Here is a 54,963-nt window from a genome sequence, read left to right as displayed (position 1 = left end):
CCAATTGCGGCTTCCTCTCGCTGTTCCAGCAAGAACTGGCCGCTGCCATAAACGTGCCTGTCGCTACGTCATCGCTGATGCAGGTGCCCTGGGTGCAGGCGACCCTGCCGCCGGGCAAGCGCGTCGGCCTCGTCACCGTCTCGGCGGCGACGCTGACGCCGCAGCACTTGCAGGCCGTCGGCGTTCCCGCCGACACGCCGGTGACCGGCACCGAGAACGGCCGCGAATTCTTCCGCGTGCTGATCAAGGCGGAGAAGGACGAGATGGATATCGATCTCGCCGAGCAGGACGTGGTCGAAGCCGCCCAGCGGCTGGTCGCGACGCATCCCGAGGTCGGCGCCATCGTGCTCGAATGCACCAATATGCCGCCCTATGCGGCTGCCGTGCAGGCGGCGACGGGGCTGCCGGTCTACGACATCTACTCGATGATCACCTGGTTCCATGCCGGCCTGAGACCGCGCGACTTCCGCTAGCCTTCGACCTCGAACCAGCTTTACGGCGGGCCGCGCCGCAGCGCACAATGAGGGCCCGCCGCGAGAGCCAGGCCGATGACCGAGACCCCCAGCAAGACCAATACCGGCCGCTTCTTCGAGGACTTCCGGCTCGGCGAGACGATCGTCCACGCGACGCCGCGCACGGTGACGGTCGGGGACGTCTCGCTCTACACCGCGCTCTACGGGCCGCGTTTCGCCGTGCAGTCCTCGGATGCCTTCGCCAAGGCGATTGGTTATCCCGCCGCGCCTGTCGACGACCTTCTGGTCTTCCACATCGTCTTCGGCAAGACGGTGCCGGACATCTCGCTCAATGCCGTCGCCAATCTCGGCTATGCCGATGGCCGCTTCCTCAAGCCGGTCTTCCCGGGCGACACGCTTTCGACGACGTCGGAGGTGATCGGGCTGAAGCAGACCTCGGGCGGCGATGCCGGCATCGTCTATGTCCGGTCGATCGGTCGTAACCAGCACAATGAGATCGTGTTGAGCTATGCCCGCTGGGTCCTGGTGCGCAAGCGCCAGCCGGGTACCCCTGCTGCATTCGAGCTGGTGCCGGAATTGCCGAAGAGCGTCGCGCCGGAGGCGCTGGGCGAGGGTTGCCCGCCGCTGCATCCTGCCGCCTATGACGACGCGCTCGCCGGCTCGTCCTTCCGCTGGGGGGCTTATCAGGCGGGCGAGCGCATCGACCATGTCGACGGCATGACCGTCGAGGAGGCCGAGCACCAGATCGCGACCCGGCTCTACCAGAATACCGCCAAGGTGCATTTCGACGGCTATGGCGCGCGCGAGACCCGTTTCGGCAAGCGCCTGATCTATGGCGGCCACGTCATCAGCCTGGCGCGGGCCTTGTCCTTCAACGGGCTCGGCAACGCCTTCCATATCGCCGCGATCAATGCCGGCCGCCATGTCTCGCCGCTGTTCGCCGGTGACACCGTTTTCGCCTGGAGCGAGGTGCTGGAGGCGGCCGAACTGCCAGGGCGCGAGGACGTCGGGGCGCTGCGCCTGCGCCTGGTCGCGACCAAGAACCTGCCCTGCAACGAGCATCCGCTCAAGCATGCCGATCAGTACGCCGACGGCGTGATTCTCGATTTCGACTATTGGGCGTTGCTGCCGCGCTGACCATCCGGAAGCGGTTGGGATACGCGGTGACGGAGAAAGTTACAGATTTCAGTTTCTGTAATCACCCCATTGCCTATCGCATTGCGACGTGGGGATAGTTTCGTTAGAGAGCCATTCACTCTAGAACGATACCAAGCGATCTTCGCTCGTGAGCTTGAAGGGTCGGGAGTTCAAGACTTGGCCGAATCCAGACCGGCGGCGCGCCCGCTTTCCCCGCATCTGCAGATCTATCGCTGGTCCTGGACCATGGCGGCGTCGATCGCCCACCGCGCCACCGGCGTGGCGCTCTATGGCGGCACTTTGCTGATTGCGCTCTGGCTCATCGCCGCCGCCTCGGGCCCGGCCGCTTACGAAACGGCGCAGTGGATCGCGGGCTCGATCCTCGGCCGGCTCGTGCTGTTCGGTTACACCTTCGTGCTGCTGCACCATATGGTCGGCGGCCTTCGCCATTTCGTCTGGGATCTCGGCCACGGCTTCGACCCGCAGACCCGCACGAACCTGGCGAAGTACAGTGTCGTCGTCTCCGGCGGGCTCACCGTGCTTGTCTGGATCATCGTCCTGACGCGCTGAGGAACACGACAATGCTTTCCAACTCCTCGATGCGCACCCCGCTCGGCCGCGTCCGCGGCCTCGGTTCGGCCAAGTCCGGCACCGGGCATTTCTGGCTGCAGCGCGTCACGGGCGTCGCCAACCTCATCCTGACGCTCGCTTTCCTGTGCGTCGTGATCTCGCTGATCGGCAAGCCCTATGGCGCGGCCATTGCGGCGCTGTCGAACCCGATCGTTGCGATCCTGATGCTGCTCTTCGTCGTATCAGGTGCGGTCCACATGCGCCTTGGCATGCAGGTGGTCATCGAGGACTACATCCATCATGAGGGGCTGAAGCTCCTCGCCGTGATGGCCAACACCTTCTTTGCGATCGCCGTCGGCGCCGCCTGCGCCTTCGCGCTCCTGAAGATCTCGTTCGGAGGCTGATCATGGCGATCACCCGCGCCCGCCCGGTCCCGGCCTATACCGGCCAGGCCTACGCCATCACCGACCACACCTTCGACGTCGTCGTCGTCGGCGCCGGCGGCGCCGGGCTTCGCGCCACGGTCGGCTGCTCGCAGGCCGGCCTGCGCACCGCCTGCATCAGCAAGGTGTTCCCGACCCGCTCGCATACTGTCGCGGCCCAGGGCGGCGTCGCCGCCTCGCTCGGCAATATGGGCAAGGACACCTGGCAGTGGCACATGTACGACACCGTCAAGGGGTCGGACTGGCTCGGCGACCAGGACGCGATCGAATACCTCGTGCGCAACGCGCCGGCCGCCGTCTACGAGCTCGAGCACTGGGGCGTCCCCTTCTCGCGCACCGAGGACGGCAAGATCTACCAGCGCCCCTTCGGCGGCATGACCACCGATTTCGGCAATGGCCCGCCGGCCCAGCGCACCTGCGCCGCCGCCGACCGCACCGGCCACGCCATGCTGCACACGCTCTATGGCCAGGCGCTGCGCTACAACACCGAGTTCTTCATCGAGTACTTCGCCATCGACCTGATCATGGACGAGGACGGTCATTGCCGCGGCGTGATCGCGCTCAAGCTCGATGACGGCACGCTGCATCGCTTCCGCTCGCAGCAGACGATCCTGGCGACCGGCGGCTATGGCCGCGCCTATTTCTCGGCGACCTCAGCCCATACCTGCACCGGCGACGGCGGCGGCATGGTGCTGCGCGCCGGCCTGCCGATGCAGGACATGGAGTTCGTGCAGTTCCACCCGACCGGCATCTACGGCTCGGGCTGCCTGATCACCGAGGGCGCCCGAGGCGAAGGCGGCTATCTCACCAATTCCGAGGGCGAGCGCTTCATGGAGCGTTATGCCCCGTCAGCGAAGGACCTCGCTTCGCGCGACGTCGTCTCACGCTCGATGACGATGGAAATCCGGGCCGGCCGCGGCGTCGGCAAGGACAAGGACCACATCTATCTGCATCTCGACCATCTCGACCCGAAGATCCTGCACGAGCGCCTGCCCGGCATTTCGGAGAGCGCCAAGATCTTCGCCGGCGTCGACGTCACCCGCGAGCCGATCCCGGTGATCCCGACGGTGCATTACAACATGGGCGGCATCCCCACGAACTTCCACGGCGAGGTGCTGACCAAGGTCGACGGCGATCCGGACCGGGTCGTGCCGGGCTTGATGGCGATCGGCGAAGCTGCCTGCGTCTCCGTGCACGGCGCCAACCGCCTCGGCTCGAACTCGCTGATCGACCTCGTCGTCTTCGGCCGGGCGGCCGGCCTGCGCTGCGCCGAGACCGTCAAGGCCGGCGAGAAGCAGCCGGAGCTGCCGGCGAACTCGGCCGATCTCTCGCTCACCCGCCTCGACAAGTACCGCCATGCCAAGGGCGGCACGCCGACGGCGGTGCTGCGCGACAAGATGCAGCGGACGATGCAGTCCGATTGCGCGGTCTATCGGACCGGCGAGACGCTCGAGGCCGGCCACAAGGCGATCCACGAGGTCTGGGCCGGCATCACCGATATCGGCACGACGGATCGCTCGCTGATCTGGAATTCCGACCTGATCGAGACGCTCGAGTTCGAGAACCTGATCACCCAGGCGGTGGTCACCATGGACTCGGCGCTGCAGCGTCCGGAAAGCCGCGGCGCCCATGCCCGCGAGGATTATCCGGACCGCGACGACAAGGACTGGATGAAGCACACGCTCGCCTGGATCGATGACGAGAAGCGCACCGTCACGCTCGATGACCGTCCGGTGCACACCTACACGCTCTCGAACGATATCGAATACATCAAGCCGAAGGCGCGGGTGTACTGAGGACGATCTGACCGATGGCCGAATTCAATCTCCCGCAGAACTCCCGCCTTACCGAGGGCAAGGCCTGGCCGAAGCCGGCCGGCGCCAAGAAGGTCACCGAGTTCAAGATCTATCGCTGGAACCCGGACGACACCGCCAATCCGCGCACCGACACCTATTATGTCGACCGCGAGGATTGCGGGCCGATGGTGCTCGACGCCCTGATCTGGATCAAGAACAAGGTCGACCCGACGCTAACCTTCCGGCGTTCCTGCCGCGAGGGCATCTGCGGTTCCTGCGCCATGAACATGGACGGCAAGAACGGCCTCGCCTGCACCACCGGCATCGACGAGTGCGGCGGCAAGGGCAAGGTCGCGATCTACCCGCTGCCGCACATGCCGGTGGTCAAGGACCTCGTTCCCGACCTGACCCGCTTCTACGCCCAGCACGCCTCGATCGAGCCTTGGCTCAAGACGACGACGCCGGCGCCCGAAAAGGAGTGGAAGCAGGCCAAGGACGACCGCGAGAAGCTCGACGGTCTCTATGAGTGCATCCTGTGCGCCTGCTGCTCGACCTCGTGCCCGAGCTATTGGTGGAACGGCGATCGCTATCTCGGTCCTGCCGCGCTGCTGCAGGCCTATCGCTGGCTGATCGACAGCCGCGACGAGGCCACCGGCGAGCGCCTCGACGATCTCGAGGACCCGTTCCGGCTCTATCGCTGCCATACCATCATGAACTGCGCCAATGCCTGCCCGAAGGGCCTCAATCCGGCCAAGGCGATCGCGGAAGTGAAGAAGATGATGGTGGCTCGCCAGGTCTGAGGCGGCCGGAATTCTACTGGCGCGGCCGTCTGACGCGACGGCCTGCGCTTCCGGTGCTCACGTACTGATGTACGCTCCGCTCCGGTTCTCGGCCGCCACGCCAGCCGACTCACGCCAGCGAATTCCGCCTCGCCTCAGGCGGAAGTGGATTCTAACGCTTGGCAACTGTCCGTAATTCCGCCGCTGATTTCGCCGGTTTCGGCCCTTAATCGATCACGCCCGCGACAAGACGCCGCGCTCTCCTGCTGACGCTAAGTCACTGCATGAGGGCGAATCATGTCGCAAGAGCACGGGCAACCGACCGAGAGCAGACCTGAACCTCCAATCCTGTCGCTCGGCATTTCGCCGAGACGCTTCGGGCGCAGTCCCGGCCTGAAATTCTTCGTCATCGGCTTCCTGGCGCTGCTGCTGCTGATCCCGCTGATGTTTGTGTCCAGCTTGCGTGGCGAGCGTTCGGCAACCGCCAATCTGGCGGCACGCGAGATCGGCGACGCCTGGGGCCGCGAGCAGATCGTCGGCGGCCCGGCTCTGCTCGTGCCCTATCTGGTGCCGCCCAAGATCGCCAATGCCGCGCCGACGCGTGAGGTCGCGGTCTTCCTGCCTGATGATCTCCAGGCCTCTTCGGAGGCGCAGACCGAAATCCGGCGGCGCTCGATCTTCGACGTGCCGGTCTACCGGAGCAAGGTCGCGCTCAATGCGCGCTTCCTGCCGCCCGATTTCAAGATGATCACTTCGGAGACGGTGCAGCCACTCTGGAACGAGGCGGTGCTCGCCGTCGGTGTCGCCGATGTCCGTGGCCTGAAGAACCGCGCCATGGCGCAAATCCGCGACGGCGCCGCGATCGAGTTCGAGCCGACGCTGGGCGCCGGCATCCGCGACGGCAACGGCATCCATGCCGCCTTGCGCGGTATCGACCTGACCAGGCCGCTCGCGGTCGAGGTCGGGCTCGACCTCAACGGCTCGCGCAGCCTCTCGATCGTGCCGCTGGCCAAGGACAGCGCGCTCCGGATGAGCTCGAACTGGCAGCATCCGAGTTTTTCGGGCGCGCATCTGCCGGATGACCGGGTGGTCGACGCCAACGGCTTCTCGGCCTCCTGGCGGGTCTCGCATCTGGCGCGCAACCTGCCGCTCGCCTTCACCCACGACAAGCGTGCCGACGTGACCTTCCTCGCCGGCGCCGTCGGCGCCCGCTTCTACCAGCCGGTCGATCTCTACCAGCTCGTCGAACGCGGCATCAAATACGGCATCCTCTTCGTCGGTGCGGTCTTCCTCGCGGTGTTCGGGCTGGAACTGGTGGCGCGCGACAATCTCCATGCCGTCCAGTACACGCTCGTCGGCTTCGCGCTGGTGCTGTTTTATGTGCTGCTGCTGTCGCTGGCCGAGCATCTCGGCTTCCTGACCGCCTATCTCGTCGCAGCGGCGGCGACCACCGCGCTGATCGCGCTCTATATCGGCCTCGTCCTGCGCAGCTTTGCGCGCGGCGCGGTCCTGGGGCTGATCCTCGCGACCGGCTATGGGCTGGTCTACGCGCTCTTGAAATCCGAGGATTTCGCCCTGCTGGCAGGTGCGATCGGCGCCTTCATCGCGCTGACGGCGCTGATGCTTGGTACCGCCAGGGTCAACTGGTCCGGCCTCGGTGACAATGTGGCCAAGCCTGTCACCAACGAGCCGGCGCGGCCGGGCGCGCCAGCGTGAGGTTCAGGAGAGATAGCGGCCCGGCGCGAAAGGCGCCGGGTCGGCCGGAGCCGCTTCGCCGCAGACCAGTGCGGCGAGCATCTCCCCCGTCACGGGCCCGGTCGAGAAGCCGATATGCTGGTTGCCGAAGGCGAGCCAGAGGCCGGGATTGCGCGGCGCCTCGCCGATCATCGGCAAGGAGTCCGGCAGGGTCGGGCGCGAGCCGCGCCAGGTGGTATCTTCAGCTGGCTCGGTGAGCGGAAAGGCCTCGCGGGCTCGCGGTAGCACCTGCTCGATCTGGGCGTGGTCGTCGGGCGCATCGCGATGGGCGAGTTCGACGCCGCTGGTCAGGCGCAAGCCGAGCTCCATCGGCGCCAGCATATAGGACGCCTCGACATCGTAGATCGGGCGGTTGAGGAAGCGCCCCTGCGCCGGCTTGTAGTGGCGGTGATAGCCGCGCTCGACATTGAGCGGCACTTTGAGGCCGAGCGGCCGCAGCAGATCGGCGCTCCAGGGGCCCAGCGCGACGACCGCGAGATCGGCGTCGTACTGCGCACCTTTTGTGGTGACGCGCCAGCCTTCGCCCTGCTTCGACAGGCCGGTAACCTCGTCGCGCAGGACCGTGCCGCCGCGGGCGGCGAACAGCGCGGCATAGGCCTCGACCACCGCGCCCGGCCAGTCGACCGAGGCGCTCTCCTTGTGGTGCAGCGCCGCCGAGAAGATCGGGTTCAGGCTCGGCTCCAGCGCCGACAGCGCCTGGCGGTCGAGCGCCTCGACCCGGACGCCGTGGTCTTCGAGGAAGGTTCGGCGTGCTTCGGCGGCTGCCCGGCCGGCCTCACTGCGCCAGAGCTCGAGGAAGCCGGTGTCGCGCAGGCGCCAGGCGATGCCGGCCTCGGTCATCAGCCGCTTGTGCAGCGGCAGGGAAGGCGCGATCAGGCTTTCCAGCGCCGCGACGCGTGGCGCCAGCTTCTCCGGCCTGGCCTCGTTGAGAAAGCCGAGGAGCCAGCCGGGGTTGGCCAGGAGATGGCCGAGCCGATAGCGCACCGCCGCATGCCGGTTGCTCAGATATTTCGGCAGGTTCTTCCACAGGCCGGGATTGTTCAGCGGCATGATCGAGGAGCGGCTGATTACGCCGGCATTGCCGTAGGAGGTCTCGCGGCCGGGCTCGCGCCGGTCGATCAGCGTGACCTTGAGGCCGCGCTTCTGCAAAGCGAGCGCGCAGGAGACGCCGACCATGCCGGCGCCGAGAACGATGACGGTGCGAGTCACGCGATGGAATCCTGCTTGGCCGGCTCTTTCAGCCAATGGTCGAGGAAGCCGTCGAGCCAGGCGCGCACGGGCGGATCGTACTGATACCAGCCTTCGAGATGCTGGTGACGCAATTGCGCGCCCGGCATCAGCGTGCGCTCATGGGCGCGCACAGACCAGCGGCACATCATCGCCAGCGTCACTTCGGGGTGGAATTGCAGGCCATAGGCCTTGCTGCCGGTGCGGATTGCCTGGACGGGGAAGTCGCCGCCGGTTGCCAGGCATTCGGCTCCCGTCGGGCAGTCGAAGCCCTCGCGATGCCATTGATAGACCGTGTCCGGCCAGATGCAGCCGGTCGCGGTGGCGTCGGCATGGCCGGCTTCCGTCAGGCTGAGCGGGTAGTAGCCGATCTCGGCCCGGCCTTCGGCATGAGTGTAGACGCTCGCGCCGAGATGGCGGGCGAGCATCTGTGCGCCGAGGCAAAGGCCAAGGAAGGGCGCGTCCTCCTTGAGGCAGACGCCGATCCAGTCGGTCTCGGCCTTGACGAAATCGTCGGGGTCGTTGGCGCTCATCGGCCCGCCGAAGATCACCGCGCCGGCATGGTCCCGCATGGTCTGCGGCAGCGGATCGCCGAAACGGGGCTTACGAATATCGAGAGCGTGGCCGCGCTCGGCGATCAGGCGGCCGACGCGGCCGGGCGTCGAATGCTCCTGATGCAGCACGATCAGCACGGGCTTGCGGGGAGGCAAGCTGTCCAAGCGGGTGCGGAGCCGGCGGCGGGCCGTGAAGCGATAGGACAGATCGTTCATCGCGGCGTTCGATTGCGCTCCCGAGACCGGTTTCTCCCGCCGGACGATACCTAAAATGCGGTTTGGCAGCAGTTGCGGCAAGCAAATTATGCGCCACGCCCCGGCATGGCCGAGGCCAGCCCTGTGCATGCTCCGTGCAATCTTCCGTGAATACTCATCTGGCAATGCAACCCTCAGTGATCGCGCCGATTGACTTTCGAGGCAGGCTCAGGCATGAGAATGAACGTTCATTCTCATCAATCCAAAGAAGCATGTCCCAGGTCGTCACCTCCTTCTCGGCCGAGCGCGGCCTTTCGGAACGGCACATCCACATCCTCGATGCGGCCGAGCGTGTCTTCGCGCGCGCCGGCTTCCATGCCGCGACGATGAACGACATCGCCGCGGAAGCCGGAATGAGCCCGGGCAATCTCTACCGCTACTTCTCGTCGAAGGACGCGATCATCGGCGGCATCAGCGAGCGCGATCGAACCGAGGTTTCAGCCGATTTCGCCCAGCTCGATCCGGGCAAAGGGGGGCTGCTCGACCAGCTCGAGGAACTCGGTCGCCAGCATATGGTGCGCAAGCCGCGCGAGAAGGCGATCATCGCCCTGCAGATCTGGGCCGAGGCCTCGCGTACGCCCGAGATGGCGCAGATCTGCGCCGGTTTCGATGAGACGGTCGAGCATGGGCTCGGCGCGGCTGTCGCGGCGGCTGTGGCAAGTGGCGAGCTGCCGAGCAATCTCGATCAAGCGCGTTTTCTGATGGCCCTGTTCATGATGGCGGACGGCTTCTTCTGCCGGCGCGCCGTCGATCCGAATTTCGACGCCGCCGTCGGCGCCGAAGCCCTGTTCGCCGCAATGCGGGGACTGGCGCAGACCATGCTGCTGCCGCCCGCTGGCGAGCCAACCTCCTAGAGACGAAGCCCGACCATGCCCGTATCGTCCAAGACCCTGATCCTGCTGCCGCTCGTCGCGCTCATCTGCGCGCCCGCGCTGGCGTTCGCCCAGGCTCCGGCCTCCGCCGCTACCACCCAGCAGCCCTCCACGGGGCCGGCCATCACGGTCACGAACGCGAAGCGCGACGAGATCGTGCAGAGCGTCGTCGTCTCCGGCTCGATGGTCGCGCGCGACGAGGTGCTGGTGACGCCCGAGGTCGACGGCTTCGTCATCACCGAGCTGCTCGCCGAAGAGGGCGACCGCGTCGCCGCCGGCCAGGTGCTGGCCAAGCTGTCGCGCACCACGCTCGAAGTGCAGCGGGCCCAGAACGAGGCGCAGACCGCCAAGGCGCAGGCCGCGATTGACCAGGCCAAGGCGCAGATCGTCGAGGCCGAAGCCAATCTCGTCCAGGCCAACAACGCTTTCGACCGCACCAAGGCGCTGCGCGACAGCGGCAATGCCAGCCTGGAGACCTTCGACCAGCGCGCCGCCGTGGCTCGCGGCAGCCAGGCGCGGTTGAATTCGGCCAAGCAGGCGCTGGCGATGGCCGAGGCCGATCTCGCGCTGTCGCAGGCGCAGGGTCGCGACATCGAGGTCAGGCTGGCGCGCACCGAGATCAAGGCGCCGAAGGCGGGCATCGTCAGCCGACGCAACGCCAGGCTCGGCGCCATGGCGACGCTTGGCGCGGCCGAGCCTCTGTTCAAGATCATCGCCGACGGCGCGATCGAGCTCGAAGCCGATGTCGCCGAGGTCGAACTGCCCCATCTCAAGCTCGGGCAGGCGGTCGCGGTCACACCGGCTGGCTCCGACAAGCCGCTCGCCGGCCAGATCCGGCTGATCTCGCCCGAGGTCGACCGGGCCTCGCGGCTCGGCAAGCTGCGCATCGCGCTGACCGGCAATCCGCCGGTCGCCGTCGGCTCCTTCGCCCGCGGCGTGATCGAGACCGGCCGCAAGACCAGCATCGTGCTGCCGCTGTCGGCGATCACCTATGCGCGCGGCGGCGCCATGGTCCAGTCGGTCAAGGACGGCAAGGTGGCGACCAAGAGGGTGACGCTCGGCCTGATCGGCGGCGGGCGCGCAGAGATCGTCTCCGGTCTCGCCGAGGGCGAGAGCGTGGTCGCACGCGCCGGCACCTTCGTGCGCGACGGCGACATGATCACGCCGATCGCGACGAACTGACGGGAGCCCTGCGTGAGCGTCAATTTCTCCGCCTGGTCGATCCGGAAACCGGTTCCGTCGATCCTTCTCTTCGTCGTGCTCTGCGTGCTCGGGCTGCTTTCGTTCTCGAAGCTGCCGGTGACGCGCTTCCCGAATATCGACGTGCCCTTCGTCTCGGTGACGGTGACCCAGTCGGGCGCCGCCCCGGCCGAGCTCGAGAGCCAGGTTTCCAAGCGCGTCGAGGACGCGGTCGCCAACATCACCGGCGTCAAGCATGTGATGTCGACGCTGACCGACGGCTCCTCGGTGACGCTGGTCGAGTTCAGGCTCGAAACCAACACCGACCGGGCCGTCAACGACGTCAAGGACGCGATCGCCAAGATCAGGGCCGAGTTGCCCCGCACCATCGACGAGCCGGTGATCCAGCGCATCGACGTCGAGGGCCAGTCGATCCTGACCTATGGCGCTTCCTCGCCCGGCCTGACGCTGGAGCAGCTCTCCTGGCATGTCGACGACGTCGTCGCGCGCGAATTGCAGGGGCTGAAGGGCGTCGGCCGGGTCGAGCGCTATGGCGGCGTCGACCGCGAGATCCGAATCTCGCTCGATCCCGACCGTTTGCTGGCGCTCGGCACCACCGCCGGCGAGGTCAACAGGCAGATCCGCGCCACCAATGTCGACCTCGCCGGTGGGCGCGGCGAGGTCGGCGGCCAGGAGCAGGCGATCCGCACGCTCGCCAGCGCCAAGACCGTCGCCGAACTCGCCGACAGCAAGATCCAGCTCACCGGCGGGCGCGAGGTCCGCCTGAAGGAGCTCGGCCGCGTCGAGGACTCCAATTCCGAGCCCCGCGCCTTCGGCCGGCTCAACAAGCAGCCGGTCGTCTCCTTCGCCGTATTCCGCTCCAAGGGCTCGAGCGAGCTCTCGGTCAAGGACGTGGTCGCGGCCAAGATCGACGACCTCAACAAGCGCTATCCGACGATCAAGCTCGCGCCGATCGACGATGCCGTCGCCTACACCCACGGCAACTACAAGGCGGCGATGGAGACGCTGCTGGAGGGCGCGGCGCTGGCCGTGCTCGTGGTCTTCGTCTTCCTGCGCAATTGGCGGGCGACGCTGATCACCGCAATCGCATTGCCGCTCTCGGCCATCCCGACATTCTGGGCGATGGAGATCCTCGGCTTCTCGCTGAACCTGGTCAGCCTGCTCGGCATCACCCTGGTGACCGGCATCCTGGTCGACGACGCCATCGTCGAGATCGAGAACATCGTCCGGCACATGAGGATGGGCAAGTCGCCTTATCGCGCCGCGATGGAGGCGGCCGACGAGATCGGTCTCGCGGTCATCGCGATCACGCTGACCATCGTCGCGATCTTCGCGCCTGTGTCCTTCATGGGCGGCATCGCCGGCCAGTATTTCCGCCAGTTCGGCCTCACCGTCGCGATCGCGGTGCTGTTCTCGCTGCTCGTCGCACGCCTGATCACGCCGATGATGGCAGCCTATCTGTTCAGGCCGGTGAAGCATCACGACGCCAAGGACGGGTTCGTGATGCGCGGCTATTCCTGGCTGCTGGAGGCTTCGCTGAAGCGGCGGCGCATCCCGGTGCTGCCGCGCTTCGACGGCTCGCGCACTTGGCGCAAGCTGCCGTTCAACACGGCCTATCTCACGCTGATCGCCGGCTTCGGCTTCCTGTTCGTCTCGATCCAGGCGACGGCGCTGCTGCCGACCGGCTTCTTCCCGGAGGAGGACACCGCCCGCATCGTCGCATCGGTCGAATTGCCGCCCGGCGCGACCCTGGAGGACACCACCGTCGCCACCGACAAGATCGTCGACAAGCTGCGCGAGATCCCGCAGGTGACGAACGTCTTCGTGCTCGGCGGGGCATCGCCGACCGGCCAGCGCGAGGTCCGCCGCGCCGCGGTCTTCATCCTGCTCACGCCGAAGGCCGAGCGCGACGTCCCGCAGAAGGAGCTCAAGGTCACCATCGCCGAGAAGCTGGCGTCTGTGCCCGACGTCCGCGCCTGGTACGTCAACGAGCGCGGCGAGCGCGAGATGGCGTTCTCGATCCTGTCCAAGGATGGCGACGCGCTCGACGAGACGGTGGCGAAGATCGAGGCGCGCATGCGCCAGGTCGATGGCTACTTGAACGTCGCGACCGCCGGCTCGCTGAGCCGGCCGGAGATGCGCGTCACGCCGAAGCTGGAGCAGGCCGCCAATCTCGGCGTCACGCCCGAAGCGATCTCGGAGGCGCTCCGCGTCGCCACCATCGGCGACATCGGCCCCAACCTCGCCAAGTTCAACGCCGGCGACCGGCTGGTGCCGATCCGCGTCCAGCTCGACGAGCAGGCCCGCACCGACATCCGCAACATCGCGGCGCTGCGCGTCATCAGCGCGTCCGGCGTCTCGGTCCCGCTCACCGCCGTGGCCGAGATCGGCTTCGGCGAGGGGCCGTCCTCGATCGACCGCTATGACCGCGTTCGCCGCGCCGCCATCGGCGCCGACCTGAAGCGCGGCTTCGAGCTCGGCACGGCACAGGAGAAGTTCCAGGAGATCGTCAAGGAGGTCGGCCTGCCCGAAGGCGTGCGCATCGCCGCCACCGGCGACGCCGAGATCCAGGGCGAGGTGGTCGAGGGCTTCATCACCGCGATGACCACCGGCCTGATGCTGGTGCTCGCCGTGCTGATCCTGCTGTTCGGCTCGGTCTTCCAGCCGATCACCATCCTGCTCTCGCTACCGCTCTCCTTCGGCGGCGTGGTGATCGCGCTGCTCGCCACCCACAACCCGGTCTCGATGCCGGTCTATATCGGCCTGCTGATGCTGATGGGCATCGTCACCAAGAACGCGATCATGCTGGTCGACTTCGCGGTCGAGGAGGTGGCGCGCGGCAAGGATCGGCTGACGGCGTTGCTGGAGGCCGGACACAAGCGGGCGCGGCCGATCGTGATGACCACTATCGCCATGGCGGCGGGCATGCTCCCTTCCGCCTATGGCGTCGGCGACGGCGGCGAGTTCCGCGCGCCGATGGCAATCGCGGTGATCGGCGGCCTGATCGTCTCGACCGTGCTCAGCCTCGTCTTCGTGCCGTCCTTCTATGTGGTGATGGACGATCTCGGCCGCCTGACCGGCTGGGTCTTCGGCCGCTTCCTCGGCAAAGCCGAGGACGAGAGCCAGTGGGAGGCGATCCGCGAGGAGGAGACGCCGGGCGAAGCCAGCGCCAAGGCGATGGCGGGCAAGCTGCCGCCGCCGATATTGGCGGCCGAGTAGCTGGATCACGGGCGTCCACTGGCAGAGGCCGATCGAGTGGGCCTCGGCGGCCTATGACGAGCTACCTATTTTGCACGGCTGCGTCCTGCGAGCCGCCGTGTCCTACAGTTCCGTCATGGACGATCAGAGCACTGCGGGGGTGTCGCGGAGCCAGCGTCAGGATGGCGGTGGCGCGGTGTGCTTGCCGGCGCGGCAGGCGCCTTACAACAGTGCCGCCCTCGTCATTCTGGCGGCGAGCCTGCCTATCCTGGTCTCGGGTGGAATCTTCTTCGTCGATGGGCCGAACCATCTTTTCCGCGTTGCCCTCTGGGAGGCGATGTGGGCGGGAGATGTGGGAGATCAGTTCTTCCATGTCGGCGAGGATCTCTATCCGAATCTCGCCATCGATGTGGTCGCGGGCACGCTGAGCAAGGTCGTTCCGCCTGCGGTGGCGCTGACCTTGTTCATCTGCCTGGGCGTCGGTCTCTATATCTTCACGGCCATCTGGTGGCGCCAGCAGCGGGGGCAGCGGACGGACCTGCCCCTGCTTCTCATCATCCTGCTCGCCGCCTATTCCGAGCCGCTCTACTGGGGGCTGTTCAACTACATTCTCGGGCTCGGGATCATGTTCGTCGCGCTTCACCGCGCGATCGAGCAGCACGAGACCCATTCGGACAGCTTCGTGATCAGCCAGGCCCTGATCGTGAGCGTGATGTGTCTGACCAGCATCTTTCCGGTGATGCTCTATGTGTGCTTCTGCCTCGGCATGGTCCTGGTCGCCGCCTATGACGACTGGCGTGAGCGGCGCTTTGCCGACAGCGCGGCCCTGATCAGATCGCATTGGCTCTCGGCCGTCATGCTGGCTGTGCTCGTCATGATCATGGAACCGGGTCAGACGGGAAAGACGGAGTGGCATCTGGCCACCAAGGTCACCGGGGTCTTCACCGTCGGAAAGACGACGAACCTGTCGCTCGAATATCTGCTCTCCTTCCTGATTCTCGGGGCGATCGCGTGGCTCGCCTGGCGACGGGGCATGGTCGTCAGCCGCTACGAGCTGGCCGGGCTGCTCGCATGCTGCCTGCTGTTCATCGTCATGCCGAAATATTTGATGGGCGTGGGCGCGGCCGATCGTCGTCTGGTCCCCGCTATCGTCACGATCGCGGCTGTGTTCGTGCGTGGGCCCTCGCTGGACCCGGTCAGGTCGGAGAGGGCGGCAATCGCGCTTCTCGCAGGCATCGTGGCGGTGAAGCTCGGGCTTCTGCTCTATCTCTGGGCGCCGCTCAGGGAACTCGATGCCGCCTATGCGCAGATTACGAAGGCAATGCCGGCCAATGCGATCGTGCTCTTCGTGCCGCCGGTCGAGGAGACGCGACCTGATGCGATCGAGCGCGCGCGGCGTTTCGCCAGACTGGTTTCAAGCCTCCAGCCGGTCCCGGCCTCAGAGGCACATGTCTTCGTCCAGCATCCTCATCTTCTGCTCAGGCATCTGGCGGGGCGAAACGTGCTGCCGACGCAGGTCTTCTCGAACTTCTGGGTCAAGAGGATACCCGAGTTCCAGGACCTTCCCGACCCTGCCACATCCCAGACATTGGCCGATGTCGCGGCGGCGCTGGCATGGCTCCCGCCCGATATCGTCAGCCATGTGATCTCCCACATCGACCTCGACGATGCGCTCGCGCCCGACATTTCGCTGCGGAAGATCGCCGAGGTCGGCACCGTCAGGCTCTACTCGGCGGCCCGAGCGGGGCCTGGTCTCCTGCAGTGGCCCGACGGATAGAGGCTCTCTCCGACGCCACGGATCGCGCAATCCAACCGCATCAATTCTCCCGCAGCGACAGGTCGAGAGTCTGCCCCTGGCCCAGCTGGCTGCCGCGCAGGGTCAAAGCCACGCCGTCCTGCTGGCGCGAGATCGTCAGGGTCGCCGGCGGGTTCGGGCGGACGCTCTCGGCCGTCTCGTTGAACGCGAGCGTCAGGCGCTGGCCCTGCCGCTGGCCGGAGAGATTGGCCACCGTGCCGGTGCTCTCCCTGAACGTGCCGGCATAGCGGCCTGTCTTCGGATCGTGGCGCAGCTCGATCCGGATCGTCGCGCTGAAGATCGCGGCGGTGCTGCAGCTGCCATCGAGGCTGAGCCGCGCGCCCTCCTGGTCGCCATTGAACCGGCACTTCAGCGAGCGGCTGCTGCCGCCGGCATTCTGAAGCGTGCCATTGCCGCTGAAGCGGCCCTCCAGAGAGCTGAGGAAGCTCGCATCGCCGGCGGTCTCCTGCTCGGCGATGCCCGGCTGCGCCAGGGTCAGCAGCGCCGCCGCGGCGAACGCCTTAGCCATGCGATGTCCTGTCATGATCGTTCCTCCTGCCGGCTAAACGTCCCAGGAGGCGTTTTGATCAATGCGATCGGCCGGCGGGCACCTCGTCAGACAGCTTCCGGCTCGGCCTCGGTCGCATGTTTGCGCTCCACCGCCTCGCGATAGGCCGCGGTGAGCTGGTCGAGGACGGACTGGGCCGGACGCGGCGCGTCGAGATGGAGAAAGCGCAATTCGTCCATGAACTTGCTCCAGAGGGCAGGCCCGCCCTCGGCCAGAATTTCGGCGCGGATCGACATCTCCGGCGTCACCGGCAGGAAGCGCCGGCCCCAGTCGGCCATGGCGGCGAAGACCGGCACCAGCGCAATCCCCATCTCGGTCAGGCTGTAGATGCCCTTCTGCTTGTGGCTGGCATCGTCGCGGCGGGAGATCAGGCCGCTCTCGAGCAATCGCTTCAACCGGTCGGCGAGGATGTTTGAGGCGATGCCTTCGTCCGATTTCGCCAGCAGCTCGCGATAATGCCGGCGATTGCCGAACATCATGTCGCGCAGGACGATCAGGCTCCAGCGATCCCCGAGAATTTCGAGCGTCAGGTTGATCGGGCAGCCCGAGCGGCCGGTCTCTTTCATATGCGCCTCCAAAACCACTTGCATTCTACAAGCGGTTTCGCTAGAAGCCAACTGATTGCAAATCGCAAGCAGTTTCGACGGACGGGCAAACCGCCCGCAAGGAGGATGCGATGGCCAAGGTGATCGTCTGGAACCTCGTGACGCTGGACGGCTATTTCGAGGGCACGGAAAAATGGGATCTGTCGTTTCACAACGACGCCTGGGGTGAGGAGCTCGATTCGCTCAGCAAGGAGTTCGGCCAGCGCGCGCAGGTGCTGGTTTTCGGCCGCGTCACCCATGACGGCATGAAGGCGTATTGGACCTCGGCCAATGCCAACGAGGACAGCGAGGTCACGCGCTATATGAACGCGCTGCCCAAGCTGGTGGCCTCGCGCAGCGTTCAGAGCTCCGACTGGAACAACACCCGCGTCACCTCCGACATCGTCGGCGAGATCGCCAGGCTGCGGGCGGCGCCCGGCAAGGATGTCCTCGTCTTCGGCAGCGCCGAGCTGGTCGACACCTTGCTGAAGCAGAATCAGGTCGACGAGCTGATGCTGGCGGTCGTGCCGGTGCGGCTCGGCGCGGGTACGCTTTTCTTCAAGCCCGGCGGCGAACGCCGGAAGCTCGACCTGCTGGAAAGCCGGCCGCTCCAGAACGGCACGGTGATCCTGCGCTACGAACCCGGCAAGTGACGAGCCTGCGATGCGCTGCGGGGGATGGCGCGAACCTTCCGCAGCGTCGGCCTTCCGGACGTCTGTGATCTACTGCTTGAAGCCGATCAGGACGCCGTCGGCGCCGAGCGAGAGTTGCAGGCCACGGCGTTTCGTGGCGAGCCGCATGATCACGCCTTTGGCGTTGCGTAGCCAGAGGGTGCCGCGCCCCTGGTCGCCGATCGCCCAGCCCTCGCGGATCTGGAGATAGGCGCCGGTGAAATCCTCGACATTGCTCAGGCGGTAGACCGAGCCGGTCGCGGTCAGGCGCGAGGCGCCGATGCCGCCGATGCCGAGACCGCCGACGGTGATGTCGTAGTTGCGCTTGTTGAAGCGCAGCGTGCCGCCACCGATTGCGCCTGAGCCGATGAAGGCCACCTGCACCTGCCGGATGGAGACGGTTCCGCTCGGCTGGCCGGCAGGCCGCGATTGCGCGCCGGCCGGCGCGCTGATCAAGAGGCAGGCTAGTACCGAAGCAGCAATCCGGGTGATCATGGCCCGATCTCCTTCGCCTCGAGGCGAGGCTGATCGGATACTGCGCCGAATTGCTGCGCGTTCAAGCAGTCATTCAACTTGGGTCGCGACAGGTTTCCGGCGCAGGTAATCGTCCGTGTGCGATCGCCGGTTCAGCCCTTCCGCACCATCAGCACCGCCGCAAGGATCGCGACGCCGCCGAAGGCTTGGGCCGGCGAGGGCTGCTCGGCGAAGATCGCCCAGGCGGCGAGCACCGAGACCAAAGCCGGCCAGACCATGACCAGCGAGGCGGCGTTGGCGCCGTAATGGCCGAGCGCCAGCGTGATCAGGCCCTGGCCCATGGCGTGCGAGACCAGGCCGAGCGCGGCGACGGCGAGCCAGCCGGTCAGGCTCTGCGGCAGGATGGTCTCGCCGAGGCCGAGCGCAGCGACGATGCAGAAGATGGCGCAGATCGCGCTGGAGATCAGGCCGATACGGCCGGCGGCAGCGCGGTTGCGGGCACGGCGAACGGCAAGGATATAGGCGGCGTAGGAGAAGGCGGCGCCGATGGCGAGGCCGTCGCCGAACAGGCCTGCGCCCGACAGCGGCGTCTCCGCGCTGCCCGACAGCTTCGGCAGGACCAGCAGGCCGGCGCCGCCGATGGCGAGCAGCAGCGCGCCGAGGATACGCTTGGTCGGCTTCTCGCGGAACAGCAGCCAGCCGCCGAGGATGACGCCGACCGGCGAGAGATTGCCGAGGAGCGAGGCGTTGGCGATCGAGGTGAAGCCGAGCGAGGCGTTGTAAAGCACGACGTCGACACCGAAGGCGAGGCCGGCGAGCGCGATCGGCAGCATGGCGCCGGGCTTCACGCCGGCAGCGCTGTCACGGCGGTTCTCCAGCGCCATCCAGGCGGCGAGCACCGGCAACGCGAAGGCCATGCGCCAGAATCCGGCGGCGGCCGGGCCGACATCGGCGAAGCGCACGAAGATGCCGGAGAAGCCGATGCAGGTCGCGCCGAGCAGCAGCACCAGGAACATGCCGAGCGCCGGCACGGCGGGACGATCAGGCACGGAAAGGCTCGGGGCGGACATTGGATGGGCTTTCAGAGATGAATGTCACTGCCCTCATCCTGAGGAGCCGCGCAGCGGCGTCTCGAAGGATGCTCCAAGAGGCTCGGAAACCATCTGGAGCATCCTTCGAGATGCGATCTGCGATCGTTCCTCAGGATGAGGGCTGTTCTATTGCCCTAGATATAGGGTCCTTCCGGCAATCGGAAAAACGCATTATCCTGATTTATCTATTGGCCCTTCCGATGGATTGGTAATGTCGACTCATCTCGATCTCGACGCGCTCGCCATGCTCGTTGCCGTCGCCGAGACCGGCGGGTTCACCGCGGCCGGCCAAAAGCTCGGGCGCACGCAATCGGCCGTCTCGGGCCGCATCCAGGATCTGGAAGCCACGCTCGGCAAGCAGCTTCTCGAGCGCTCGCGCCGCGGCGTCACACCGACCGAGGCGGGCGAGCGCCTGTTGGCGCAGGCACGCCGCCTGCTCGCGATCGAGCGCGAGGCGCGTGCCGAGCTCGACGGCGACAAGGCGGTGGGCCGGCTACGCATCGGGCTGCCGGACGACTATGTCGATGCCTACCTGAGACCTTTGATCGTGCGCTTCGCCGAGGAGCATCCGCGCGTCGAGATCGAGGTTCACTGCGAACTCTCGAAGCGGATCGAGCCGGCGGTCGCGGCAGGCGAACTCGACCTCGCCGTGATCACCCAGGACCCCGGCCGGCCCAAGGGCGAGCGCCTCAGGCGCGAGCCGCTGGTCTGGGTCGCGGCGCGCGGCCATCGGCCGGAGCTGAGCGAGGTCCTGCCGCTCGGCCTGTTCAACGAGGGCTGCCGGGCGCGCCCGCGTATTCTGGGCGCGCTACAGGCGGCCGAGCGGCCGCACCGGCTGGTGTTCTCGTCCTCGCATATGGCCGGCCTGCTCTCGGCGGTCGAGGCGGGCCTCTGCGTCACCGCCATCACCGAGAGCGCGGCACCGGCGTCCTTGCGCCGGCTGGAGCCGTCCGAGAACCTGCCGTTGCTGTTCGAGCTCTCGGTCGCGCTGGTGATCGCGCCGCAGGCCGGAGTCGCGGCGCGCCATTTCGCTCAGGCCTTGCGCGAGGCGATGGCAGCGCCGCGACTGGCGGCGTAGACGCCTTACTCCGCCGCCTGCGGCTTCAGCACGCCGCGGCGGATCTGGTCTTCCTCGATCGACTCGAACAGAGCGCGGAAATTACCCTCGCCGAAGCCGTCATCGCCCTTGCGCTGGATGAACTCGAAGAAGATCGGGCCGACCACGGTGGCCGAGAAGATCTGCAGGAGCACCTTGCTCATCCGGCCGGCCTTCTCGCCGAGTGCGACCGCGCCCTCGCCGTCGATCAGGATGCCGTTGGCCTTCAGGCGGGCGACCGGCTCGCCATGGTTCGGCACGCGGCCGTCGACCTTCTCGTAATAGGTGTCGGGCGGCGAGGGCATGAAGGGCAGGCCGTTCTGCCGGAGCTGCTCGACGCTGGCATAGATGTCGCGCGAGCCGAGCGCGACATGCTGGATGCCCTCGCCCTTGTACTGGCGCAGATATTCCTCGATCTGGCTCTTGTCGTCGAGGGATTCATTGATCGGGATGCGGATCTTGCCGCAGGGCGAGGTCAGCGCCCGCGAGATCAGGCCGGTCAGCTTGCCCTCGATATTGAAGAAGCGGATCTCGCGGAAATTGAAGAGATCGCCATACCAGCCGGCCCAATGATCCATGCGGCCGCGCATGACGTTGTGGGTGAGGTGGTCGAGATAATACATCCCGGCCTGCTCGGGGTGCGGGTCCTTGTCGGCGAGCCATTCGAAGTCGACATCGTAGATCGAGCCCTTCTCGCCATAGCGATCGACGAAATAGAGCAGCGAGCCGCCGATGCCCTTCACGGCCGGGATCTGCAGCTCGCCGGGGCCGACCTTGCTCTCATAGGGCTCGGCACCGAGCGACACCGCGCGCTCGAACGCATGCTTGGCATCGACGACGCGGAAGGCCATGGCACAGGCGCAAGGGCCGTGCTCGGCGGCAAAACCCTGCGCGAAGGAGTCCGGCTCGGCGTTGACGATGAAGTTGACGTCGCCCTGGCGATAGAGCGTGACGTTCTTGGAACGGTGCTTCGCCACCTTGGTGAAACCCATGGTCTCGAACAGCGCACCGAGCTTCTCCGGCTCGGGATGGGCGTATTCGACGAATTCGAAGCCGTCAGTGCCCATCGGGTTGGCGCTGGAGATGGCCGGCGGGGCTGAATCGTGCGGGAACGGTCCCATATGCGTCCTCCTGAAATCGATCGTTAGCCAATCCTCGCGCATCCATCAGGCAAAAGCTTTGCAAAATCCCGAACTCTCGGATTGAATTTGCACGAAACGTGCACGTAAGCGCTGAAAGGCTCACGAAATGCCGCAGCTCGACGCTTTCGACTGGCGCCTGCTCGAAGCGCTGCAGCAGGATGCCTCGCTGACCAATGGCGCGCTCGCCGAGCGCGTCGGGCTCTCCGCCAGCCAGGTCTCGCGGCGGCGCCAGGCGCTGGAGGGCGCGGGGGTGATTCGCGGCTATCGCGCCCTGATCGATCCGGAGGCGATCGGGCTTTCCGTCACCGTCTTCATCCATGTCGCGCTCAACACTCATTCGCGCGACAATGCCCGGCGCTTCCGCGATCTGGTGAAGCTGACGCCCGCGGTGCTGGAGGCGCATGCGCTGACCGGCGAGGCCGACTACATGCTGAAGGTCGCGGTTGGCGACCTCAAGGAACTGGCGCGTCTCGTCAACGAAGTGCTGCTGCCGCATGAGAGCGTCGCGCGGGTGCGTTCGGAGATCGCTCTGGAGACATTGAAGGAGCCGGGACTTTTGCCCCTGACCATGGGGTGAGATTGCCCCTTCCGCCGATGCTGCAGCGCGCTATAACTCGATCATGGTCGTTCTCAACCGCATCTACACCCGCACCGGCGACGACGGCACCACGGCGCTCGCCACCGGCGCGCGCCGGCCGAAATTCGACCTGCGCGTATCCGCCTATGGCACGGTCGACGAGACCAATGCCTGCATCGGCCTGGCGCGGCTGCATTGCGCCGGCGAGGATCGCGAGCTCGACGCGATGCTCGGCCGCATCCAGAACGATCTCTTCGACCTCGGCGCCGAGCTCGCCTCGCCCGATACCGGCGAGAAGCCGGCATGGGAGCCGTTACGCATCGTGCAGGCGCAGGTCGACCGGCTCGAGGCCGAGATCGACCAGCTCAACCGGCCGCTCGGGACGCTGCGCTCCTTCGTGCTGCCGGGCGGCACGCCCGGCGCGGCGCAGCTGCATCTTGCCCGTACGGTCAGCCGCCGGGCCGAGCGGCTCATGGTCGAATTGTCGCAGGAGGAGGGCGAGAGCGTCGCCCAGCCGGCGCTGAAATTCATCAACCGGCTCTCGGATTTCCTCTTCGTCGCCTCGCGCCACCTCAATGCCAGGGCTGGGGGCGACGTGCTCTGGACGCCCGGCCAGAACCGCTAACCCCGATGTTCGTGCCGCTGCATGACGGCGTGCCGATGCGCTTCATCCGCGTCGCCTATGTCACCTATTTCCTGATCGCGCTCTGCATCGTGCTGCGCCTCGTGCTGATGCACTGGACCAGCGAAGCCAGCGAGATCGCGGTCATGGCCGGCTTCGGCACGATTCCGGCGGTGCTGTTCGGCGAGGCGCAATTGCCGCCGGAGCTGCTGAGGGCGCCGCCCTGGCTGACGCTGATGACCGGCATCGTGCTGCATGCCAGCTTCGCGCATCTGATCGGCAACATGCTGTTCCTCTTTGTCTTCGGCGACAATGTCGAGGATGCGATGGGGCATCTGCGCTTCCTCGTCTTCTTCCTGCTCTGCGGTGTTGCCGGGGCGCTGCTGCATGCTCTGATGAACCCCGAATCGGAGCAGCCGCTGATCGGCGCCTCTGGCGCGATCTCGGGCGTGATCGCCTCCTATCTGATGCTCTACCCGCGCGTGCGCGTCTGGGGGCTCGCCTTCAAGGCGATCCCGCTGCACATCCCGGCAATGTATGCGCTCGGCGCCTGGATCCTGTTCCAGCTGCTCTCGGCGCTGTTCGACCAGCAGGGCGCCGTCGGCTGGTGGGCGCATCTCGGCGGGCTCGGCGCCGGGGCGGCACTGACGCCGTTCCTGATCAGGCGCGAGCAGCGGCTGTTCGGGCGTGGCATGCGGGTGCTGCCGTGACTTTCATGACGTTGACAAGCGCAAATCCCCGTCGCTACGGTCCGTCCGCATTTCAGCCGGGTGCCGCGATGCCGGCCATCGCTTGGCCGGCGGACAGGCATCAGATCGCATCTCTCCCCAACCGGTGACGCTCTTATGAAGATACTTGTGCCAGTGAAGCGAGTGGTCGACTACAACGTGAAGATCCGCGTGAAGGGCGACGGTTCCGGGGTCGAGCTGGCCAATGTGAAGATGTCGATGAACCCGTTCGACGAGATCGCCGTCGAAGAGGCGCTGCGCCTGAAGGAAGCGGGCAAGGCCACCGAAGTGATCGTGGTCTCGGTCGGGCCGGCGCAGGCCGCCGAGACGATCCGCACCGGCCTCGCCATGGGCGCCGACCGCGGCATCCTGGTTAAGACCGACGCGGCGACCGAGCCGCTCGCCGTCGCCAAGCTCCTGGAGAAGATCGTCGAGCAGGAGACGCCCGAGCTCGTCATCCTCGGCAAGCAGGCGATCGACGACGATTGCAACCAGACCGGCCAGATGCTCGCCGCCTTGCTTGGCTGGCCGCAGGGAACCTTCGCCTCCAAGGTCGTGCTTGACGGCGGCTCGGCCGACGTCACCCGCGAGGTCGATGGCGGCCTGCAGACGGTTGCGCTCAAGCTGCCGGCGATCGTGACCACCGATCTTCGCCTGAACGAGCCGCGCTATGCCTCGCTGCCCAACATCATGAAGGCGAAGAAGAAGCCGCTCGACGAGACCACGCCGGAGACGCTCGGCGTCGATATCGCGCCGCGCCTCAAGGTGCTGAAGACGGCCGAGCCAGCCGGGCGCTCAGCCGGCGTCAAGGTGGCCAATGCCGCCGAACTCGTCTCCAAGCTCAAGACCGCCGGGGTGATCTGATGACCACGCTGCTGCTCGCCAAGCACGACAACAAGAGCCTCAACGAGGCCACCCGCAAGGCCCTGACCGCCGCCAAGGACCTTGGTGCGCCAGTGCATGTCCTGGTCGCCGGCCATGACGCCAAGGCCGTCGCCGAAGCCGCGGCCAGGCTCGACGGCGTCGAGAAGGTGCTGCTCGCCGACGACGCGTCCTATGAGCATCGCCTCGCCGAGCCGCTGGCGGCGCTGATCGTCTCGCTCGCGCCGAACTATGACGCGCTGGTCGCGCCCGGCACCACCACCGGCAAGAACGTGATGCCGCGCGTCGCCGCGCTGCTCGACGTGATGCAGGTCTCGGAGGTGACGAAGGTCGTCTCGGCCGATACCTTCGAGCGGCCGATCTATGCCGGCAACGCCATCCAGACCGTGCAGTCCACCGACGCCAAGAAGGTCATCACCGTGCGCGGCGCCTCGTTCGCGGCGGCAGGCGACGGCTCCGCCAGCGCCCCGATCGAGAGCGTCTCGGCGGCGGAAAACCCCGGCAGCTCGTCCTTCAAGGGCGAGGAGGTCGCCAAGTCCGACCGGCCGGAGCTGGCCTCGGCCAAGATCATCGTCTCGGGCGGGCGCGCGCTCGCCTCGGCCGAGAACTTCGCCAAGGTGATCGAGCCGGTGGCGGATCGCCTCGGCGCCGCCATGGGCGCCTCGCGCGCGGCGGTCGATGCCGGCTATGCCCCGAACGACTGGCAGGTCGGCCAGACCGGCAAGGTCGTGGCGCCCGAGCTCTATGTCGCGGTCGGCATCTCCGGCGCGATCCAGCACCTCGCCGGCATGAAGGATTCGAAGGTCATCGTCGCCATCAACAAGGACGAGGAGGCGCCGATCTTCCAGATCGCCGATTACGGCCTCGTCGGCGATCTCTTCACCATCCTGCCCGAGCTCGACAAAGAGCTCGAAAAAGCCGGCAAGTAAGCGGTAAAATCATCCGCGTCGCGGGCGGCCACGGGGCGCCCGCGCCAGCTCCCTCGGGGACAAGAAGCGTCACATGGATCACCAGATCAAGACCGTCGGCATCATCGGGGCCGGGCAGATGGGCAACGGCATCGCCCATGTCGCCTCGGTCGCGGGCTTCGACATCAGGCTGCACGATATCGCCGAAGACCGCATCAATGCGGCACTGGCGACCATCGACGGCAACATGGCCCGGCAGGTCGCCAAGGGCGCCATCGCCGACGCGGACCGCCGCACGGCGATGAGCCGCATCGTCTCGGCGCCGAAGCTGGAAGATCTGGGGCCGTGCGACCTCGTGATCGAGGCCGCGACCGAGAGCGAGGAGGTGAAGCGCAAGATCTTCACCGCCGTCTGCCCCCATCTGCGTCCCGACGCGATCCTGGCCTCGAACACCTCGTCGATCTCGATCACGCGGCTTGCCGCGGCGACCGATCGCCCGGAGCACTTCATCGGCATCCACTTCATGAACCCGGTGCCGCTGATGCAGCTCGTCGAGCTGATCCGCGGCATCGCCACGGACGACGGCACCTTCGAGCGCGCCAAGGATTTCGTTGCCTCGCTGCACAAGACGGCGTCGGTCTCCGAGGATTTCCCGGCCTTCATCGTCAACCGCATCCTGCTGCCGATGATCAACGAGGCCGTCTACACGCTCTATGAGGGCGTCGGCTCGGTCGAGGCGATCGACACGGCGATGCGGCTCGGCGCGAATCACCCGATGGGTCCGCTCCAGCTCGCCGATTTCATCGGGCTCGACACCTGCCTGTCGGTGATGCAGGTGCTGCATGACGGTCTCGCCGATTCGAAGTACCGGCCGTGCCCGCTGCTGGTGAAGTACGTCGAGGCCGGCTGGCTCGGCCGCAAGACCAAGCGCGGCTTCTACGATTATCGCGGCGAAAAGCCGATTCCGACGCGCTGACGCGGGCGGCGCGCCCGGAATTCAAGCCGGGCGCTTTATCCCCAACTCCCGCTCCGCCAGCCCAGCTCCGCGCGCCGCTATGCCCGCGGAGCATGACCATTCGCGCCGCAACATCGTCGCTTCACATTCCTGTCGCATCGCGCTTACATTGATGCGTCAGGATTCGTGCGAGCCCTAGAAGCGGAGGCGCGATACGGGTGACGGCGCATGTGATGCATCCGATGGCCTCGCCGGACGGTTGTCCGGCGCTGGTGCTCAACGCCGATTTCCGGCCGTTGAGCTACTATCCGCTCTCGTTGTGGAGCTGGCAGGACGCGATCAAGGCGGTCTTCATGGACCGGGTCAACATCGTCTCCGAATACGACACGGTGGTGCGCAGCCCGAGCTTCAACATGAAGCTCCCCTCGGTGGTTTCGCTCAAGACCTATATCAAGCCCTCGCGCACCCCGGCCTTCACCCGCTTCAACGTCTTCCTGCGCGACCGCTTCGCCTGCCAGTATTGCGGCACGCGCGACGAGCTGACCTTCGACCATGTCGTGCCGCGCTCCAAGGGCGGGCTCACCACCTGGGAGAACGTCGTTGCCGCCTGCTCGCCCTGCAATCTGATGAAGGGCGACAAGATGCCGGCCGCGGTCGGCATGATCCCGATGCAGAAGCCGTTCGCGCCGTCGATCAACGATCTGCACCGCAACGGCAAGCTGTTCCCGCCGAACTATCTGCATGAGAGCTGGCTCGACTATCTCTACTGGGATTCCGAGCTGGAGCCATAATCGCCTGCTGCTTCCGTTCGAGGCTGCTCAGGCGCGCCAGAAGGGCTGCGCAAGATAGCGTTCGAGGGTTTCCCGCGACAGGCCGAAATCCTCCAGCACCGCATCGGCTTCGCCGTGGAAGGCGGCGCGCAACCGGCAGCGCCAGAGCAGGCGTCGCAGCCAGAGCCGCGGCCCTGCCGTGAGCTCGATCTCGAACGATGGCTTCAGCAGGTCGGTGCTGGCGGTGCGACTTGCCGGCGCGATCTTGACAGCTCCGGGTCGCTCCACGACGACACGTGCGCCCAGCGATATGACTTGCGCAGATAAGGTCTCGCCCATTGAAGCCTCCCGGCGAACGACGCGATGCGATGACCGGTAACGGTGACGAGAGCACTGCGCACACGACGAATTCGAACATCGCTGTGCGTTTCGCGAACAGTGCTGCCGGAGAGCTTCGGTTGCCGCCGCTTTCCCCGCTGCCTGCCTTCGAAGCCACCGTGCGACTGGGGTCGATGACGCTCGCTGCCGAGGAGCTCGGTCGGACCCACAGCGCGATCAGCCGGCAGATCAAGGCGCTGGAGGAGGCTTTGGGCCTGCAGCTCCTCGATCGAGGCGCCGCGCCGCTGGGGCTGACTGCCGCGGGCAAGGCGCTCTATGCCACGACGCGTATGGCGTTCGAGGCGTTCGACAGCTGCATGGGGCAGCTCCGCCCCGCGCAGGGCGGCGAGATCGTGACGCTCGCCATCGGTTCGAGCCTGGCGACCCGCTGGCTGGTGCCGCGCCTGCCGCGCTTCTATGCGGCCCATCCGGAAGTCTCGATGAGGCTGACGATGGTGGGCGCCTCGATCTTCGAGGTCGAGGACTATGACATCGTCACCAGCTGGAACCGTCTCGGCTACAACCTGCCGGACGATCAGGTCTATCACGTGCTGGGCGATGTCGCGTTCGCGCTGGTATGTGCGCCGGGCTACCGCTTCCGCGTTGAGGCCGGGCGCCTCTCGGCCGAGACGCAGCTGATCGGCAACTTCCCGATCACCATCCAGCCGTCCTATCGGGATCACCCGCTCGTCGTGCCGATGGTGGCGCGGAGCCTGACCTTTCCCCATACGCATATGTGCATCGAGGCCGCCGTCGGCGGACTCGGCGTGACGCTGATCGAGACACGTCTGGCGCAGCCGGAGCTGGCCGACGGCCGGCTGATCGCGCCGCTCGGTGTCCTGACAATCAAGGATGGGCTGGTCGCCTTCCCGCATCCGCGCCGGGAGCCGAAGGCTGCGACGCGCAAGCTCCTGGCCTGGCTGAAGGCGGAAGCCGCGGCGGACTATCCGCAGACGGTTGTCGGCAACAACCTCTGAGCGCGTGCCAGCGAGGGCTGATCACGCCGGCAATTCGCCGGGCTTCCTGATCGTGTTCTTCAACCCCAGCAGGGCCGCAATCAAAAGCCCTAACGACGCCAGCGCGTTCCAGCCGGCGAGCGAAAGGCCGACGAAGCGCCAGGCGGCTTCCGTGCACGAGACGATGCGGGTCGTCTGCAGCTGTTTCATCAGGTCCTGGACGCCGGCTGCCGCAGGGGCAGGCGCGCCGCCGCAATCGTTCGGGCCGGCGAAGACCCCCCACTCCACGCCGGAATGGTAGACGCCGAGTCCGGTGCTCAAGGCCATCAAAAGGGCGAGGCCGATCAGCGCTGCGATCTGCAGCCAGCGCGAGCGGGCGAAGAGCAGGGCGAGCGTCGTCAGGCCGATCGCGGCGTAGTGCGGCGCGCGCTGCTCGAGGCAGAGCTTGCAGGGGCGCAAATGCAGGACCAGCTCGAAGAACCAGGCGCCGGCGATCAGAGCGAGGCTCGCCAGCCCGATCAGGGCGATCAGGCGGCGGGGATCGGCGAGGAGGCGCGACGGAAAGCCGGACATGGCGTAGCTCAGCAGGTGAACATCTGGCCCGAGCCTGTCAGCAGCTTGAGGCCGAAATAGAGCAGGATCAGGAGAGCGGCGCCGCCGAGCGCGATCAGCTTCAGCCGCTTCTCGATGAAGTGCCGGATCGTCTCGCCATAGCGGCGCAGCAGGAAGGCGAGGGCGAGAAAGCGGGCGCCGCGCGCCAGGATGCAGGACAGGACGAAGAAGCCGAGCCCGATATGGACGGCGCCGGCCAGGATGGTGACCACCTTGATCGGCGGCAGATGCGCCAGGCCCGAGGTGGTGAGCAGCAGCAGCGTGGTGTCGGGGCCGGCGCAGGCGCGCAATTGCTCGAAGGCGTCGAGCTTGCCGTAGAAGGCGAGAACCGGCCGTGCCAGCGCATCGAAGGCATAATAGCCGAGGGCGTAGCCGGCGATGCCGCCCAGCGTCGAGAAGACGGTCGCGATCAAAGCGAGGCGATAGGCCCGCTCCGGCTTGGCCAGCGCCATCGGCACGAACAGCACGTCGGCCGGGATCAGGAAGAAGGAGCTCTCGATGAAGGCGACCACGGCGAGCCAGGCCTGCGCACTGCGGCGGGCGGCAAGCGAGAGGGTCCAGAGGTAGAGGCGTTCGAACATCGTCGGCCCTTAGAGCATCGGACCGAAAAGTGGAAACCACTTTTCGGAGGCAATCCGATGCCTGACAAAGTGATAGATCGCCATTCTGCGTCCGAAAGGACGCACGGCGATCTAGCGGGCGCCGAGCCTTCCGTCCATGGCTCGGACGTCAGGAAAAGCTGTTCACGCGAGATTGACCGGCCCTTGCCGATCGCTATAGTCCGCCGGCCCGGAAGGGGCCCCTGTGGCGGAATTGGTAGACGCGCTCGACTCAAAATCGAGTTCCGCAAGGAGTGCTGGTTCGATCCCGGCCAGGGGCACCATTCTTCACGGCATCTTGCCGGCCGCTCGCTGCGTCGGGTCACCCGCCCTAAAATCGCCTTTCGCCCCCGCTCTGTCTCGCGGCCCCGAATCGATCCTTACGGGCAGCCGAGGAGTTTCAGCATGAGGGCCGTCGCCATTGCCGTCGCAGCCAGCGTTCTCGGGGCCGTTCCGGCCTTCGCCGATGAACTGCCGCAGCGCAAGCCGGGACTCTGGGAAAGCAAGTCGACGAGCGCCGAGGGTGAGACGAGCGCCAAGCAATGCGTCGGTGCCGGCACCGACCGCGCCATGGTCGGCGGCATGGCAGGCGCCGCCTGCTCGAAGATGGAGGTGACGAAGACCGCGGCCGGCTATGCAGTCGCGACCGAGTGCGCGATCGGCCAGATCAAGGCGGTCGGCAGCAGCGTCGTCACCGGCGATTTCCAGACGAGCGTGCGTACCGAGGGCACCACCAAGCTCACCGGCATGCCCGGGCAGGCGGGGATGGTCGAGCGCAAGCTCGTGGTCGAAGCCAAGCGTCTCGGCGATTGCGGCCCGGGCCAGAAGCCCGGCGATATCATCATGCCCGACGGCAAGGTGATCTCGATGCCGGGAGCGGCTGGCGCGAAGCCCTGATTCCGGTCACGAGCGAACGCCGCGATTTCGCAACCGGCCGATGAGAAGAATCGGCCGGCATGTCACATCTGGCCGAACCGGATCGTCCTAGTGGAAAGCGCAGCAGCGGCCACGCCGTCCTGTGAGGCGCGCATCGCTGGACGAGGACGGACGTGGCAACGGTATCATTTTGGCTGGCGCGGAGAGCGCCGCCATCGCTGGGCGGCTTCTTCTGGGCGGGGCCTTCGCCTTCGCCGGCCTGCGCAACATCGTCAACAGGGGTCTTCTGGCGAGCCTGATCGGCGCCCGCGGCGTGCCGCTGCCGGCCGTCACCCTGTGGCTCGGCATCGTCTTGCAGGTGATTGCCGGCACCACGATCATCTGCGGCATCCAGGTCTCGCTGGCGGCACTGATGCTGCTCGCCTTCCTGGTGGCGGCGACGCCGATGTTCAACAATTTCTGGGATCATCAAGGCCTGGATCGTGCCAACCGCATCAACGGCTTCGTCGCCAATATCGCCATTGCCGGCGGCATTCTCGGCTTGATCGGCCAGGGCTGAACCGCTCAGCCGGGCTCGCCGGCGATCACGCCCTTGCGGAACAGGAAGCAGCCATAGGGGCGGGGATCGCCGACCTGCACCACCGCGAAGGCCTGCTTTGCCGCCTCGTAGAAGGCGAAGCGCTCGATGCCGGCCAGGGGTTCCGAGCGGTCGAGCGCCCGGTCGAGCTCGGCCTGCACCTGTGCCTGCACCTCGGGAATCGCCGCAGCATCGCCGACGACGAGCATGCGCCTGGCTGGCTGCGGTTCGAAATCGTCGATCGGCAGCAGCGAGAGAATGGCGCGTGCCGCGCGGGCCATGGTGAGGCCGGGCAGGCGTACCAGCCGCCCGCTGGTGGTGGCGCGGGCGATCTTTTCCGCGGGGTGGTTGGCATCGACCAGAGCGAGATCGTCTCCATGGCCCATGGCGGCCAGCACCCAGAGCAGGTCGGCCGAGAGGACCGGGTCGATATTTTTCAGCATGTCAGCTGCGTCCGCGCCGTGAGAGGTAGAGTTTTGCGGCATTGCCGCCGAAGACGGCGGTGCGCTGCGCGTCGGTGAGGTCGCCGAGGAGCGCTTCGGCGGCCTCGAACCATTGAGCATAGGACGCGCGCAGCGTCACTACCGGCCAGTCGCTGCCGAAGATCAGTCGCTCCGGGCCGAAGGTGGCGAGGAGGTGTTCGACGACCGGCCGGAGCGTCTCCAGCGCCCAGTCCGGGCCGGCCTCGGTGACGAGCCCGGAGAGCTTGCAGGTGAGGCCGGGATGCGCCGCGAGCGCGATCATCCCGTCGCGCCAGGCGGCGAGATCGCCGCTGACGAGGTCGGGCTTGGCACCGTGGTCGATGACGCAGGCGAGGTCAGGGTGTCGCTCCAGCACGGTGAGCATCGCCGGGATATGGCGCGGCTTCAGCAGCGCGTCGAAGACAAGACCATGCGCGGTCATCGCTTCGAAAGCCGGCGCCAGAGCAGGGTGCATCAGCCAGTTGTCCTCAGCGATGTCCTGGACCATCGGTCGCAGGCCGACGAGCAGCGGATCGCCGGCCAAGATCGCGATGTGTTCCGCTACATCAGGCGCATCGAAATCGGTCCAGCCGACAGCGCCGGCGACGAAGGGGGTCGTGGCGGCGATGTCGAGCAGATAGGTCGTCTCGGCCCGCGTCGGCGCGGCCTGGACCAGGATGGTGCGTTCGATGCCGTGCGCGGCGAGAAGCGGGGCGAGATCGGCGGGGCCGAAATCGCGATGGATCACGCCCAGCGCCGGCGTCAGCCAGCCATAATCGCCACGGGCGAGGCTCCAGAAGTGCTGATGGGCGTCGATGCGCATGGCGTCAGGCCGGGACCGGGACATCGGCGCCGAGCAGACCCTCGGTTTTCAGCTCTGTCCAGAGCGCGGCCGGAACCGGTGCCGAGATTTCGATGACCTGATCGGCGACCTCCTCCGGCTTGACCGCACCCATGACCAGGCTCGCCACGGCGGGATGGCCGAGCGGGAATTGCAGGGCGGCGCGGCGCAGCGGCACGCCATGGCGGGCGCAGACCGCCTCGATCGCCGCGACGCGGGCGAGGATCGCGGGCGGGGCGGGCTGGTAGTTGTATTTTGCGCCTGCGATTGGGCCGGTGGCGAGGATGCCGGAATTGAAGACGCCGCCCAACATCAGGTCGATACCCTTCTGCTGCGCCAGCGGCATGAAGGAGGCGAGCCCCGGCTGTTCCAGCAGGGAATAGCGCCCGGCCAGCAGCATGGTGTCGAAATCGCCGGCGTGGGCGAAGCGCTCGCACATCTGCGCTTCGTTGACACCGACGCCGATCGCCTTGACCGCGCCGGAGGCGCGCAGTTTCTCGAGGGCGCGATAGGCGCCGTCCATGGCCTCGCCGAAGCGCGCCTCGATCGCCGGGCCATGGGTCCAGACATCGACGTCATGGATCAGCACGACATCGATGTGGTCGACGCCGAGGCGCAGCGCCGATTGCTCCAGCGAGCGCATGGCGCCGTCATAGGAATAGTCGAAGCGCAGGCCATGCGGCAGGCCGCCGAGATAGCCGGAGCCATTGCCGCGTCCGGCGAAGGGCTCGGCGACGCGCCCGACCTTGGTCGAGATCACCACGTCCTTTCGGCCGGAGCGCCGCAGCGCCGCGCCGATCCGGTGCTCGGAGAGGCCATGGCCATAGAGCGGCGAGGTGTCGATCAGGTTGATGCCGGAGGCGAGCGCCGTCTCGACCGTCGCGATCGCGCTGGCTTCGTCGAGATGGGCGTAGAGATCGCCCAGCGGCGCGCCGCCGAAGCCGAGCGTCGTGACCTTCAGGCCTGAGCGGCCGAGGGGGCGAACGGGAAGCGCAGAAATCGTCATTGGAAGCCGGGTGCTCGGTCGTGTTGCATCACTATGTGCACGTCAACATGTTAGCTTGCAACCGCCTTCGTTCCGGACTAGCGTGCGCACCATTCCGGTAGACGAGAGCCATGCTGAACCCGCCTGCTGGAACCGCATCAAGACGGCCCGCGATGGCCGCGTGTTCAGTCCAGGGGAGGACATCCATGACCGAGATCTTGAAGCCGACGCGGCGTGGCCTGCTGCGTGGCGCCGCCGCGCTCGGCGCGTCCGGCGCCATCGCTTCGCCGCTGGTGCTGCGCGAGGCGCACGCCCAGGCGGCCTTCAACTGGAAGCGTTTCTCCGGCCAGTCGATCGACGTGCTGCTGGTGAAGAACCCGCGCTCCGACCTGTTCCAGGCCGCCGAGAAGGAGTTCACCGAGCTTACCGGCATCAAGGTCTCCTCCGAGCAGGTGCCGGAGCAGCAGCAGCGCCAGAAGGCGGTGATCGAGTTCGCCTCGGGCAAGCCGAGCTTCGACGTCAGCGCGATCTCGCTGCATGTGCAAAAGCGCATGGCGGCCAAGGGCAAATGGTTCGCCGACCTGTCGCCGATGATCAAGGACGCGTCGCTGACCTCGCCCGACTTCAACTTCGAGGATTTCGGCGCTGGCGCGGTCGCCTATGCCCGCCAGGCCGACGGGGCGCTCGATACGCTGCCCTATTTCGTCGACTACTGGATGGTCTACTACAACAAGGAGCTCTTCGACGCGAAGGGCGTCGCCTTCCCCAAGACCATGGACGAGATGGCGGTCGCCGCCGCCAAGCTGCACGACCCGGCCAAGGGCGTCGCCGGCTTCGTCTCGCGTGGGCTGAAGAACGCCAATGTCCCGGTCTGGGCCTGCCTGGTGCTCGGCCAGGGTATCGAGACCACCTCGGCCGAGGGCAAGCTCCTGACCGATACGCCCGAGGCGATCTGGGCAGGCGAGCTCTACAAGAAGCTCAACAAGGACACCGGCCCGGTCGGCTCCGTCGGCTTCAACTGGAACGAATGCCAGACAACGTTCATGCAGGGCCGCGCCGCGATGTGGCTCGACGGCATCGGCTTCGCGACGCCGCTCGAGGACCCCAGCAAGTCGCGCATCGTCGGCAAGGTCGGCTACGGCGTCACCCCGCCCGGGCCGAAGGCGCATCATGCCGGCATGTTCGGCGACGGCATCGGCATCTCGCGCGGCTCCGCCAAGAAGGAGGCGGCCTGGCTCTACATCCAGTTCATCACCAACAAGGCCCAGCAGCTCGCAATGCTGAAGGCCGGCGCCGGCGCTCCGGCCCGTTCCTCGGCCTATCTCGACACGGCGACGATCGAGGCCTCGAAATTCGGCAAGCAGTATTTCGACTGCCTGCTGAACTCGGCCAAGATCGCCCGGGCCGCACTGCCGCAGATCGTTCCGGTCACCGAGTTCCGCGATGTCTTCGGGGTGGCGCTGACCAATGCGATCGGCGGCGCCGATGTCGCGGCTGAGCTGAAGAAGGCGACGGAAGCCTTCGCGCCGGTGCTGGCCAAGAGCGAGCAGGGCTGAGGGCTAGTCATTGCACGTCATGGCCGGGCCTGACCCGGCCATCTCGTGACCAGAGTGCATTTTCCAAGAGATGCTCGGGTCAAGCCCGAGCATGACGGTTCCAAAATATGACCAGCACCACCCTGCCAGCCAGCAGCCTGACGAGCCCGGCGCAAGCTCCTGCGGCGGATTCGCGGGATTTCACGCCGCGCTACTGGTTGTTTTCCCTGCCGGCGGTGCTGATCGTCGCCAGCGTGATCGTCTTCCCCTGGCTGTTCACGCTCTACATGTCGACGCAGGACTGGAAGATCGGTGGCGGGCAGGAATTCGTCGGCCTGCAGAACTTCGTCGAGCTCGCCCGCGATCCGCGCTTCATCGAGTCGATGGGGCACACCTTCTACTACACGGTGCTCGCGGTGGTGCTGCCGATCCTGTTCGGCACGGCGGCGGCGCTGGTCTTCCATCGCGAATTCCCGTTCCGCGGCCTGCTGCGCACCATCTTCGTCATGCCGATGATGGCGACGCCCGTCGCGGTCGCGCTGGTCTGGACCATGATGTTCCATCCCCAGCTCGGCGTGTTGAACTATCTGCTCTCGCTTGTCGGCATCGGCCCGCAGGCCTGGGTCTATTCGCCGGGTACCGTGATCCCGACGCTGATCCTGGTCGAGGTCTGGCACTGGACGCCGCTGGTCATGCTGATCGTGCTCGGCGGCCTCGCCGGTCTGCCGCGCGAGCCTTATGAATCCGCGCTGATCGACGGCGCCAATGCCTGGCACATGTTCCGCCACATCACGCTGCCGCTGGTCTGGCCGTTCATCATGGTCGCGATCGTGATCCGCACCATCGATGCGCTGAAGGCCTTCGACACGATCTTCGTGATCACCCAGGGCGGACCGGGGACGGCGTCCGAGACGCTCAACATCTTCCTCTATCTGCAGGCCTTCCAGTTCTACAAGATCGGCTACGCCTCCGCGGTCGTGGTGATCTTCTTCGTGATCATCATCATGCTGTCGCTGCTGCTGCTTTATGCGCGCCAGAAGTCGAAGTGGAACGCCTGATGAAGCGGCTCCTCTCGAAATTCGGCTTCTACGCCTCGGTCTTCGTGCTGGTCTCGCCGGCGGTGCTGGTCTTCCTCTGGATGATCTCGCTCTCGCTGAAGAACGAGCTCGACAACACCGCCTTCCCGCCGGTGTTCATCCCGAACCCGCCGACCTTTGCCAACTATCTCGACGTGTTCGAGAAGAACAATTTCGCGCTCTATCTCTGGAACTCGATCCTGGTGACGGGCGGGGCGGTGCTGGTCGGCTTGGCTGTCGGCGTGCCAGCCGGCTACGGCATCGCCCGCGGCAAGGCCCACAAGTTCGCGATCCTGATCCTGGTCGCGCGGATGACGCCGGCTCTGTCCTATTTGATCCCGCTTTTCCTGCTCTTCCAGATCACCGGACTCGTCGGCACGATCACCGCGCTGGTGATCACCCATCTCGTCATCACCATCCCGATCATCGTCTGGATCATGATCGGGTATTTCGAGAACGTGCCGATGGAGCTGGAGGACGCCGCCCGCATCGACGGCGCCACCACCTGGCAGGCCTTCCGCCATGTCGCGCTGCCACTGGCCCGGCCCGGCATCGTCGTCGGCGGCATCCTCGCCTTCATCTTCTCCTGGAACAACTTCATCTTCTCGGTCGTGCTCGGCGGCAAGGCGAGCCGCACGCTGCCCTCGGCCGTCTACAACTCGCTGACCTTCGAGCAGATTTCCTGGGGGCCGCTCGCCGCCGCCGCCTTGCTCGTCACCTTGCCCGTCCTGCTGCTGACCGTTCTCGCCCAGCGCGAGATCGTCGCCGGCCTCTCCGCCGGAGGCCTCAAGGATGGCTGACATCGCCTGCCCAATCTCCCGGTCGCACATCTCACGGAAAGACGTTTCGCAATGGCTCTGAACCCCAACCGCTTCGGCCTCTCCTGCGCCATCACCACGCCGATGCGGGAAGGCGGCGCCGTCGACCTGCCGCGGCTCGTCCACCATGCAAGGCATGTGCTGGCCAATGGCTGCGACAGCGTCACGCTGTTCGGCACGACCGGGGAGGGCGCGGCGCTCGGCAGCCCGGCCCGCACCGCCATGCTCGGCGCCCTGGTCGGCGCCGGCATCGACCCGGCCAGGCAGATCTATGCCGGCGTCGCCGCCGCCTCGCTGCACGAGGCGGTCGACCAGGCGCAGACGGCGCTGAATGTTGGCGCGAAGGGCCTGCTGGTCGCACCGCCCTTCTACTTCAAGGGCGTCGGCGACGAGGGGCTCTATGCCTGGTTCTCGCAGTTCTTCGAGAAGCTCGGCGCCTCCGCCCGCAACACCATCCTCTACCACATCCCCTCGGTGACCGCGGTCGACATCTCCATCGGGCTGGTCGAGCGGCTGAAGAAGGCCTTTCCGGGCGTGGTCACCGGCGTCAAGGATTCGTCCTGCGACTATCCGACGACCGAGGCTTTCCTCAAGGCGCATGGCGAGCTCGCCATCCTGGTCGGCGACGAGCGCCTGCTCGCCCGGGCCGTGCGCAATGGCGCTGAGGGTTCGATCTGCGGCCTCGCTAATCTGACGCCGCATCTGCTGCGTCCGATGGTTTACGAGGGCGCCGAGGACGCCACCGTGAACGCGCTGGTCGACGAGATCTGCTCCTATCCGGTGCTGCCGGCGGTGAAGGCGCTGGTCGGCCACCTCCATGGCGATGCCGGCTATGGCCCGATGCGCGCGCCGCTGGTCGCGCTCGACGAGGGCCAGCGCAAGGCGCTGTTCGCCGCTTTCGACCGGATAACCCGCGCCAAGGCGGCCTGAGGAGGCAACGATGAGCCAGTCTGAGCCGGAGCGCGACGGCGAGCCGCTGAAGCTTAGGGAGCGGGCCTATGCCAGCTTCACCGAGCGGCTGCTCGCCCGCGAGATCCGGCCGGGCCAGTTCGTCACCCAGCGCGAGCTCGTCGCCATGACGGGCTTCCCGCTCGGGGCGATCCGCGAGCTGATCCCGCGGCTCGAGGCCGAAGGGCTGATCAAGACCGTGCCGCAGCGCGGCATGCAGGTCGCCCATGTCGACCTCAATTTGATCCGCAACGCCTTCCAGTTCCGGCTCTTCCTCGAGAAGGAAGCGACCGCCGCCTATACGCGGACCGCGACAGACGAGGAGATTGCCGAGCAGCGCCAGCGCCATGAGGCGATCATCCGCCGCGCGGAAGCGGGCGGCGACGAAACGCTGATCGAGGACGCCGAGAATATCGACCGTCTGATGCACGAGATGATCATCGACCATCTCGACAACGACATCGTCAGCCAGGCTTTTCGCGTCACCTGGCTGAAGATCAGGCTGATCCGGCAGTATGAGACCAGGATCCAGAACCATATCCTGATTCCGGTGATGCAGGACCATCTCAAGATCATCGCGGCGATCGAGTCGCGCGATCCGGAGGCGGCTGCGGCCGAGATGAGCGCGCACATCAACAACGCCCGGACGCGGGCGATGAGCTACTGACCAGCGATCAGGCGCCGATCGAAACCAGGCGCTGGAACGGCGAGCCGGAAAACCGGCCGCTCAGGGAGGAGAGCAACGATGACCAAGCTGACGAAACGCGCATTTCTGGCCGGCTCCACCGCTGCCAGCGCGATGATCGCGATGCCGACCGTGCTGCGCGCTCAGGCGACCGTGCTGCGCTGGGGCGAGATGCTGCCGACCACGCATCCGCAGGTGCAGATGGTCGACCGCATCGCCAAGGAGGTGAAGGAGAAAACCTCCGGCCGCGTCGACATCCAGTCCTTCCCCGCCGGCCAGCTCGGCTCGGGCAAGGACATGATGGAGTCGGTGGCTTCCGGCGCGCTGACCATGACGACGGATGGCGCCGCCGCGCTCGGCTCCTTCCTGCCGCAGCTTTCGGTGGTCGAGGCGCCCTATCTCTGGCGCGACCCGGCCCATATGGCCAAGGTCGCCAAGGCGCCGGTCTTCACTCAGATGAACGAGGAGCTGATCAAGAAGCGCGGCATGCGCATGGCGGCGGTGACCTATTACGGCAAGCGCCACCTCACCACCGGCTCCAAGCCGGTGAAGAGCGCTGCCGACGTCGCCGGCCTGAAGCTGCGCGTGCCGCCCGTCGACACCTTCCGCGCCATGGTCGAGGCCTGGGGCGCCAAGGCGACCCCGGTCAACTTCAACGAGCTTTACCTGGCGCTGAGCCAGGGCGCGGTGGACGGCCAGGAGAATCCGCTGCCGACCATCCACAGCGCCAAGCTGCAGGAGGTGCAGAAGCACCTGATCCTGACCGGCCACATCATCACGCCGCGGCTGATCGTCATCAACCAGGACTTCTGGAAGGGCCTGAAGGATGCCGACCGGACGATCCTGGAGGCGGCCATCGCCAACGGCGTCGCCTGGCAGGATGCCGAGCTTGCCAGCCAGGAAGGCAGCCTCGTCGCGACGCTCAAGGCCGCCGGCATGAGCGTCACCGAGCCGGACCTCGAAAGCTTCAGCAAGCCGGTGCTGGCGAGCCTGCCCAAGCAGTTCGAGAGCAAATGGGGCAAGGGCACCTGGGACGCGCTCGCGGCGCTGTGACAAGGGCGCTTCGACAGTCGTGCTAGGCGCGGGGAACCCTCTCCTGGAAGGAGAGGGTAGGGTGAGGTGTAGGCGGTTCGACCAGTGCCGAGAGCCCTCACCGCGCGATTGGGTTCACGCCAACGTTTCCGCTCCGAGCACCTCACCCCTGCCCCTCTCCTTCCAGGAGAGGGGTGCCCCGCGGTTCAAGGTCCAATGGCTATGAAATCCCTCGTCGCCCTCACCGACCGTCTCGTCCGCGCCGCCGCCGTCGGGCTCTTGCTGGCGCTGCTGGTCGCGGTGCTCCTCGGCGTCGCCTCGCGCCAGCTCAATGCCCCGCTCGCCTGGACCGACGAACTGGCGCAGTACCTGCTGGTCTGGACCGGCTTCACCGGCTGGATCATCGCCGCGAGGCGGCGCTCCCATATCCGCATCACCGTCTTCGCCGATCTCCTGGCGAAGCCGGTAGGTCGGATGCTGGAGATCGTGACGCAAGCCGCGATCATCCTCTTCGCGGCGATCCTGATCCGCTATTCCTTCGGCCTGATCGAGCGGACCTGGGACGTCGAGTCGATCGCGCTGCCGGTGTCGAGCGCGGCGCTCTATGTGGTGATGCCGCTCGCCGGCCTCGCTTTGATCCTGCAGGCGCTGGCCGAGATCGGTGACGTTCTCGCGGGCCGCAAGGTCGACACCGCCGAGCCGGGGACGCAGCCGCTATGAGCACCCTGATGCTGCAGATCCTGCCGGTCTGGTTCACCGCGCTGCTGCTCGGCGTGCCGCTCTTCGTCTCGATGGGCCTCGCGGCGGTCGCCTTCGCCTTTTTCGGCGCCTTTCCGCTCGGCATCGTCCCGCAGAAAATCGCGCAATCCGCCAATTCCTTCCCGCTATTGGCCGCCCCGCTCTTCATCCTGATGGGCAACATCATGAATTCGGCGGGGATCACCGACCGGATCTTCGCCTTCGCCACGGCCTGCGTCGGCTGGCTGCGCGGCGGGCTCTGCCATGCCAACATCCTCGCCAGCGTGATCTTCGCGGGGATGTCGGGCTCGGCGGTGGCCGATGCCGGCGGCGTCGGCACGCTCGAGATCAAGGCGATGCAGGACGAGGGCTACGATCCCGAGACCGCCGCCGCGATCACAGCGGCCTCGGCGACGATCGGGCCGATCATCCCGCCCTCGCTGCCGATGGTGATCTACGGCGTCTCGGCCGACGTCTCGATCGGCGGGCTCTTCCTCGCCGGCGTCATCCCCGGCCTGCTGATGGCCGGCGCGCTGATGGCGATGGTGGTCTATGTCGCCAGGAAGAAGGACCTGCCGCGCCATCCCTTCCCGGGGGCGGCGCAGCTCTGGGTCGGCTACAAGGAGGCGCATTGGGCGCTGATGACGCCGGTCATCCTGTTCGGCGGGATGATGGCTGGCATCTTCACGCCGACCGAGGCGGCGGCGGTCGCCACCGCCTATGCGATCGTGCTCGGCCTCTTCGTTTACAGGAGCTTCTCGCTGAACGACCTGCCGGAGCTGGCGGTTCAGACGGTCGAAACCACCGGCGTCGTGCTGGCGCTGGTGATGACGGCCGCGGCGCTCGGCTGGTGCCTGTCGATCTCGCGCATCCCGCAGACGGTCGGGCCGATGCTGGTCGATCTTGCCGGCAACCCGCTGGTCTTCCTGCTGATCGTCAACCTGCTGCTGCTCTTCGTCGGCTGCTTCATGGAAGCGCTGGCGGCGATGCTGATCCTGATCCCGATCCTGACGCCGGCGGCGAGCCAGTTCGGCATCGACCCCGTGCAGTTCGGCCTGATCTTCGTCCTGAACCTGATGATCGGCACGATCACGCCGCCGGTCGGGGTGGTACTCTTCGTAACATCGAAGATCGCGAAGATCAGCTTCGAGGCGATGTCGCGCGCGATCGTGCCCTGGCTGCTGCCGTTGCTTGGCGTGCTGCTCGCGGTGACGTTCTGGCCGCCACTGACGACATGGCTGCCGAACCTCGTGCTGGGCAAGTGAGGCCGATTCAGACCGTCCGCGTCACCTTGGAGAGATGGGGCGGACGATCTGGATCGAGGCCCCGGCTTTTAGCGAGTGCCGCCACGGCGGCGTAGAAGGTGCGGACCTGTGCAAGCGGCAGCAGGGCGTTGGGCAGTCCGGAGGGTAGCGGCAGGTTTTTTGCCGCACCCACGCCGCCACCGGCATAGCGCAGATCAGCACCGAGTCCGGCGAAGGCCGTAGCCGCGGCGCAGACGCTCTCGCTGCCTTCGTCGCCGGGATCGAGCGCTAGCGTCGGAAAGCCCGGTCCGACCAGCGCGAGCGGCCCATGCAGCACCTCGGCGGCGCTGAAGGCCTCGGCATGGATGCGGCAGGTTTCCTTGAATTTGAGGGCGATCTCCTGGGCGATGCCGAAGGAAAGGCCACGGCCGATGACATAGAGGCTGCTGGCCTCGCGCCAGGAGAGCAGAGCCGGCGTCCAGTCGCAGTGTCCGGCGGCATCGAGCGCTTCCGGCGCCTGTGCGAGCGCGGCGGAGAGGTCTTCATCCTCTGCCCACTCGGCCGACAGATGCAGGAAGGCGAGGCAGGTGGCGAGGAAGCTCTTGGTCGCGGCGACGCTGCGTTCCGGCCCGGCGCGTAGCGGCACAAGCACGTCGACCATGCCGGCGAGGGGGGATGTCTCGTCGTTGACGAAACCGACCACGAGCGCCCCGGCACGGCGAGCGGCTTCGGTCAGCAGCAGTGCATCGGGACTGCGGCCGGATTGCGAGGCGGCGATGAAGACGGCGCGCGACAGGTCGAGCTCGCCGCCATAGACCGAGGCGAGGCTCGGGCCGAGCGAGGCGACGGGCAGGCCGAGCGCGCGCTCGATCAGGTATTTGCCATAGGTCGCCGCATGGTCGGAGGAACCGCGCGCGCAGGTCGCGACGAAGGCCGGCCGCTTGATGCGCAGGCGCTGGACGAGATCGGCGATGGCTGCGCCGTTCTCCGCGCGTTGGCGGCGCGCGACATCGGCGGCTTCGGCCGCCTCGCGGGTGAGCAGGGCTTCAGCCATGGCGACGCAGCCGTGTTTCCAGCAATTGATCGGCGATCCCGGCGACCTGGCGCGGGTCGAGCTTGCGGCCGGTGCCGCCGACGCTCTGGACCGAGAGCGTACCAGAGGCGATACCCTCGGCGAGGGCGCGTTCGGGGGATCTCCCGGCGAGCCAGGCGGCGAGGAAGCCGGCATTGAAGGCATCGCCCGCGCCCGTCGTGTCGAGTACCGCCGGGCAGGGTGCGGCAGGAAGCGCCAAAGTGTCTTCGCCCTGATAGAGGCGGGCGCCGTCGCCACCATCCTTGATCACCACCAGCGCGAAGTGTCGGGCAAGCCGCTGTCCGGCCGCATCGAGATCGTCGCTATCGGCGATCACGCGCGCTTCTGCCGCGTTCGGCAGGAAGATGTCGATGCCGTTGCAAAGGGCGAGGAGATCAGGCGAGCGGATCAACGCATCGTCCCAGCTCGGGTCGAGCGAGACGGTCAGGCCGTGATGCCGGGCGTCGGTCACCAGATGCGGGATCTCGGCCAAGGTCGCGAACTCGGCGATGTGGAGGTGGCTGGCGCGGACATCGCCGAGCGCGGCTGAAAGCGTTCCAGGGCGGGCCGGGCCGGCGCGGCGCGAGAGGAAGGCGCGCTCGCCATCCTGCACCATGGCGACAGTAAGCTGTGGACCGGCATCGGCGGCGCGCTCAAGAAAGGCGAGATCGACGCCGCTTCTTTCAAGTGCGGGCAGAAGCGATTGCGAGAACGGATCTTCTCCGAGACGCGCCAGCAGTGCGGCGGCGCGGCCAAGCCCGACGAGATGGGCCGCGGTGATGAAGCCGCCGCCACCGGGGACGATCGCCATGTCGTCGGCGAAGCGCTCCTCGCCGAGGCGCGGCATCGCTTCCAACCCACGGAAGACGAGATCGCAATAGAGCCGGCCGGTGCTGAGCACGAGCCCGTCCGGCTTTGGCCGCCGGGATGTCACAGAGCGCGCTCGCTCTTGGCGTCGAACAGGCGCAGCGCCGTAGTTGGCGCGCCGAGCCTGACGGCACTGCCGACGGCAGGCGGATTCTTGGCCGAGGCCGAGGCGAGCAGCAAACCGCCTTCAGCCTCGACATGCACGAAGGTCTCCGGGCCGAGCGGCTCGACGACGGCCACCGTGCCGGCGAGGATGAGGTCGGCGGCTTCGCCTTGCTCCAGCACGCGCAGTTCCTGCGGCCGGACGCCGACGAGGACATCGGCCGGGAGCGCGGCCGGCCATGCCAGCGGCTTCTCGCCGAGCTGCAGCGTGCCCTGACCAGCCTTTGCCGGGACGATGTTCATCGTCGGCGAGCCGATAAAGCGGGCGGTGAAGACATCGGCCGGCTTCTCGTACAGCTCCATCGGCGCGCCGACCTGGAGGATATGGCCGTCGCGCATCACCACGATCCGGTCGGCGAGCGTCATCGCCTCGACCTGGTCATGGGTGACGAAGACGATGGTGGTGCCGAGCCGCTGGTGCAGCCGCTTGATCTCCAGCCGCATCTGGGCGCGCAATTGCGCATCGAGATTGGAGAGCGGCTCGTCGAACAGGAAGACGGCAGGATCGCGCACCATGGCGCGGCCGATGGCGACGCGCTGGCGCTGGCCGCCGGACAGGGCCGAGGGGCGGCGCTCCAGCAGCTTCGTCAGGCCGAGCACCTCGGCGACCTCTTCGACGCGCCTGCGCTTGGCGGCCTTGTCGAGCTGGGAGGTGTAGAGACCGAAGGCGATGTTTTCGGCGACGCTCATATGCGGGTAGATCGCATAGTTCTGGAACACCATGGCGATGTTCCGCTCTTTCGGCTCGAGCCGGTTCACGGTCCGGCCGCCGATCGCGATCGTGCCGTCGTTGATCTCCTCGAGCCCGGCGATCATGCGCAGCGTCGTCGACTTGCCGCAGCCGGAGGGGCCGACGAAGACGACGAACTCGCCGTCCTTGATGTCGAGGTCGATGCCATGCACGACCTGCGTCGCGCCATAGCGCTTGACCAGTTTCTCGATCGCGATCCCGGCCATCAGGCGGCTCCTGCGAGGGCGGTGAAGGCAGCATCCAATTCGCGGCGTGCGGTGTCCTCGCGCGTCGCTATTGCCTGAGCGGCATCCTCGGCGGCGGCGAGCTCGGCGCGATAACCGGCGAGGGCTTCGCCCAGCGCCTTCGGCCCCGGGCCGCCGAAGCGTTCACGCAGCGCGACGAAATTCTCCGGCGAGACGGCGGTGGCAAAATCCTCGCGGCTGAGGCTCGGCTCGCGGCCGGCGATATGGCGGAAAGCATCGGCAAAAGGCTCGTAGCCGTCGCGCGGCAGATCGCCATCCGCAGCGACGACGGCGCGCGCCACGGCCGAGGCGACCTCGTGGGCAGCGCGGAAGGAAAGGCCCTCCTTGCGCACCAGCGTGTCGGCGAGCTCGGTGATGGTGATGCAGGAGCGCCGGATCGTCTCGGCGACGCGGCGGCTGTCGACCGACAGCGCCGGCAGCAGCGCCGCTAGCAGGTCGAGCACGCGCCCGCCGCTCTCGAAGGTCTGGTAGCCAGCCTCCTGCGTCTCGCCCTCGCTGTCGTTCATGTCGGTGAACGGCGTGTTGTGGACGATGTCGCGGACCATGCGGGCGCGGCTGACGCTCTGCGACGCCAGGTGGCGCAGATGCTCGATCGGCACCGGATTGCGCTTCTGCGGCATGATCGAGGAGATCTGCACGAAGCCGTTGGGGACATAGACCTGGCCGACCTCGAAGGCAGTCCAGAACTGCAGGTCCTGGATCAAACGGCCGAGATGCAGGAAGACCAGCTCGACGGCGCCGAAGACGCCGGTGACGTAATCGACCGCGGCGATGCAGCCATAGGAATTCTGCAGCGGCGCCTTGAAGCCGAGCAGATGCGCGGTACGGTGCCGATCGAGCGGGAAGCCGGAGGTGGTGATCGCGGCGGCCCCGAGCGGGCAGAGATCGATGAGCTCGCGCGCCTGCATCAGGCGCTGATGGTCGCGCAGCATCACCTCGATCGCGGCGGAGAGATAATGGCCGAGCGTCGAGGGCTGGGCCGGCTGGCCATGGGTATAGGCGACGATCAGCGTCGCCTTCTCGCGCTCGGCCAGCGTCAGCGCGGCGGCGATCAGGGCGCGCAGCTGCTTCGCGAGCTTGTCGAGCCGCGGCTTCAGCGCCAGCTTGAACAGGGTGTGCTCGATGTCGTTGCGCGAGCGGCCGGTGTGCAGGCGGCCATTGTCGTCGGGCTTCAGGCGCTTGCGCAGCTCGGCCTCGACCAGGAAGAAATAGTCCTCGACCTCGCCGGTATAGCTCAGCGTCGCCGGGTCGATCTCGCGCTCGATCTCGATCAGGGCGCGGGCGATTTCGGCGGCGGTTGCGCGCGGCAGGATCCCGGTCTCGGCCAGCATGACGAGATGGGCGCGGTCGACGGCGCGGAAACCCGCGACATGATGCGTCTTCACCGCATCGAAGAGCGGGCGCAGCACCGTCTCCTTGTAGACCGGATCGGGGAAGACGGACTTATCGGTCGTGCGCGGATCGGTATGGGCGGTCATCGTGTTCATCCCTTGAGTCCGGCGAGCACGACGCCGCGGACGATGTAGCGCTGCAGCAGCAGGAAGACGGCGAGCGTCGGGATCGTCGCCAGCGCCGCGCCGGTCATGATCAGCTCCCACTGGATCTGCGATTCGACGGCGAAGGAGGCGAGGCCGACCGGGAGCGTGTAGAGTTCCTTGCTGGTCGTGACGATCAGCGGCCAGATGAAGGCCGTCCAGTTGCTGAGGAAGGTGAAGATCGCCAGCGCCGACAGCGCCGGCGTCACCAGCGGCAAGGCGATGCGCCAGAAGATCGCGAACTCGTTGAGCCCGTCGACGCGCGCCGCCTCCAAGAAGTCGTTCGGCACCGTCTCGAAGAACTGCTTCATCAGGAAGGTGCCGAAGGCCGTCATCATGCCCGGGAACATGATGCCCCAATAGCTGTCGAGCCAGCCGAAGTTCTTGGCCATGACGTACCAGGGGATGACCAGCATCTCCGTCGGGATCATCAAGGTCGAGAGGATCGCCAGGAAGACGAGATAGCGCCCGCGGAACTGGAACTTGGCGAGGGTGTAGCCGACCAGGCTGTCGAAGAAGACGTTCGACAGGGTAACGATCGTCGCGATCGCCAGCGAGTTCCAGAACCAGCGCAGGAAGCGCCCGTCCGAGAGCACGGTCTTGTAGTTGTCGAGCGTCGGCGCCGCCGGGATCAGCCGGAGATCGTAGATGTCGGCCGAGTCCTTCAGCGAGGTCGAGAACATGAAGAGCAGCGGCGTCAGCATCAGGAGGCCGCCGGCGAGCAGCAGCAGCCAGGCGATGACGCGCCCCGGGGCGAAGCGATGGGTGAGGGACGAGCCGGTCATCAGCGGTCCCTCAGCAGGCGCAATTGCAGCAGCGAGACGCAGAGCAGCACGAGGAAGAGCACGACCGTCTGCGCCGCCGCATAGCCCATGTCGAAGGAGGAGAATGCGGTCTGATAGATCATCAGCACCAGCGGCTTGGTCGAATTGAGCGGGCCGCCGGGATCGCCGCTGGTCATGTTGTAGACCTGGTCGAAGATGCGCAGGAAGCCGATCGAGGAGAAGACGACGAGGAAGATGATCGTCGGCTTGAGCAGCGGCAGGGTGATCTTCCGGAGGATCGCGAAGTCGGAGACGCCGTCGATCCGCGCGGCCTCGTAATAGGTCGTCGGGATGGCGCGCAGGCCGGCGAGGAAGATCACCACCTGGAAGCCGAGCCCGGCCCAGATCGCCGGGGCCAGCACCGCGGGCAGCGCCTGCGTGGTCGAGCGCAGGAAGGGCTGCTGGGCAAAGCCGAAGGAGGAGAGCAGGTCGTTGATCAGGCCGATCGGCACCGGCTGGTAGAACCAGCGCCAGACCCAGGCCATCGCAGTGGCGGTGGTCAGGAAGGGCAGGAAGTAGAGCGCCCGGATGAAACCGTGCATGAAGCGGACGCGGTCGAGATGATAGGCGATGGTGAAGGCGAGCACGAGGCTGAGCGGCGTGCCGATGATCAGGTAGAGGAAGGTGTTGCGGAACACCTGCCAGAACACCGGATCGGCCATCAATCGCCTGAAGTTCGCCAGCCCGACGAAGGAGGGCGAACTCATCAGGTTCCAGTTCGTGGTCGAGATGATGAAGGCCTCGACCGTCGGGTAGAAGCGGATCAGCCCGTAGAACAGGATCGGCACGGCAAGGAAGCCCCAGGCCCAGACCACCTGCTTCTGCTGCAAGGTGAGGCCCTGCCAGAGGCGCCCACCGGAGCGGGCGACTTGGGTCTTGGCGGTCATGGCGCGTCCTGCCGTGCTGGTCTTCAGGAAACCGCGATCACTTCTTGTAGAAGCGGTCGAGGATCGCCTGCTCGGCCTTGGCCGCCTCGGCGAGCGAGGCCTTGGCGTCCTGGTTCTGGATGAACACGCGGTTGGCCATGTCGAGCCCGACCTGGCGCTGCGCCAGCTCGTCGACGAAGACGGTCGCCTGCGAATAGTTCAGCGCCTTGAGGAACGGCCGGTAGATCGGGTGGGCGAGGTTCTTCTCGGTCTCGGCCGCGGCCTTGCGGGCGGGCAGCTCGCCGACCATGTCGAGCCAGACCTGCATCGCTTCCGGCGAGGTGGTGAAGGCCATGAACTTCTTGGCCGCCTCGAGCTTGGCGCCGGTCGGCTTGGCGGTGATGGCGTTGACCCAGTAGCTGGCGAAGTTCGAGCGCTTGCCGTCGGCGCTCGCCGGCAGCTCGGCGACGCCCCATTCGAAGGTCTTGATGCCGCCGAAGGCGCCGAGGCGGAAGGAGCCATCGACCGTCATCGCGGCGCGGCCGGCGCGGAAGGCGGCCTGGCCCTCGTCCATGAAGCCGGCCTGGCCGACCTTGTGGACGCGCTGCAGGTCGGCATACCAGTTCAGCGCCTTGGCGCCGGCCTCGCTGTCATAGGCGACGGATCTGTTGTCGTCGGAATAGGGCTTGCCGCCCATCTGGCGCAGCAGCACCTCGCGCCACCAGTGCAGGTCCTGACCGGGCATGTCGATCACGGCGCCGGCCGAGAGCATGTTGCCGGCCGCGTCGCGCTTCACCGTCTTCTTGGCGGCTTCAAGATATTCGTCGAGCGTCTGCGGCGGCTTGTTCGGGTCGAGCCCGGCCTCCTGGAACAGCTTCTTATTGTAGAACAGCGCCAGCGTGCGCACCGCGGTCGGCAGGCCGTAATACTCGCCGTCGCGCTTCATCGTCTGCACGATCGGGTAGAATTCCTTCTCGATCACATCATGCGGGAAGGCGTCGCGCGGCAGCGGCTGGATGAACTTGGCGCCGACGAAATTGTCGAGCCAGCCATAATAGAGCTGGACCACGTCCGGCCCCTGGCCGGCCGGGACGGCGGCGGCGATCTTGGTCTGGTAGTCGGCATAGGGGAAGGTCGTGTGCTTGACCTTGATGCCGGGATTGGCGGCCTCGAAGCGCTTGATCAGCTCGTTCATCGCCTTGATGCGGGCGTCGAACACGTACTGCCAGTACTCGATCTCGACCGCCTGGGCCTTGGCGCCGGCGATGGCGCCGATCGACATGGCAATGCCCAGGACTAATCCGCGAAAGCCGCGCATGGGTCTTCCTCCCTGTCTCGTTGCGACGTCCGCCCGCATGCTCGCTCCCGGCTGCCGGACGTTCGGCGGGCATGCTTCCCCGCAGGCCGTCCCCTGTCAATAGATTAATTCACTTGAGTTTGATTAATGGCCGGCGCAGCCTGTGCGGACGAAAGAGGCTGCCCATGATGCCGCATCGCAAGACCCCGGCTGCGCCCAGCGTCGCCCTCGGCGCCAATCCCGAGCGGGCACGTCGCCACAACCGGCGCGTCGTGCTGGAGACCTTGCGCCAGCACGGACGGCTCGGCCGCTCCGACATCGCCAGCCTGACCCGGCTGACGGCGCAGGCGGTCTCCAACATCGTCGCCGAGTTGTTGGAGGAAGGCTTCCTGGTCGAGCTCGGACGGCGGCGCACGGCGCGCGGCCAGCCGCCGGTCGAGTTCGCGCTCAACGCCGATGGCGGCGTGACGGCCGGCATGGAGATCGCCGCCGATCACATCACCACGGTGCTGGTCGATCTCACCGGCGAGGTCAGGGCGCAGCGTGTCGTGCCCTTGCCGGATCTCTCGGTCGAGGCGGTGCAGGCGCTGGCGGCGGCGGAACTCAAACGGGCGCGGGCGGGGAAGGGGCTGCCGGAGCGCCTGCTCGGCTGCGGCGTCGTCATGCCCGGCCCGTTCGATTTCGAGGGCACGATCACCGTCGGATCGACGGCGCTGCCGGGCTGGACCGGGCGCGACGTGACGGCGCTGATGAGCGCGGCGCTGGCGACATCCGTGACGGTCGAGAACGATGCGACGGCGGCGGCTGTCGGCGAGCATCTCTATGGCATCGGCCGCAATCTCCGGCATTTCTGCCTGGTCTATTTCGGGCTCGGTCTCGGCCTCGGGCTGATGCTCGGCGGCGAGCCTTTTCGCGGCGCCCATGGCAATGCCGGCGAGCTCGGCCATGTTCCGGCGGTGCCGGAGGGTTTGCCTTGCGTCTGCGGCCGCCAGGGCTGTCTGGAACGCTATGTCTCGCCGCCGGCCTTGCAGGAAACGCTGCGGCAGGCAGGTGTCGTCCAGGTCGATGCGACAAGTATCGCGAGGCTCCATGCCGAGGGGCACCCGGCGGTAGCGAGCTGGGTCGCGCAGGCCGGGCCGCTGCTGGCGCCGGTGCTCGCCATGCTGGAGAATCTATTCGATCCGGAGACGATCATCCTCGGCGGCGCGCTGCCCGACAGCGTCATCGACGCGCTGATCGCGGCGGCCGAGCCTTTGCCGCTCTCGGTCGCCAGGCGCGACGGGCGCGCCATCGCGCGCATCCAGCGCGGCACCACCGGGCAGCTCACGGCAGCGCTCGGCGCGGCCGCGCTGCCCCTCCTCGACGCTATCGCGCCGCGTCTCGTACGCAACCCGACGCTCGCCGAGCCGGCCGAGGCCGATCAGCCCGCCTTGGCGTAGCAGCTGGGCGAGCCTGCAAGCCGCTTCACAATTGCGATTCGATCGGCAGGAGGCGGACCAACGCCGCGGTGAGACGGCGGCCGAAACCGGCCACAGGCTCTTGCAGCAGCCGACCGCCAGGCCGCGAGGCTTCGTCCCAGCAGACGCGGCCCTGGTCGAGGCCGAGCCGGAAGGAGCAGTGCGGCGTGGTTTCCCGGGCGAAGATGTCGCGCATCTCGGCGACGAGGCCGTCATCGACCACAACCACGCCCATTTCGGTGTTCAGCGAGGCCGAGCGCGGGTCGAAATTGAAAGAACCGATGAAGCCGGTGTGCCGGTCGACCGTGAAGGCCTTGGTGTGGAGGCTCGCGCCCTTCGAGCCGAAGAGCGAGACGCCGGCGGGCATCAGTTCCGGGCGCAGTTCGAACAGCCTGACGCCCTGTTGCAGCAGCCGTTTGCGATAGCTGGCATAGGCGCCATGGACGGCGACGACGTCGGTGGCGGCCAGCGAGTTGGTGAGGATCGTGACCTCGGCGCCACGCGCGACGAGGGCCGAGAGCGCCCGCAGGCCACGCTCGCCGGGGATGAAATATGGCGAGGTGATCTGCAGCTCGCTCCGTGTCTCGGCGATCGCCCGGTAGAGCTGGCGCGCGAGCCAACCCTGCTCACCGGCGGCGATAGCCTTCTCCGGCGGATCGGAGATGATCTGGACCTGCGCGATCCAGCGCAGTTCGTCCAGCAACTGGACGAGGGCTGAGCCGGCATCGAGCGTTTCGACGAGGCGCAGCAAAGCCTGCGCATTGGCGCGGTCGCGGCCAATCGACGGCACCGGCAGGCTCGGCAGGCGGCGGGCGATGGGGCGGCTGAGCGAGGCGATCGGGACCGCGCTCGGGCTGTTCCAGAAACCATCGAAGATCACCGCGGCCTGCGAAACCGCCTCGCCGGCGACGAGCAGGTCGAGATCGTGGAAGTTGCTGGCCCGTGCCGCATTGAAATAGGCGTTGCCGATGTTCCTGCCGCCGATGATGGCGAGGCGGCCGTCGGCGATCCAGGCCTTGTTATGCATCCGGCGCGTCACCCGGAAAGCGCGCAGCGCCAGCTCCAGGCCGCGGCGGATGCCGTTGGAGCGGTTCCGGCTCGGATTGAACAGCCGGACCTCGATGTTGGGATGGGCGTCGAGCGAGAGATAGATCGAGTCGTTGCCGCGGGCGTTGATGTCGTCGATCAGCAGGCGCACGCGCACGCCGCGATCGGCGGCGGCGATGATCTCGCGCATGAGCAGGCGGCCGGCACTATCCTTGCGCCAGTAATAATACTGCAGATCGAGGCTGCGACCGGCATTGCGGGCGGTGAGAACGCGTGCGGCGAAGGCGCGCGCGCCATCAGCCAGCAGGGTCGCGCCATTGAGCTCGGGGTGGGCGGTCAGCAGCGGCGCGAGCGCCCGGTCGATCGGGGTCTGCGCCTCGGCGGGTGGCAATGCATGCGAGTGCGGAGCGCTGGTGCAACGGGCGAAGCGGCCATAGGAATAGGCGGCTGCGACCGCGATCAGCGCGATCAAGGCCAGGGCAGCGATCAAGACTTCGAGAAATGACATTCAGCGACTGCCGGGGCTCCGTTTTTCCTATAACCCCTATCCTCACGAGTCGTTCGCTCAGAGCGGATCGAACTCTGGCGGCTTTCGGGAATTGATCATGGCAAGGCTCTTGCTAGGCGTTTTCGAGCTAAGAGCCCCGTGAGCGAGTGAGTCGTCGTGGAGATGCCGGCCGGATGCTAGAGTTCGAAGGGCGCGGGCTGCGCCGGATCAGGGTCCTGCGGCCGCCGCAGATGTCGAGCTGGACGCGCGAGGCCGCCGGGCAGCAGGCGCTTGCCAGCACCTCGCCGGCGACCGAGCTCAAGATCGCCTCCTACAACATCCACAAGGCCGTCGGCCGCGACCGCCGCTTCGATCCCAACCGGATCATCGAGGTCATCCGCCAGATCGATGCCGACGTCGTGGCGCTGCAGGAGGCCGACCAGCGCTTCGGCGAGCGCGCCGGCCTGCTCGATCTCGCCCGTCTCGAGCGCCGCACGGGCCTGAAGCCGGTGCCGGTGCAGAGCGCCTGGCAGGGCCATGGCTGGCACGGCAATGTCGTGCTCTTCCGCGACGGCGCGGTCACCGCGACCCGCCAGCTCGTCCTGCCCGGCGTCGAGCCGCGCGGGGCGCTGATCGCCGACCTCACCGTCTGCGGCTCGCCGATCCGGGTGGTCGCGGCGCATCTCGGGCTCTTGCGCCATTCCCGCTCGCGGCAGGTGGAGACGCTGATCAATGCCTCCAAGCCGACCGACGGGCGCCCGATCTTCCTGATGGGCGACCTCAACGAGTGGCGGATCGGCAAGAAATCGAGCCTGCACGGCCTCGCGCCGAAATTCGGGCCACTGCAGGCGGCGATCCCGAGCTTTCCCGCGCGCTTCCCGATCTGGGCGCTCGATCGCATCGTCGCCTATCCGGCCGAGACGATCACGCAGGTTGATCTGCACGACACCGAGTTGTCGCGGCTGGCCTCCGATCATCTGCCGATCAAGGCGCTGGTGCATCTGCGGGGCGAGGAGCGCCAGGCGCACTGAGCCGCACCGGTCGCGGGGCAGGCTTGAGGCATCCTCAAGTGACGTTCCGATGGGGGCGTGCCACGATGGCGCTTTCCCACGCCGACCGGACCTTGCCGATGACCGCCCAGCCAGCACGCGCCTACCGCACCCAGAACTGGAGCCTGACCAAGCCGTCGGCGCGCGGACGCAAGGGCATCGTCGTCTCGCAGAACCATGAGGCGGCGGCGGCCGGCGCGGCGATCCTGGAAGCCGGCGGCAATGCCGCCGATGCCGCGTTGCTACCGCTTTCGCACTGGCGGCGGTCGAGCCCTGGAACAGCGGGCTCGGCGGCATCGGCTTCGGCGTCGTGCTCAAGGCTGGCGAGAGCAGGGCTGAGGTCGTCGATTTCGGCCCGGTCGCGCCGCGCCGTGCCGATCCGGCCGACTACCCCATGACCGGCGCGATGAAGCTCGATCTCTTCGCCTGGCCGGAGGTCGAAGGCGATCGCAACATCCATGGCCCGCTCTCTTTCTGCATCCCGTCCTCGGTCTCCGGCTACGCGACCTTGAAGGAGCGGTTCGGGACGGGCATGCCGGTCGCCGACCTGCTTCAGCCCGCGATCGCGCTGGCGAAGCGCGGTCTGGCGCAGGACTGGTACACGACGCTGAAGATCGCCTCCTCGGCCTCGGTGCTCAGGCTCTACGAGGAGAGCGCCCGCATCTATCTGCCGGATGGGCTGCCGCCGGTGCCGCCCTATCAGGGCGTGCCGGGCTTCCGGACACTCGGCAATCTCGGCAGTACGCTGGAGCAGCTCGCCAAAGCCGGGCTCGACGATTTCTATCGCGGCGATCTCGCCAGGCGATTGGCGGCCGATATCGCTGCCGTTGGCGGCGTGGTCGATGCGCAAGATCTGGCGGAATGCCGCGCGAGCGTGCGCGAGGCGCCGGTGATCGACTGGCGCGGCACGCACCGCATCCACACGGCCGGGGGGCTGACCGCGGCGCCGACCCTGCAGGCGGTGGTCGAGGGCATGGCTTCGAGCCCGCCGCCGGAAGGCGGGCCGGACTCGGCCTGGTTCGCCAAGCTCTCGCAGGTGATGCGCGAAGCCTATGCCAGCCGGCTCGAAGGCTTGGGCGCGGCGCAAGCTGCGAAGGAGCCGGGCGAGACCTGCACCACGCATCTCACCGTCGTCGACGGCGAGGGCACCATCGTCGCGCTGACCACGACCTTGCTCTCCTCGATGGGCAGCCGGCTCGTCCTGCCCGACACCGGCGTGCTGATGAACAACGGCATGATGTGGTTCGATCCGCGCCCGGGCAGCGCCAATGCGATCGCGCCGGGCGCCCGGCCCCTGTGCAATATGTGCCCGGTGGTGGTGACTCCTGCCGATGGCGGCTATCCGCGCTATGGCGCCGGCGCCTCGGGCGGGCGGCGCATCCTTGCCAGCGTCTACCAGATGCTGGCCTTCACCCTCGACAGCGGCATGAACCTGGAGGATGCGGCGCACCAGCCGCGCATCGACGTCTCCGGTCCCGACGGCACCAGCGCCGATGCCCGCCTACCTGATGGCACGCTCGATACGTTGGCTGCAGCCGGTCCATTGACGGTGGTCGAACACGGCGTGCTGCCGCTCAACTTCGCCTGCCCGAACATGGTGCGGACCGGGCAGGACGGGCAGGAAGGCGTCAGCGACGCCGCCTCGCCCTGGTCGGCGGCGGTGGCGGCGAATTGACAAGGCGTCAGAAGCGCTGCGGCAGAACCCCTCTCCTGTAAGGAGAGGGGCAGGGGTGAGCGACTGTCTTGTTGGTCAAGCGGTTTGTTCGCGCCATGGTTGTCTGTCCCGGATGACGGCGTTGAGGATTGTGACGAGCTTTCGGG

At 67.0% G+C, this 54,963-nt stretch carries 56 protein-coding genes and 1 tRNA gene (1 of these 57 only partly in view); 36 read left to right on the top strand and 21 right to left on the bottom strand.

The window, feature by feature from the left end; translation table 11 throughout:
* The 7 genes from BMZ69_RS17760 to creD form a co-directional block, all read left to right on the top strand.
* Positions 1–473 carry the 3' portion of an aspartate/glutamate racemase family protein gene (locus tag BMZ69_RS17760; RefSeq protein ID WP_092158975.1) on the top strand. It extends 256 nt beyond the left edge of the window, so the window shows 473 of its 729 coding nt (coding positions 257–729); its start codon lies beyond the left edge, outside the window; its stop codon occupies positions 471–473.
* A 75-nt stretch (positions 474–548) separates the two neighbouring features.
* Complete coding sequence (locus tag BMZ69_RS17755) at positions 549–1,610, top strand: MaoC family dehydratase (protein ID WP_092158973.1); 1,062 nt, start codon at positions 549–551, stop codon at positions 1,608–1,610.
* 177 nt (positions 1,611–1,787) lie between these two features.
* Positions 1,788–2,180, top strand: a complete 393-nt coding sequence (sdhC, locus tag BMZ69_RS17750; RefSeq protein ID WP_092158971.1) for a succinate dehydrogenase, cytochrome b556 subunit — start codon at positions 1,788–1,790, stop codon at positions 2,178–2,180.
* Between the two features lie 11 nt (positions 2,181–2,191).
* Positions 2,192–2,584, top strand: a complete 393-nt coding sequence (gene sdhD, locus BMZ69_RS17745) for a succinate dehydrogenase, hydrophobic membrane anchor protein (protein WP_244543423.1) — start codon at positions 2,192–2,194, stop codon at positions 2,582–2,584.
* A 2-nt stretch (positions 2,585–2,586) separates the two neighbouring features.
* Entirely contained in the window at positions 2,587–4,419 is a 1,833-nt protein-coding gene (gene sdhA, locus BMZ69_RS17740) for a succinate dehydrogenase flavoprotein subunit (protein ID WP_092158969.1), read from the top strand.
* A gap of 14 nt (positions 4,420–4,433) precedes the next feature.
* Positions 4,434–5,219, top strand: a complete 786-nt coding sequence (locus tag BMZ69_RS17735) for a succinate dehydrogenase iron-sulfur subunit (RefSeq protein ID WP_092158967.1) — start codon at positions 4,434–4,436, stop codon at positions 5,217–5,219.
* Positions 5,220–5,495: 276 nt separating this feature from the next.
* A complete protein-coding gene (gene creD / locus BMZ69_RS17730; protein WP_092158965.1) occupies positions 5,496–6,914 on the top strand; it encodes a cell envelope integrity protein CreD in 1,419 nt (472 codons plus the stop codon).
* A 3-nt stretch (positions 6,915–6,917) separates the two neighbouring features.
* Here creD and BMZ69_RS17725 read toward each other — a convergent pair whose 3' ends face one another.
* Together BMZ69_RS17725 and BMZ69_RS17720 are read right to left on the bottom strand one after the other, a co-directional pair.
* Positions 6,918–8,162, bottom strand: coding sequence for an NAD(P)/FAD-dependent oxidoreductase (locus tag BMZ69_RS17725; RefSeq protein WP_092158963.1), 1,245 nt, complete (start codon positions 8,160–8,162; stop codon positions 6,918–6,920).
* Positions 8,159–8,950, bottom strand: a complete 792-nt coding sequence (locus tag BMZ69_RS17720) for a glutamine amidotransferase (RefSeq protein ID WP_092158961.1) — start codon at positions 8,948–8,950, stop codon at positions 8,159–8,161. Before BMZ69_RS17720 ends, BMZ69_RS17725 begins: the two co-directional genes overlap by 4 nt.
* 251 nt (positions 8,951–9,201) lie before the next feature.
* Here BMZ69_RS17720 and BMZ69_RS17715 point away from each other — a divergent pair, with 251 nt between their 5' ends.
* The 4 genes from BMZ69_RS17715 to BMZ69_RS17700 all read left to right on the top strand — a co-directional run bounded on the left by BMZ69_RS17715 (position 9,202) and on the right by BMZ69_RS17700 (position 16,036).
* Positions 9,202–9,843, top strand: coding sequence for a TetR/AcrR family transcriptional regulator (locus tag BMZ69_RS17715; protein WP_175506854.1), 642 nt, complete (start codon positions 9,202–9,204; stop codon positions 9,841–9,843).
* A gap of 15 nt (positions 9,844–9,858) precedes the next feature.
* Positions 9,859–11,043 carry an efflux RND transporter periplasmic adaptor subunit gene (locus tag BMZ69_RS17710; protein WP_092158956.1) on the top strand — a complete coding sequence of 395 codons (1,185 nt, stop codon included), beginning with the start codon at positions 9,859–9,861 and terminating at the stop codon, positions 11,041–11,043.
* Positions 11,044–11,055: 12 nt separating this feature from the next.
* Entirely contained in the window at positions 11,056–14,280 is a 3,225-nt protein-coding gene (locus tag BMZ69_RS17705) for an efflux RND transporter permease subunit (RefSeq protein WP_092158954.1), read from the top strand.
* A gap of 97 nt (positions 14,281–14,377) precedes the next feature.
* Positions 14,378–16,036, top strand: a complete 1,659-nt coding sequence (locus BMZ69_RS17700; protein ID WP_139219085.1) for a hypothetical protein — start codon at positions 14,378–14,380, stop codon at positions 16,034–16,036.
* A gap of 40 nt (positions 16,037–16,076) precedes the next feature.
* Here the strand turns inward: BMZ69_RS17700 and BMZ69_RS17695 are convergent, their stop codons facing one another.
* Together BMZ69_RS17695 and BMZ69_RS17690 are read right to left on the bottom strand one after the other, a co-directional pair.
* The gene (locus BMZ69_RS17695; protein WP_092158950.1) at positions 16,077–16,583 is read right to left on the bottom strand and encodes a hypothetical protein; all 507 of its coding nucleotides are present in this window, start codon (positions 16,581–16,583) and stop codon (positions 16,077–16,079) included.
* An 86-nt stretch (positions 16,584–16,669) separates the two neighbouring features.
* Complete coding sequence (locus tag BMZ69_RS17690) at positions 16,670–17,188, bottom strand: winged helix-turn-helix transcriptional regulator (protein ID WP_092158948.1); 519 nt, start codon at positions 17,186–17,188, stop codon at positions 16,670–16,672.
* A 110-nt stretch (positions 17,189–17,298) separates the two neighbouring features.
* On the opposite strand from BMZ69_RS17690, the gene BMZ69_RS17685 reads away from it, so the two are divergent.
* A complete protein-coding gene (locus BMZ69_RS17685) occupies positions 17,299–17,859 on the top strand; it encodes a dihydrofolate reductase family protein (RefSeq protein ID WP_092158946.1) in 561 nt (186 codons plus the stop codon).
* Positions 17,860–17,928: 69 nt separating this feature from the next.
* Here BMZ69_RS17685 and BMZ69_RS17680 read toward each other — a convergent pair whose 3' ends face one another.
* Together BMZ69_RS17680 and BMZ69_RS17675 are read right to left on the bottom strand one after the other, a co-directional pair.
* On the bottom strand, positions 17,929–18,372 hold the full coding sequence (locus tag BMZ69_RS17680) for a hypothetical protein (protein WP_092158944.1): 444 nt from the start codon (positions 18,370–18,372) through the stop codon (positions 17,929–17,931).
* Positions 18,373–18,503: 131 nt separating this feature from the next.
* Positions 18,504–19,400 (bottom strand): DMT family transporter, encoded by an 897-nt coding sequence (locus BMZ69_RS17675; protein WP_175506853.1) that lies wholly within the window; start codon positions 19,398–19,400, stop codon positions 18,504–18,506.
* Between the two features lie 253 nt (positions 19,401–19,653).
* On the opposite strand from BMZ69_RS17675, the gene BMZ69_RS17670 reads away from it, so the two are divergent.
* The gene (locus BMZ69_RS17670; protein ID WP_092158940.1) at positions 19,654–20,520 is read left to right on the top strand and encodes a LysR family transcriptional regulator; all 867 of its coding nucleotides are present in this window, start codon (positions 19,654–19,656) and stop codon (positions 20,518–20,520) included.
* A 5-nt stretch (positions 20,521–20,525) separates the two neighbouring features.
* Here BMZ69_RS17670 and hppD read toward each other — a convergent pair whose 3' ends face one another.
* Positions 20,526–21,659, bottom strand: a complete 1,134-nt coding sequence (gene hppD, locus BMZ69_RS17665; protein WP_092158938.1) for a 4-hydroxyphenylpyruvate dioxygenase — start codon at positions 21,657–21,659, stop codon at positions 20,526–20,528.
* A 127-nt stretch (positions 21,660–21,786) separates the two neighbouring features.
* Here hppD and BMZ69_RS17660 point away from each other — a divergent pair, with 127 nt between their 5' ends.
* The 7 genes from BMZ69_RS17660 (at position 21,787) to BMZ69_RS17630 (ending at position 27,143) form a co-directional block, all read left to right on the top strand.
* Complete coding sequence (locus BMZ69_RS17660) at positions 21,787–22,257, top strand: Lrp/AsnC family transcriptional regulator (RefSeq protein WP_092158936.1); 471 nt, start codon at positions 21,787–21,789, stop codon at positions 22,255–22,257.
* Between the two features lie 43 nt (positions 22,258–22,300).
* Positions 22,301–22,882, top strand: a complete 582-nt coding sequence (locus BMZ69_RS17655; protein ID WP_092158934.1) for a cob(I)yrinic acid a,c-diamide adenosyltransferase — start codon at positions 22,301–22,303, stop codon at positions 22,880–22,882.
* A gap of 5 nt (positions 22,883–22,887) precedes the next feature.
* Positions 22,888–23,589, top strand: coding sequence for a rhomboid family intramembrane serine protease (locus BMZ69_RS17650; RefSeq protein WP_092158932.1), 702 nt, complete (start codon positions 22,888–22,890; stop codon positions 23,587–23,589).
* 135 nt (positions 23,590–23,724) lie between these two features.
* Positions 23,725–24,471: an electron transfer flavoprotein subunit beta/FixA family protein gene (locus BMZ69_RS17645; protein ID WP_092158930.1), complete on the top strand. Its 747-nt coding sequence runs from the start codon at positions 23,725–23,727 to the stop codon at positions 24,469–24,471.
* Positions 24,471–25,418: an electron transfer flavoprotein subunit alpha/FixB family protein gene (locus BMZ69_RS17640; protein ID WP_092158928.1), complete on the top strand. Its 948-nt coding sequence runs from the start codon at positions 24,471–24,473 to the stop codon at positions 25,416–25,418. The genes BMZ69_RS17645 and BMZ69_RS17640 overlap by 1 nt, the downstream gene beginning before the upstream one ends.
* 73 nt (positions 25,419–25,491) lie before the next feature.
* On the top strand, positions 25,492–26,373 hold the full coding sequence (locus BMZ69_RS17635) for a 3-hydroxybutyryl-CoA dehydrogenase (protein ID WP_092158926.1): 882 nt from the start codon (positions 25,492–25,494) through the stop codon (positions 26,371–26,373).
* 212 nt (positions 26,374–26,585) lie between these two features.
* Positions 26,586–27,143 carry an HNH endonuclease gene (locus BMZ69_RS17630; protein ID WP_092159140.1) on the top strand — a complete coding sequence of 186 codons (558 nt, stop codon included), beginning with the start codon at positions 26,586–26,588 and terminating at the stop codon, positions 27,141–27,143.
* A gap of 27 nt (positions 27,144–27,170) precedes the next feature.
* Here BMZ69_RS17630 and BMZ69_RS17625 read toward each other — a convergent pair whose 3' ends face one another.
* A complete protein-coding gene (locus tag BMZ69_RS17625; protein ID WP_092158924.1) occupies positions 27,171–27,461 on the bottom strand; it encodes a hypothetical protein in 291 nt (96 codons plus the stop codon).
* 119 nt (positions 27,462–27,580) lie between these two features.
* Between BMZ69_RS17625 and BMZ69_RS17620 the strand changes: the two genes are divergently transcribed.
* Positions 27,581–28,477 (top strand): LysR family transcriptional regulator, encoded by an 897-nt coding sequence (locus BMZ69_RS17620; protein WP_175506852.1) that lies wholly within the window; start codon positions 27,581–27,583, stop codon positions 28,475–28,477.
* 21 nt (positions 28,478–28,498) lie between these two features.
* On the opposite strand, the gene BMZ69_RS17615 is transcribed toward BMZ69_RS17620, so the two are convergent.
* The gene (locus BMZ69_RS17615; RefSeq protein WP_092158920.1) at positions 28,499–29,029 is read right to left on the bottom strand and encodes a disulfide bond formation protein B; all 531 of its coding nucleotides are present in this window, start codon (positions 29,027–29,029) and stop codon (positions 28,499–28,501) included.
* Between the two features lie 8 nt (positions 29,030–29,037).
* A complete protein-coding gene (locus BMZ69_RS17610) occupies positions 29,038–29,649 on the bottom strand; it encodes a YqaA family protein (RefSeq protein ID WP_092158918.1) in 612 nt (203 codons plus the stop codon).
* Positions 29,650–29,866: 217 nt separating this feature from the next.
* Between BMZ69_RS17610 and BMZ69_RS17605 the strand changes: the two genes are divergently transcribed.
* The 3 genes from BMZ69_RS17605 (at position 29,867) to BMZ69_RS17595 (ending at position 31,102) form a co-directional block, all read left to right on the top strand.
* Positions 29,867–29,951, top strand: a tRNA-Leu gene (locus tag BMZ69_RS17605).
* 121 nt (positions 29,952–30,072) lie between these two features.
* Complete coding sequence (locus tag BMZ69_RS17600; protein ID WP_092158916.1) at positions 30,073–30,564, top strand: DUF3617 domain-containing protein; 492 nt, start codon at positions 30,073–30,075, stop codon at positions 30,562–30,564.
* Between the two features lie 169 nt (positions 30,565–30,733).
* On the top strand, positions 30,734–31,102 hold the full coding sequence (locus BMZ69_RS17595; RefSeq protein WP_244543422.1) for a DoxX family membrane protein: 369 nt from the start codon (positions 30,734–30,736) through the stop codon (positions 31,100–31,102).
* A gap of 5 nt (positions 31,103–31,107) precedes the next feature.
* On the opposite strand, the gene BMZ69_RS17590 is transcribed toward BMZ69_RS17595, so the two are convergent.
* The 3 genes from BMZ69_RS17590 to BMZ69_RS17580 are packed head-to-tail and all read right to left on the bottom strand — an operon-like array spanning position 31,108 to position 33,428.
* Complete coding sequence (locus tag BMZ69_RS17590) at positions 31,108–31,563, bottom strand: RbsD/FucU family protein (RefSeq protein ID WP_092158914.1); 456 nt, start codon at positions 31,561–31,563, stop codon at positions 31,108–31,110.
* 1 nt (position 31,564) lies between these two features.
* Positions 31,565–32,404, bottom strand: a complete 840-nt coding sequence (locus tag BMZ69_RS17585) for an amidohydrolase family protein (RefSeq protein ID WP_092158912.1) — start codon at positions 32,402–32,404, stop codon at positions 31,565–31,567.
* Positions 32,405–32,408: 4 nt separating this feature from the next.
* Positions 32,409–33,428, bottom strand: a complete 1,020-nt coding sequence (locus tag BMZ69_RS17580; protein ID WP_092158910.1) for an aldo/keto reductase — start codon at positions 33,426–33,428, stop codon at positions 32,409–32,411.
* A gap of 185 nt (positions 33,429–33,613) precedes the next feature.
* Between BMZ69_RS17580 and BMZ69_RS17575 the strand changes: the two genes are divergently transcribed.
* The 8 genes from BMZ69_RS17575 (at position 33,614) to BMZ69_RS17540 (ending at position 41,504) form a co-directional block, all read left to right on the top strand.
* Positions 33,614–34,963 carry an ABC transporter substrate-binding protein gene (locus tag BMZ69_RS17575; RefSeq protein ID WP_092158908.1) on the top strand — a complete coding sequence of 450 codons (1,350 nt, stop codon included), beginning with the start codon at positions 33,614–33,616 and terminating at the stop codon, positions 34,961–34,963.
* Between the two features lie 107 nt (positions 34,964–35,070).
* Positions 35,071–36,000 (top strand): carbohydrate ABC transporter permease, encoded by a 930-nt coding sequence (locus tag BMZ69_RS17570; RefSeq protein ID WP_092158906.1) that lies wholly within the window; start codon positions 35,071–35,073, stop codon positions 35,998–36,000.
* Positions 36,000–36,818 (top strand): carbohydrate ABC transporter permease, encoded by an 819-nt coding sequence (locus BMZ69_RS17565; protein WP_092158904.1) that lies wholly within the window; start codon positions 36,000–36,002, stop codon positions 36,816–36,818. Before BMZ69_RS17570 ends, BMZ69_RS17565 begins: the two co-directional genes overlap by 1 nt.
* 51 nt (positions 36,819–36,869) lie before the next feature.
* Positions 36,870–37,766, top strand: a complete 897-nt coding sequence (locus BMZ69_RS17560) for a dihydrodipicolinate synthase family protein (protein ID WP_092158902.1) — start codon at positions 36,870–36,872, stop codon at positions 37,764–37,766.
* 10 nt (positions 37,767–37,776) lie between these two features.
* Positions 37,777–38,451 (top strand): GntR family transcriptional regulator, encoded by a 675-nt coding sequence (locus tag BMZ69_RS17555; protein WP_092158900.1) that lies wholly within the window; start codon positions 37,777–37,779, stop codon positions 38,449–38,451.
* A gap of 78 nt (positions 38,452–38,529) precedes the next feature.
* Positions 38,530–39,522 (top strand): sialic acid TRAP transporter substrate-binding protein SiaP, encoded by a 993-nt coding sequence (locus BMZ69_RS17550; RefSeq protein ID WP_092158898.1) that lies wholly within the window; start codon positions 38,530–38,532, stop codon positions 39,520–39,522.
* 195 nt (positions 39,523–39,717) lie between these two features.
* A complete protein-coding gene (locus BMZ69_RS17545; RefSeq protein ID WP_244543421.1) occupies positions 39,718–40,221 on the top strand; it encodes a TRAP transporter small permease in 504 nt (167 codons plus the stop codon).
* Positions 40,218–41,504: a TRAP transporter large permease gene (locus BMZ69_RS17540; protein ID WP_092158894.1), complete on the top strand. Its 1,287-nt coding sequence runs from the start codon at positions 40,218–40,220 to the stop codon at positions 41,502–41,504. Before BMZ69_RS17545 ends, BMZ69_RS17540 begins: the two co-directional genes overlap by 4 nt.
* A 7-nt stretch (positions 41,505–41,511) precedes the next feature.
* On the opposite strand, the gene BMZ69_RS17535 is transcribed toward BMZ69_RS17540, so the two are convergent.
* The 7 genes from BMZ69_RS17535 to BMZ69_RS17505 form a co-directional block, all read right to left on the bottom strand.
* Entirely contained in the window at positions 41,512–42,537 is a 1,026-nt protein-coding gene (locus tag BMZ69_RS17535) for an SIS domain-containing protein (RefSeq protein WP_092158892.1), read from the bottom strand.
* Complete coding sequence (locus BMZ69_RS17530; RefSeq protein ID WP_092159136.1) at positions 42,530–43,402, bottom strand: carbohydrate kinase family protein; 873 nt, start codon at positions 43,400–43,402, stop codon at positions 42,530–42,532. The genes BMZ69_RS17535 and BMZ69_RS17530 overlap by 8 nt, the downstream gene beginning before the upstream one ends.
* 83 nt (positions 43,403–43,485) lie before the next feature.
* Positions 43,486–44,541, bottom strand: a complete 1,056-nt coding sequence (ugpC, locus tag BMZ69_RS17525; protein ID WP_092158890.1) for an ABC transporter ATP-binding protein — start codon at positions 44,539–44,541, stop codon at positions 43,486–43,488.
* Positions 44,541–46,058, bottom strand: a complete 1,518-nt coding sequence (locus BMZ69_RS17520; RefSeq protein ID WP_092158888.1) for an argininosuccinate lyase — start codon at positions 46,056–46,058, stop codon at positions 44,541–44,543. Before BMZ69_RS17520 ends, ugpC begins: the two co-directional genes overlap by 1 nt.
* A 5-nt stretch (positions 46,059–46,063) precedes the next feature.
* Positions 46,064–46,900, bottom strand: a complete 837-nt coding sequence (locus BMZ69_RS17515) for a carbohydrate ABC transporter permease (protein ID WP_092158886.1) — start codon at positions 46,898–46,900, stop codon at positions 46,064–46,066.
* Positions 46,900–47,826, bottom strand: a complete 927-nt coding sequence (locus BMZ69_RS17510; protein WP_092158884.1) for a carbohydrate ABC transporter permease — start codon at positions 47,824–47,826, stop codon at positions 46,900–46,902. Before BMZ69_RS17510 ends, BMZ69_RS17515 begins: the two co-directional genes overlap by 1 nt.
* Positions 47,827–47,863: 37 nt before the next feature.
* Positions 47,864–49,087, bottom strand: a complete 1,224-nt coding sequence (locus BMZ69_RS17505) for an extracellular solute-binding protein (RefSeq protein ID WP_244543426.1) — start codon at positions 49,085–49,087, stop codon at positions 47,864–47,866.
* 203 nt (positions 49,088–49,290) lie between these two features.
* Here BMZ69_RS17505 and BMZ69_RS17500 point away from each other — a divergent pair, with 203 nt between their 5' ends.
* The gene (locus BMZ69_RS17500) at positions 49,291–50,541 is read left to right on the top strand and encodes an ROK family transcriptional regulator (RefSeq protein ID WP_092159134.1); all 1,251 of its coding nucleotides are present in this window, start codon (positions 49,291–49,293) and stop codon (positions 50,539–50,541) included.
* 25 nt (positions 50,542–50,566) lie between these two features.
* Here BMZ69_RS17500 and BMZ69_RS17495 read toward each other — a convergent pair whose 3' ends face one another.
* Complete coding sequence (locus tag BMZ69_RS17495; RefSeq protein WP_092158880.1) at positions 50,567–52,114, bottom strand: phospholipase D-like domain-containing protein; 1,548 nt, start codon at positions 52,112–52,114, stop codon at positions 50,567–50,569.
* A gap of 173 nt (positions 52,115–52,287) precedes the next feature.
* On the opposite strand from BMZ69_RS17495, the gene BMZ69_RS17490 reads away from it, so the two are divergent.
* The 3 genes from BMZ69_RS17490 (at position 52,288) to BMZ69_RS17485 (ending at position 54,817) form a co-directional block, all read left to right on the top strand.
* Positions 52,288–53,124, top strand: a complete 837-nt coding sequence (locus BMZ69_RS17490) for an endonuclease/exonuclease/phosphatase family protein (RefSeq protein ID WP_244543420.1) — start codon at positions 52,288–52,290, stop codon at positions 53,122–53,124.
* A 65-nt stretch (positions 53,125–53,189) separates the two neighbouring features.
* Positions 53,190–53,540 (top strand): hypothetical protein, encoded by a 351-nt coding sequence (locus BMZ69_RS32145; RefSeq protein ID WP_244543419.1) that lies wholly within the window; start codon positions 53,190–53,192, stop codon positions 53,538–53,540.
* Complete coding sequence (locus BMZ69_RS17485) at positions 53,438–54,817, top strand: gamma-glutamyltransferase (RefSeq protein WP_244543425.1); 1,380 nt, start codon at positions 53,438–53,440, stop codon at positions 54,815–54,817. The genes BMZ69_RS32145 and BMZ69_RS17485 overlap by 103 nt, the downstream gene beginning before the upstream one ends.
* Positions 54,818–54,963 lie beyond the last annotated feature (146 nt).

This window comes from Allobosea sp. CRIB-10 (assembly GCF_900112185.1).
Lineage (GTDB): Bacteria > Pseudomonadota > Alphaproteobacteria > Rhizobiales > Beijerinckiaceae > Allobosea.
The sequence above is the reverse complement of the archived record's forward strand: the minus strand, read 5'-3'. Positions and strand labels throughout refer to the sequence as shown.

Excerpts from the sequence above, each read along its gene's own strand:
- BMZ69_RS17755 (WP_092158973.1), top strand. The coding sequence starts at position 549 with ATGACCGAGACCCCCAGCAAGACCAATACCGGCCGCTTCTTCGAGGAC.
- sdhD (WP_244543423.1), top strand. The coding sequence starts at position 2,192 with ATGCTTTCCAACTCCTCGATGCGCACCCCGCTCGGCCGCGTCCGCGGC.
- sdhA (WP_092158969.1), top strand. The coding sequence starts at position 2,587 with ATGGCGATCACCCGCGCCCGCCCGGTCCCGGCCTATACCGGCCAGGCC.
- BMZ69_RS17735 (WP_092158967.1), top strand. The coding sequence starts at position 4,434 with ATGGCCGAATTCAATCTCCCGCAGAACTCCCGCCTTACCGAGGGCAAG.
- creD (WP_092158965.1), top strand. The coding sequence starts at position 5,496 with ATGTCGCAAGAGCACGGGCAACCGACCGAGAGCAGACCTGAACCTCCA.
- BMZ69_RS17720 (WP_092158961.1), bottom strand. The coding sequence starts at position 8,950 with ATGAACGATCTGTCCTATCGCTTCACGGCCCGCCGCCGGCTCCGCACC.
- BMZ69_RS17715 (WP_175506854.1), top strand. The coding sequence starts at position 9,202 with ATGTCCCAGGTCGTCACCTCCTTCTCGGCCGAGCGCGGCCTTTCGGAA.
- BMZ69_RS17710 (WP_092158956.1), top strand. The coding sequence starts at position 9,859 with ATGCCCGTATCGTCCAAGACCCTGATCCTGCTGCCGCTCGTCGCGCTC.
- BMZ69_RS17695 (WP_092158950.1), bottom strand. The coding sequence starts at position 16,583 with ATGGCTAAGGCGTTCGCCGCGGCGGCGCTGCTGACCCTGGCGCAGCCG.
- BMZ69_RS17690 (WP_092158948.1), bottom strand. The coding sequence starts at position 17,188 with ATGAAAGAGACCGGCCGCTCGGGCTGCCCGATCAACCTGACGCTCGAA.
- BMZ69_RS17685 (WP_092158946.1), top strand. The coding sequence starts at position 17,299 with ATGGCCAAGGTGATCGTCTGGAACCTCGTGACGCTGGACGGCTATTTC.
- BMZ69_RS17680 (WP_092158944.1), bottom strand. The coding sequence starts at position 18,372 with ATGATCACCCGGATTGCTGCTTCGGTACTAGCCTGCCTCTTGATCAGC.
- BMZ69_RS17670 (WP_092158940.1), top strand. The coding sequence starts at position 19,654 with ATGTCGACTCATCTCGATCTCGACGCGCTCGCCATGCTCGTTGCCGTC.
- hppD (WP_092158938.1), bottom strand. The coding sequence starts at position 21,659 with ATGGGACCGTTCCCGCACGATTCAGCCCCGCCGGCCATCTCCAGCGCC.
- BMZ69_RS17660 (WP_092158936.1), top strand. The coding sequence starts at position 21,787 with ATGCCGCAGCTCGACGCTTTCGACTGGCGCCTGCTCGAAGCGCTGCAG.
- BMZ69_RS17655 (WP_092158934.1), top strand. The coding sequence starts at position 22,301 with ATGGTCGTTCTCAACCGCATCTACACCCGCACCGGCGACGACGGCACC.
- BMZ69_RS17650 (WP_092158932.1), top strand. The coding sequence starts at position 22,888 with ATGTTCGTGCCGCTGCATGACGGCGTGCCGATGCGCTTCATCCGCGTC.
- BMZ69_RS17645 (WP_092158930.1), top strand. The coding sequence starts at position 23,725 with ATGAAGATACTTGTGCCAGTGAAGCGAGTGGTCGACTACAACGTGAAG.
- BMZ69_RS17640 (WP_092158928.1), top strand. The coding sequence starts at position 24,471 with ATGACCACGCTGCTGCTCGCCAAGCACGACAACAAGAGCCTCAACGAG.
- BMZ69_RS17635 (WP_092158926.1), top strand. The coding sequence starts at position 25,492 with ATGGATCACCAGATCAAGACCGTCGGCATCATCGGGGCCGGGCAGATG.
- BMZ69_RS17630 (WP_092159140.1), top strand. The coding sequence starts at position 26,586 with ATGCATCCGATGGCCTCGCCGGACGGTTGTCCGGCGCTGGTGCTCAAC.
- BMZ69_RS17625 (WP_092158924.1), bottom strand. The coding sequence starts at position 27,461 with ATGGGCGAGACCTTATCTGCGCAAGTCATATCGCTGGGCGCACGTGTC.
- BMZ69_RS17615 (WP_092158920.1), bottom strand. The coding sequence starts at position 29,029 with ATGTCCGGCTTTCCGTCGCGCCTCCTCGCCGATCCCCGCCGCCTGATC.
- BMZ69_RS17610 (WP_092158918.1), bottom strand. The coding sequence starts at position 29,649 with ATGTTCGAACGCCTCTACCTCTGGACCCTCTCGCTTGCCGCCCGCCGC.
- BMZ69_RS17600 (WP_092158916.1), top strand. The coding sequence starts at position 30,073 with ATGAGGGCCGTCGCCATTGCCGTCGCAGCCAGCGTTCTCGGGGCCGTT.
- BMZ69_RS17590 (WP_092158914.1), bottom strand. The coding sequence starts at position 31,563 with ATGCTGAAAAATATCGACCCGGTCCTCTCGGCCGACCTGCTCTGGGTG.
- BMZ69_RS17585 (WP_092158912.1), bottom strand. The coding sequence starts at position 32,404 with ATGCGCATCGACGCCCATCAGCACTTCTGGAGCCTCGCCCGTGGCGAT.
- BMZ69_RS17580 (WP_092158910.1), bottom strand. The coding sequence starts at position 33,428 with ATGACGATTTCTGCGCTTCCCGTTCGCCCCCTCGGCCGCTCAGGCCTG.
- BMZ69_RS17575 (WP_092158908.1), top strand. The coding sequence starts at position 33,614 with ATGACCGAGATCTTGAAGCCGACGCGGCGTGGCCTGCTGCGTGGCGCC.
- BMZ69_RS17570 (WP_092158906.1), top strand. The coding sequence starts at position 35,071 with ATGACCAGCACCACCCTGCCAGCCAGCAGCCTGACGAGCCCGGCGCAA.
- BMZ69_RS17565 (WP_092158904.1), top strand. The coding sequence starts at position 36,000 with ATGAAGCGGCTCCTCTCGAAATTCGGCTTCTACGCCTCGGTCTTCGTG.
- BMZ69_RS17560 (WP_092158902.1), top strand. The coding sequence starts at position 36,870 with ATGGCTCTGAACCCCAACCGCTTCGGCCTCTCCTGCGCCATCACCACG.
- BMZ69_RS17555 (WP_092158900.1), top strand. The coding sequence starts at position 37,777 with ATGAGCCAGTCTGAGCCGGAGCGCGACGGCGAGCCGCTGAAGCTTAGG.
- BMZ69_RS17550 (WP_092158898.1), top strand. The coding sequence starts at position 38,530 with ATGACCAAGCTGACGAAACGCGCATTTCTGGCCGGCTCCACCGCTGCC.
- BMZ69_RS17545 (WP_244543421.1), top strand. The coding sequence starts at position 39,718 with ATGGCTATGAAATCCCTCGTCGCCCTCACCGACCGTCTCGTCCGCGCC.
- BMZ69_RS17540 (WP_092158894.1), top strand. The coding sequence starts at position 40,218 with ATGAGCACCCTGATGCTGCAGATCCTGCCGGTCTGGTTCACCGCGCTG.
- BMZ69_RS17535 (WP_092158892.1), bottom strand. The coding sequence starts at position 42,537 with ATGGCTGAAGCCCTGCTCACCCGCGAGGCGGCCGAAGCCGCCGATGTC.
- BMZ69_RS17530 (WP_092159136.1), bottom strand. The coding sequence starts at position 43,402 with ATGCCGCGCCTCGGCGAGGAGCGCTTCGCCGACGACATGGCGATCGTC.
- ugpC (WP_092158890.1), bottom strand. The coding sequence starts at position 44,541 with ATGGCCGGGATCGCGATCGAGAAACTGGTCAAGCGCTATGGCGCGACG.
- BMZ69_RS17520 (WP_092158888.1), bottom strand. The coding sequence starts at position 46,058 with ATGACCGCCCATACCGATCCGCGCACGACCGATAAGTCCGTCTTCCCC.
- BMZ69_RS17515 (WP_092158886.1), bottom strand. The coding sequence starts at position 46,900 with ATGACCGGCTCGTCCCTCACCCATCGCTTCGCCCCGGGGCGCGTCATC.
- BMZ69_RS17510 (WP_092158884.1), bottom strand. The coding sequence starts at position 47,826 with ATGACCGCCAAGACCCAAGTCGCCCGCTCCGGTGGGCGCCTCTGGCAG.
- BMZ69_RS17505 (WP_244543426.1), bottom strand. The coding sequence starts at position 49,087 with ATGTCGATCGGCGCCATCGCCGGCGCCAAGGCCCAGGCGGTCGAGATC.
- BMZ69_RS17500 (WP_092159134.1), top strand. The coding sequence starts at position 49,291 with ATGCCGCATCGCAAGACCCCGGCTGCGCCCAGCGTCGCCCTCGGCGCC.
- BMZ69_RS17495 (WP_092158880.1), bottom strand. The coding sequence starts at position 52,114 with ATGTCATTTCTCGAAGTCTTGATCGCTGCCCTGGCCTTGATCGCGCTG.
- BMZ69_RS17490 (WP_244543420.1), top strand. The coding sequence starts at position 52,288 with ATGCTAGAGTTCGAAGGGCGCGGGCTGCGCCGGATCAGGGTCCTGCGG.
- BMZ69_RS32145 (WP_244543419.1), top strand. The coding sequence starts at position 53,190 with ATGGCGCTTTCCCACGCCGACCGGACCTTGCCGATGACCGCCCAGCCA.